Source organism: Vibrio sp. MMH1-50, from assembly GCF_022347645.1.
Taxonomy (GTDB): Bacteria; Pseudomonadota; Gammaproteobacteria; order Enterobacterales; family Vibrionaceae; genus Vibrio; species Vibrio harveyi.
Genome location: NZ_JAKRGG010000014.1, coordinates 1 through 57,671, shown reverse-complemented (window position 1 = coordinate 57,671; position 57,671 = coordinate 1). Strand labels below are relative to the sequence as shown.

At 45.1% G+C, this 57,671-nt stretch carries 44 protein-coding genes, 4 tRNA genes, 1 pseudogene and 1 other annotated feature (1 of these 50 running past the window's edge); of the genes and pseudogenes, 29 read left to right on the top strand and 20 right to left on the bottom strand.

Features of this window, described 5'->3' with window-relative positions; genetic code table 11:
• Window positions 1-1,400, bottom strand: the 5' portion of a protein-coding gene (gyrA, locus tag MHO32_RS12755) for a DNA gyrase subunit A (RefSeq protein WP_239212363.1). 1,240 nt of this gene lie to the left of the window's left edge; 1,400 of the gene's 2,640 nt are visible here — the first part of the coding sequence; the start codon lies at window positions 1,398-1,400; its stop codon lies beyond the left edge, outside the window.
• 309 nt (window positions 1,401-1,709) lie between these two features.
• Between gyrA and ubiG the strand changes: the two genes are divergently transcribed.
• The 4 genes from ubiG to yfaE all read left to right on the top strand — a co-directional run bounded on the left by ubiG (window position 1,710) and on the right by yfaE (window position 6,682).
• Window positions 1,710-2,417, top strand: a complete 708-nt coding sequence (ubiG, locus tag MHO32_RS12750; RefSeq protein WP_009698400.1) for a bifunctional 2-polyprenyl-6-hydroxyphenol methylase/3-demethylubiquinol 3-O-methyltransferase UbiG — start codon at window positions 1,710-1,712, stop codon at window positions 2,415-2,417.
• A gap of 489 nt (window positions 2,418-2,906) precedes the next feature.
• A complete protein-coding gene (nrdA, locus tag MHO32_RS12745) occupies window positions 2,907-5,189 on the top strand; it encodes a class 1a ribonucleoside-diphosphate reductase subunit alpha (RefSeq protein WP_005445098.1) in 2,283 nt (760 codons plus the stop codon).
• 81 nt (window positions 5,190-5,270) lie between these two features.
• A complete protein-coding gene (gene nrdB, locus MHO32_RS12740) occupies window positions 5,271-6,404 on the top strand; it encodes a class Ia ribonucleoside-diphosphate reductase subunit beta (protein WP_005445097.1) in 1,134 nt (377 codons plus the stop codon).
• Complete coding sequence (gene yfaE, locus MHO32_RS12735) at window positions 6,404-6,682, top strand: class I ribonucleotide reductase maintenance protein YfaE (RefSeq protein WP_005445095.1); 279 nt, start codon at window positions 6,404-6,406, stop codon at window positions 6,680-6,682. Before nrdB ends, yfaE begins: the two co-directional genes overlap by 1 nt.
• Window positions 6,683-6,781: 99 nt before the next feature.
• Here the strand turns inward: yfaE and MHO32_RS12730 are convergent, their stop codons facing one another.
• A complete protein-coding gene (locus tag MHO32_RS12730; protein WP_005445092.1) occupies window positions 6,782-8,014 on the bottom strand; it encodes a CinA family nicotinamide mononucleotide deamidase-related protein in 1,233 nt (410 codons plus the stop codon).
• 199 nt (window positions 8,015-8,213) lie between these two features.
• Here MHO32_RS12730 and MHO32_RS12725 point away from each other — a divergent pair, with 199 nt between their 5' ends.
• Window positions 8,214-9,116 (top strand): DUF3943 domain-containing protein, encoded by a 903-nt coding sequence (locus MHO32_RS12725; protein WP_005445090.1) that lies wholly within the window; start codon window positions 8,214-8,216, stop codon window positions 9,114-9,116.
• A 241-nt stretch (window positions 9,117-9,357) separates the two neighbouring features.
• The gene (locus MHO32_RS12720; RefSeq protein ID WP_005445081.1) at window positions 9,358-9,870 is read left to right on the top strand and encodes a glycine cleavage system protein R; all 513 of its coding nucleotides are present in this window, start codon (window positions 9,358-9,360) and stop codon (window positions 9,868-9,870) included.
• 96 nt (window positions 9,871-9,966) lie between these two features.
• Here the strand turns inward: MHO32_RS12720 and nspC are convergent, their stop codons facing one another.
• The 10 genes from nspC to uvrY all read right to left on the bottom strand — a co-directional run bounded on the left by nspC (window position 9,967) and on the right by uvrY (window position 20,136).
• Entirely contained in the window at window positions 9,967-11,100 is a 1,134-nt protein-coding gene (gene nspC, locus MHO32_RS12715) for a carboxynorspermidine decarboxylase (protein ID WP_239212361.1), read from the bottom strand.
• A 204-nt stretch (window positions 11,101-11,304) separates the two neighbouring features.
• Window positions 11,305-12,558: a carboxynorspermidine synthase gene (locus MHO32_RS12710; RefSeq protein ID WP_005445078.1), complete on the bottom strand. Its 1,254-nt coding sequence runs from the start codon at window positions 12,556-12,558 to the stop codon at window positions 11,305-11,307.
• An 18-nt stretch (window positions 12,559-12,576) separates the two neighbouring features.
• On the bottom strand, window positions 12,577-15,468 hold the full coding sequence (locus tag MHO32_RS12705) for a pyridoxal phosphate-dependent class III aminotransferase (protein ID WP_239212359.1): 2,892 nt from the start codon (window positions 15,466-15,468) through the stop codon (window positions 12,577-12,579).
• Window positions 15,469-16,215: 747 nt separating this feature from the next.
• Window positions 16,216-16,291, bottom strand: a tRNA-Gly gene (locus MHO32_RS12700).
• A 10-nt stretch (window positions 16,292-16,301) separates the two neighbouring features.
• A tRNA-Leu gene (locus MHO32_RS12695) sits at window positions 16,302-16,388 on the bottom strand.
• 78 nt (window positions 16,389-16,466) lie between these two features.
• A tRNA-Gly gene (locus tag MHO32_RS12690) sits at window positions 16,467-16,542 on the bottom strand.
• A 37-nt stretch (window positions 16,543-16,579) separates the two neighbouring features.
• Window positions 16,580-16,653, bottom strand: a tRNA-Cys gene (locus MHO32_RS12685).
• Between the two features lie 400 nt (window positions 16,654-17,053).
• Window positions 17,054-17,611 carry a CDP-diacylglycerol--glycerol-3-phosphate 3-phosphatidyltransferase gene (gene pgsA / locus MHO32_RS12680; protein ID WP_005445072.1) on the bottom strand — a complete coding sequence of 186 codons (558 nt, stop codon included), beginning with the start codon at window positions 17,609-17,611 and terminating at the stop codon, window positions 17,054-17,056.
• 46 nt (window positions 17,612-17,657) lie between these two features.
• Window positions 17,658-19,490 carry an excinuclease ABC subunit UvrC gene (gene uvrC / locus MHO32_RS12675; protein WP_026138235.1) on the bottom strand — a complete coding sequence of 611 codons (1,833 nt, stop codon included), beginning with the start codon at window positions 19,488-19,490 and terminating at the stop codon, window positions 17,658-17,660.
• A gap of 1 nt (window position 19,491) precedes the next feature.
• Window positions 19,492-20,136: a UvrY/SirA/GacA family response regulator transcription factor gene (uvrY, locus tag MHO32_RS12670; RefSeq protein ID WP_005434947.1), complete on the bottom strand. Its 645-nt coding sequence runs from the start codon at window positions 20,134-20,136 to the stop codon at window positions 19,492-19,494.
• Window positions 20,137-20,567: 431 nt separating this feature from the next.
• Between uvrY and MHO32_RS12665 the strand changes: the two genes are divergently transcribed.
• The gene (locus MHO32_RS12665) at window positions 20,568-22,931 is read left to right on the top strand and encodes a DNA polymerase II (protein WP_110414826.1); all 2,364 of its coding nucleotides are present in this window, start codon (window positions 20,568-20,570) and stop codon (window positions 22,929-22,931) included.
• A gap of 39 nt (window positions 22,932-22,970) precedes the next feature.
• Here the strand turns inward: MHO32_RS12665 and MHO32_RS12660 are convergent, their stop codons facing one another.
• Window positions 22,971-23,738, bottom strand: a complete 768-nt coding sequence (locus MHO32_RS12660) for a nucleotidyltransferase domain-containing protein (RefSeq protein ID WP_239212358.1) — start codon at window positions 23,736-23,738, stop codon at window positions 22,971-22,973.
• Window positions 23,739-23,924: 186 nt separating this feature from the next.
• Between MHO32_RS12660 and efpL the strand changes: the two genes are divergently transcribed.
• Both efpL and MHO32_RS12650 read left to right on the top strand, forming a co-directional pair.
• Window positions 23,925-24,491, top strand: a complete 567-nt coding sequence (gene efpL / locus MHO32_RS12655; protein ID WP_005445063.1) for an elongation factor P-like protein EfpL — start codon at window positions 23,925-23,927, stop codon at window positions 24,489-24,491.
• A 2-nt stretch (window positions 24,492-24,493) separates the two neighbouring features.
• Window positions 24,494-24,814, top strand: coding sequence for an HI1450 family dsDNA-mimic protein (locus tag MHO32_RS12650; protein ID WP_005431208.1), 321 nt, complete (start codon window positions 24,494-24,496; stop codon window positions 24,812-24,814).
• A 155-nt stretch (window positions 24,815-24,969) separates the two neighbouring features.
• Here the strand turns inward: MHO32_RS12650 and rluB are convergent, their stop codons facing one another.
• Entirely contained in the window at window positions 24,970-25,908 is a 939-nt protein-coding gene (gene rluB, locus MHO32_RS12645; RefSeq protein ID WP_005445061.1) for a 23S rRNA pseudouridine(2605) synthase RluB, read from the bottom strand.
• 344 nt (window positions 25,909-26,252) lie between these two features.
• Here rluB and MHO32_RS12640 point away from each other — a divergent pair, with 344 nt between their 5' ends.
• Complete coding sequence (locus MHO32_RS12640) at window positions 26,253-26,963, top strand: calcium-binding protein (RefSeq protein ID WP_009698409.1); 711 nt, start codon at window positions 26,253-26,255, stop codon at window positions 26,961-26,963.
• An 86-nt stretch (window positions 26,964-27,049) separates the two neighbouring features.
• Here the strand turns inward: MHO32_RS12640 and MHO32_RS12635 are convergent, their stop codons facing one another.
• Window positions 27,050-27,670, bottom strand: coding sequence for an L-threonylcarbamoyladenylate synthase (locus MHO32_RS12635; RefSeq protein ID WP_005445057.1), 621 nt, complete (start codon window positions 27,668-27,670; stop codon window positions 27,050-27,052).
• A gap of 60 nt (window positions 27,671-27,730) precedes the next feature.
• Window positions 27,731-28,588, bottom strand: a complete 858-nt coding sequence (rnm, locus tag MHO32_RS12630) for an RNase RNM (protein ID WP_005445055.1) — start codon at window positions 28,586-28,588, stop codon at window positions 27,731-27,733.
• A gap of 95 nt (window positions 28,589-28,683) precedes the next feature.
• Between rnm and MHO32_RS12625 the strand changes: the two genes are divergently transcribed.
• The 15 genes from MHO32_RS12625 to MHO32_RS12555 all read left to right on the top strand — a co-directional run bounded on the left by MHO32_RS12625 (window position 28,684) and on the right by MHO32_RS12555 (window position 43,606).
• On the top strand, window positions 28,684-28,809 hold the full coding sequence (locus tag MHO32_RS12625; protein WP_005445052.1) for a hypothetical protein: 126 nt from the start codon (window positions 28,684-28,686) through the stop codon (window positions 28,807-28,809).
• Window positions 28,756-28,859, top strand: a sequence feature (Trp leader region). (Overlaps the previous gene by 54 nt.)
• 126 nt (window positions 28,860-28,985) lie before the next feature.
• Window positions 28,986-30,551, top strand: a complete 1,566-nt coding sequence (locus MHO32_RS12620) for an anthranilate synthase component 1 (RefSeq protein ID WP_239212357.1) — start codon at window positions 28,986-28,988, stop codon at window positions 30,549-30,551.
• Window positions 30,552-30,567: 16 nt separating this feature from the next.
• Window positions 30,568-31,176 (top strand): aminodeoxychorismate/anthranilate synthase component II, encoded by a 609-nt coding sequence (locus MHO32_RS12615; protein WP_017817896.1) that lies wholly within the window; start codon window positions 30,568-30,570, stop codon window positions 31,174-31,176.
• A 38-nt stretch (window positions 31,177-31,214) separates the two neighbouring features.
• Window positions 31,215-32,225, top strand: coding sequence for an anthranilate phosphoribosyltransferase (gene trpD / locus MHO32_RS12610; protein WP_005445045.1), 1,011 nt, complete (start codon window positions 31,215-31,217; stop codon window positions 32,223-32,225).
• A gap of 13 nt (window positions 32,226-32,238) precedes the next feature.
• Window positions 32,239-33,678: a bifunctional indole-3-glycerol-phosphate synthase TrpC/phosphoribosylanthranilate isomerase TrpF gene (trpCF, locus tag MHO32_RS12605; protein WP_005445043.1), complete on the top strand. Its 1,440-nt coding sequence runs from the start codon at window positions 32,239-32,241 to the stop codon at window positions 33,676-33,678.
• 64 nt (window positions 33,679-33,742) lie between these two features.
• On the top strand, window positions 33,743-34,933 hold the full coding sequence (trpB, locus tag MHO32_RS12600; protein ID WP_005445041.1) for a tryptophan synthase subunit beta: 1,191 nt from the start codon (window positions 33,743-33,745) through the stop codon (window positions 34,931-34,933).
• Window positions 34,933-35,739 (top strand): tryptophan synthase subunit alpha, encoded by an 807-nt coding sequence (gene trpA, locus MHO32_RS12595; protein WP_009698413.1) that lies wholly within the window; start codon window positions 34,933-34,935, stop codon window positions 35,737-35,739. Before trpB ends, trpA begins: the two co-directional genes overlap by 1 nt.
• A 337-nt stretch (window positions 35,740-36,076) precedes the next feature.
• Complete coding sequence (locus tag MHO32_RS12590; RefSeq protein ID WP_005445037.1) at window positions 36,077-37,336, top strand: dicarboxylate/amino acid:cation symporter; 1,260 nt, start codon at window positions 36,077-36,079, stop codon at window positions 37,334-37,336.
• 162 nt (window positions 37,337-37,498) lie between these two features.
• Window positions 37,499-38,698 (top strand): acyl-homoserine-lactone synthase, encoded by a 1,200-nt coding sequence (locus MHO32_RS12585; RefSeq protein ID WP_239212356.1) that lies wholly within the window; start codon window positions 37,499-37,501, stop codon window positions 38,696-38,698.
• Complete coding sequence (gene luxN, locus MHO32_RS12580) at window positions 38,691-41,240, top strand: quorum-sensing autoinducer 1 sensor kinase/phosphatase LuxN (protein ID WP_009698416.1); 2,550 nt, start codon at window positions 38,691-38,693, stop codon at window positions 41,238-41,240. Before MHO32_RS12585 ends, luxN begins: the two co-directional genes overlap by 8 nt.
• Before the next feature lie 94 nt (window positions 41,241-41,334).
• Window positions 41,335-41,577 carry a hypothetical protein gene (locus MHO32_RS12575; RefSeq protein WP_009698417.1) on the top strand — a complete coding sequence of 81 codons (243 nt, stop codon included), beginning with the start codon at window positions 41,335-41,337 and terminating at the stop codon, window positions 41,575-41,577.
• 128 nt (window positions 41,578-41,705) lie between these two features.
• Window positions 41,706-42,278: a septation protein A gene (locus tag MHO32_RS12570; protein ID WP_005445030.1), complete on the top strand. Its 573-nt coding sequence runs from the start codon at window positions 41,706-41,708 to the stop codon at window positions 42,276-42,278.
• 110 nt (window positions 42,279-42,388) lie between these two features.
• Complete coding sequence (gene yciA, locus MHO32_RS12565; RefSeq protein WP_239212355.1) at window positions 42,389-42,784, top strand: acyl-CoA thioester hydrolase YciA; 396 nt, start codon at window positions 42,389-42,391, stop codon at window positions 42,782-42,784.
• A gap of 120 nt (window positions 42,785-42,904) precedes the next feature.
• Window positions 42,905-43,201: a YciI family protein gene (locus MHO32_RS12560; protein ID WP_005445027.1), complete on the top strand. Its 297-nt coding sequence runs from the start codon at window positions 42,905-42,907 to the stop codon at window positions 43,199-43,201.
• A gap of 3 nt (window positions 43,202-43,204) precedes the next feature.
• Entirely contained in the window at window positions 43,205-43,606 is a 402-nt protein-coding gene (locus tag MHO32_RS12555; protein WP_005445026.1) for a GspS/AspS pilotin family protein, read from the top strand.
• 89 nt (window positions 43,607-43,695) lie between these two features.
• Here MHO32_RS12555 and metE read toward each other — a convergent pair whose 3' ends face one another.
• Window positions 43,696-45,978, bottom strand: coding sequence for a 5-methyltetrahydropteroyltriglutamate--homocysteine S-methyltransferase (gene metE / locus MHO32_RS12550; protein WP_239212353.1), 2,283 nt, complete (start codon window positions 45,976-45,978; stop codon window positions 43,696-43,698).
• 264 nt (window positions 45,979-46,242) lie between these two features.
• Here metE and metR point away from each other — a divergent pair, with 264 nt between their 5' ends.
• On the top strand, window positions 46,243-47,154 hold the full coding sequence (gene metR / locus MHO32_RS12545; protein ID WP_005445024.1) for an HTH-type transcriptional regulator MetR: 912 nt from the start codon (window positions 46,243-46,245) through the stop codon (window positions 47,152-47,154).
• 22 nt (window positions 47,155-47,176) lie between these two features.
• Here the strand turns inward: metR and MHO32_RS12540 are convergent, their stop codons facing one another.
• The 3 genes from MHO32_RS12540 to MHO32_RS12530 form a co-directional block, all read right to left on the bottom strand.
• Complete coding sequence (locus tag MHO32_RS12540) at window positions 47,177-47,377, bottom strand: DUF4250 domain-containing protein (protein WP_005445023.1); 201 nt, start codon at window positions 47,375-47,377, stop codon at window positions 47,177-47,179.
• 185 nt (window positions 47,378-47,562) lie between these two features.
• Window positions 47,563-48,273: a hypothetical protein gene (locus MHO32_RS12535; RefSeq protein WP_017189428.1), complete on the bottom strand. Its 711-nt coding sequence runs from the start codon at window positions 48,271-48,273 to the stop codon at window positions 47,563-47,565.
• Between the two features lie 86 nt (window positions 48,274-48,359).
• A complete protein-coding gene (locus tag MHO32_RS12530; RefSeq protein WP_239212351.1) occupies window positions 48,360-50,816 on the bottom strand; it encodes an EAL domain-containing protein in 2,457 nt (818 codons plus the stop codon).
• A gap of 408 nt (window positions 50,817-51,224) precedes the next feature.
• Here MHO32_RS12530 and MHO32_RS12525 point away from each other — a divergent pair, with 408 nt between their 5' ends.
• The 3 genes and pseudogenes from MHO32_RS12525 to MHO32_RS12515 form a co-directional block, all read left to right on the top strand.
• Entirely contained in the window at window positions 51,225-53,609 is a 2,385-nt protein-coding gene (locus tag MHO32_RS12525) for a YgiQ family radical SAM protein (protein ID WP_029790933.1), read from the top strand.
• A gap of 276 nt (window positions 53,610-53,885) precedes the next feature.
• The gene (locus MHO32_RS12520; RefSeq protein ID WP_239212349.1) at window positions 53,886-57,383 is read left to right on the top strand and encodes a T6SS effector BTH_I2691 family protein; all 3,498 of its coding nucleotides are present in this window, start codon (window positions 53,886-53,888) and stop codon (window positions 57,381-57,383) included.
• Window positions 57,384-57,387: 4 nt separating this feature from the next.
• Window positions 57,388-57,671: pseudogene (locus MHO32_RS12515) on the top strand (hypothetical protein); the annotation flags it as partial.

The window sequence follows — 57,671 nt, the reverse complement described above, 5'->3', positions numbered from 1 at the left end:
CCAGTTAGACGGTGTAGGCGAAGTTCTAGAATCGCTTGAGCTTGAGTTTCTGTTAGGTAGTACAGACCATCACGGATACCGTATTGATCTTCTAGCCATTCAGGACGTGCAGCGTCAGTACCAGCACGCTCTAGCATTGATGCTACGTTACCAAGATCCCAACCACGCGATACCAAGCCAACTTTTGCTTCAGCTGGAGTTGGTGCGTTTTTGATGAGTTCGATAACTTCGTCAATGTTCGCAAGAGCAAGAGAAAGTGCTTCAAGGATATGCGCACGTTCACGCGCTTTACGCAATTCGAAAATAGTACGACGAGTCACAACTTCACGACGGTGATCAACGAAGCACTTCAACATGTCTTTTAGGTTGAATAGCTGAGGTTGGCCGTTGTTTAGCGCAACCATGTTGATACCGAAAGTGGTTTGAAGCTGAGTTTGTGCGTAAAGGTTGTTTAGAACAACTTCCCCCACTGCATCGCGCTTACATTCAATTACGATACGCATACCATCTTTATCAGACTCGTCACGTAGCGCACTAATGCCTTCTACTTTCTTATCTTTTACTAGCTCAGCGATCTTCTCGATCAAACGAGCTTTGTTCACCTGGTAAGGGATTTCAGTGACGATGATGGTTTCTTTACCATTCTTCTCCACTTCGATTTCCGCTTTTGAACGCATGTAGATTTTGCCGCGACCTGTTTTGTACGCGTCTACAATACCTTTACGACCGCTGATAAGCGCCGCAGTTGGGAAATCAGGACCAGGAATGTAATCCATTAGCTCATCAATAGTGATTTCTTCATTATTGATGTATGCGAGACAGCCATCGATCACTTCGCCAAGGTTATGTGGCGGGATGTTGGTTGCCATACCTACCGCGATACCGGAAGAACCGTTTACCAGTAGGTTAGGAATTTTAGTAGGAAGAACTGCAGGAATTTGCTCCGTACCATCGTAGTTAGGTACGTAGTCCACAGTTTCTTTGTCTAGGTCAGCCAGAAGTTCGTGGGCCATTTTCGCCATACGTACTTCGGTATAACGCATTGCCGCAGCAGAGTCGCCATCGATCGAGCCAAAGTTACCTTGACCATCGACCAGCATGTAACGAAGTGAGAACGGCTGAGCCATACGTACGATTGTGTCGTACACAGCACTATCACCGTGTGGGTGATATTTACCGATTACGTCGCCGACAACACGGGCTGATTTTTTATATGGTTTGTTCCAATCGTTGCCTAGTACGTTCATCGCGAATAAAACGCGGCGGTGTACTGGTTTTAGGCCATCACGCACATCTGGAAGAGCACGACCCACGATGACAGACATCGCGTAGTCTAGATATGAACCTCTAAGCTCATCTTCAATGTTTACGGGCGTGATCTCTTTAGCTAAATCGCTCATAGAGCCATTATCCCTCTATTATCTGATCGTAATTACGATACGTGTAAGGTGCAAAAATATAACACACAATTCATCAACGGGGCATCACTTTCCCACTCGTTTTATCAGGTTGTGAGCTTGGTTATGGGTTAAATGAAGAGAATTTGCACATTCATCCCATATCTTTATGAAAACTGACTATATTTCCACCAACATCAGTCAAAAATCTCTCCTGTAGCGATTGTGAGAAAAGAACCAGTTTTAACGTATCGTACCATTGGAGTATAATCTCGCCTTCCAAAGGACTATTAGCGAAGCGATATAACAATCATGACTAAAGCACAAAACGTCGACCCAAGTGAAATTAAGAAATTCGAAGAGATGGCTTCTCGTTGGTGGGATTTAGAAGGCGAGTTCAAGCCACTTCATCAAATTAACCCGCTTCGCTTGAACTATGTCCTAGAGAAAGCAGACGGCTTATTTGGTAAAAAAGTGCTCGATGTTGGCTGTGGTGGTGGCATCCTAGCTGAGAGCATGGCTAAAGAAGGTGCAGTAGTTACTGGTTTGGATATGGGTAAAGAGCCTCTTGAGGTCGCTCGCCTGCATGCACTTGAGACTGGCACTAAGTTGACTTACATCCAAAGCACGATTGAAGACCACGCAGCAGAAAATGCAGGAACCTATGACGTTGTCACTTGCATGGAAATGCTTGAACACGTTCCAGATCCACTTTCAGTGATTCGTTCTTGTGCTGCATTGGTCAAACCTGGCGGTCACGTTTTCTTCTCTACCTTGAACCGTAATATCAAATCTTACCTATTTGCCATTGTGGGTGCAGAGAAGTTGCTTAAGATTGTGCCAGAAGGTACACACGATCATGAGAAGTTCATCAAACCTGGTGAAATGATGAAGATGATTGACCAGACAGACCTTACCGAGATGGGTATCACAGGCTTACATTACAACCCACTCAACGATAGCTACAAACTTGGTCGTAATGTGGATGTAAACTACATCGTTCATACTACAAAATATTGATGGTTCGATTGACGCTTGAGCGACAAACGAGCATCAAGATTGAGAAAAAGCGGTAGCATAGATGCGCCGCTTTTTTTGTCAATTTCTGTCGAAAAAAAGTGCTCTAGATTCCATTTTGACCAAACTATTTTTAACAAACAAAAACTGTCAAAGATCAAGGAAAATATTTTTACATGCGGTTATTTATGAACCGATTTAAAAAACGTATTTTTCCCCATTCAAGTCAGCCCTTTTCTCATCGGTTAGTGTTCACTTACTGTTTTTTTTTATTTTGTTAGTTATCCACAAGTCATCCCAAACCTGTGCCTTGAAAAATTGGGGTAACAGCACTATCTTGTAACTCGCAAACAAATGAACCCCTATATCTTGTGTTTCGACTACAATATATAGATAGACTTTGATCACAAAGCCGCCGCAAATTTTACAAGTTTTGCACATAAACAAACAAAAATACGGCTTTTATCAGTTTTCTTAGGGAAATAAAGCAGAATGAACCAACAACTTACCGTCACTAAACGTGATGGCCGCAAAGAAACTATCGATCTGGAGAAAATCCATCGCGTTATTACTTGGGCTGCAGAAGGTCTGAACAACGTATCGGTATCACAAGTAGAACTACGTGCTCACATCCAGTTTTACGACGGCATTACGACGACAGATATCCACGAGACTATCATCAAGTCTGCTGCAGATTTGATTTCAGAAGAAACACCGGATTACCAATACCTAGCTGCTCGCCTAGCGGTATTCCACCTACGTAAGAAAGCATACGGTCAATATGAGCCGCCAACGCTTTACAACCACGTAGCTCGTCTTGTTGATATGGGTAAGTACGACCAACACATCCTAGAAGACTACACAAAAGCTGAATTGGACGAGCTTGATGCGTACATCGATCACAAGCGCGACCTTGATTTCTCTTACGCTGCTGTAAAACAACTAGAAGGTAAGTACTTCGTTCAAAACCGTGTATCGGGTGAAATCTACGAAAGTGCTCAGTTCCTTTACATTCTAGTGTCTGCTTGCTTGTTCGCTAACTACCCGAAAGAAACGCGTCTTGACTACATCAAACGTTTCTACGATGCGACATCGACATTTAAGATTTCTCTACCTACACCAATCATGTCTGGTGTACGTACCCCTACTCGTCAGTTCAGCTCATGTGTGCTGATCGAGTGTGGTGATAGCCTAGATTCTATCAACGCAACAGCAAGTTCAATCGTACGTTACGTTTCTCAACGTGCTGGTATCGGTATCAACGCTGGTCGTATCCGTGCACTTGGTTCTGAGATCCGTGGTGGTGAAGCATTCCATACAGGTTGTATCCCGTTCTACAAATACTTCCAAACAGCAGTTAAGTGCTGTTCTCAAGGTGGTGTTCGTGGTGGTGCAGCAACTGTGTTCTACCCACTATGGCACGGTGAAGCGCGCTCGCTAATGGTTCTTAAGAACAACCGTGGTGTTGAAGAGAACCGTGTTCGTCACATGGACTACGGTGTTCAGTTGAACAAACTGATGTATCAACGCCTAGTGGAAGGTGGCAACATCACGCTATTCTCGCCATCTGACGTACCAGGTCTGTACGACGCATTCTTTGAAAACCAAGAAGAATTCGAGCGTCTATACGTGAAATACGAAAACGATCCTTCAATCAAGAAAGAGACCGTTAAAGCGATTGAAATGTTCACTCTTCTAATGCAAGAACGCGCATCAACTGGTCGTATTTACATTCAGAACGTAGACCACTGTAATACGCACAGCCCGTTCGATTCAGAAGTAGCACCAGTTCGTCAATCAAACCTATGTTTGGAAATCGCGCTGCCAACCAAGCCACTAACTAACGTTGAAGATGACTCGGGCGAAATCGCGCTATGTACACTGTCTGCGTTTAACCTTGGTGCAATCAAGTCTCTGGATGACTTCGAAGAACTGTCTGAGCTTGTTGTTCGTGCGCTAGATGCACTGCTTGATTACCAAGATTACCCACTACCAGCTGCATACAAATCGACAATGAACCGTCGTACGCTAGGTGTTGGTGTTATCAACTTCGCATACTACCTAGCGAAGAATGGCGTTAAGTACTCTGACGGCAGCGCAAACGGTCTAACTCACCGTACATTTGAAGCGATTCAATACTACCTATTGAAAGCCTCTGTTGCGCTTGCGAAAGAGCAAGGTAAGTGTCCTTCGTTTAACGAAACGAACTACGCGAAAGGTCTACTGCCTATCGACACTTACAAGAAAGACGTTGACCTAATTTGTGACGAAGAGCTGCACTACGATTGGGACAGCCTACGTCAAGAAATCATGGAACACGGTCTGCGTAACTCAACACTGACTGCGCTAATGCCTTCTGAGACATCTTCTCAGATCTCTAACGCAACAAACGGTATTGAGCCACCACGTGGTTTCGTATCAGTTAAAGCGTCGAAAGACGGTATCTTGAAACAAGTTGTGCCAGATTTCGCTGAGCTTAAAGACAACTATGAACTGCTTTGGAACATCGGTTCTAACGACGGTTATCTACACCTTGTGGGCATTATGCAGAAGTTCGTTGACCAAGCGATCTCTGCAAACACAAACTACGATCCTTCTGGTTATGAGAGCGGTAAGGTGCCAATGAAGAAACTTCTTCAAGACCTTCTGACTGCGTACAAGTTTGGTGTGAAGACGCTTTACTACCATAACACTCGTGACGGTGCGAAAGACGACCAGAAAGACGCAGTTCAACCACAAGATGACGATTGTGCAGGCGGCGGTTGTAAGATTTAATCTCCCCCACTTAAACAATTCGTAGTAACAAACAATCGAACGCCTCCCCGCTTGGGGAGGTCTAAAAGGAATTGAGGCATTATGGCTTACAGTACTTTTAACCAGAACAAAAATGACCAACTGAAGGAACCAATGTTCCTTGGTCAATCAGTGAACGTAGCTCGTTACGACCAGCAAAAATTCGAGATCTTCGAAAAGCTTATCGAAAAGCAATTGTCTTTCTTCTGGCGTCCAGAAGAAGTTGATGTATCTAGCGACCGTATTGATTACAACAAGCTACCTGACCATGAGAAGCACATCTTCATCTCAAACCTGAAGTACCAAACGCTGCTTGACTCAATTCAAGGTCGTAGCCCGAACGTTGCGCTACTTCCTCTGGTTTCTCTACCTGAGCTAGAAACTTGGATCGAGACTTGGTCGTTCTCTGAGACGATCCACTCTCGTTCTTACACACACATCATCCGTAATATCGTGAATGATCCAAGTGTGGTATTCGATGACATCGTAGAAAACGAGCACATTCTTAAGCGTGCGAAAGACATCGCGCATTACTACGATGACCTGATCCAAGCGACAAACGACTATCACCGCTACGGTGAAGGCGAACACGTTCTTAACGGTGAAACGGTTAAAGTTAGCCTGTACGACCTGAAGAAGAAATTGTACGTCTGTTTGATGTCAGTGAACGCACTAGAAGCAATCCGCTTCTACGTAAGTTTCGCATGTTCATTTGCTTTCGCTGAACGTGAGCTTATGGAAGGTAACGCGAAAATCATCAAGCTCATCGCTCGTGATGAAGCGCTTCACTTGAACGGTACTCAGCATATGATCAACCTGCTACGTAACGGTCAAGATGACTTCTCTTTCATGCAAATCGCTGAAGAAGCAAAACAAGACTGTTTTGACCTATTCAAAGAAGCGGCAGAGCAAGAGAAAGAATGGGCTGAATACCTATTTAAAGATGGTTCAATGATTGGTCTAAATAAAGATATCCTTAGCCAATACGTTGAATACATTACGAACATTCGTATGCAAGCGGTAGGTCTACCAGCAGCATACCCTGAAGCAACTTCAAACCCTATCCCATGGATTAACGCTTGGTTGTCATCGGATAACGTTCAAGTTGCACCGCAGGAAGCAGAAATCTCTTCTTACCTTGTTGGTCAGATTGACAATGAAGTAAGTGCAGACGACTTCGAAGGATTTGAGCTGTAATGCCAAGCATCAAAATCAACAAACTCGTTAGCATTGAGTCTAATCCATCTAACACAATTTTGGAGACGATGGAGCAAGCGGGCTTACTACCTGAATACAATTGCCGTGACGGACACTGTGGTGCATGTCGCTGTAAATTGGAATCAGGTGACGTGGAGTATGTTGGTTTTGCAATGGCGTATACTCAGCCAGACGAAATTCTGCCTTGTATTTGCAAAGCGAAATCCGAAATTTCGCTCAGTGGTGTGAATTACGCGATGAAAGAAAAACGCGCATAAACGCCACCAGCCAGTACAAAAAAGCCAAGGCAATCGCCTTGGCTTTTTACTATTTATTTTTACTGTCTACTTTTACTATCTAAACAGCTCGACATCCTTTTAAAGAGCACTGCTCGGAATGTGCATTTCTTTAATCTTTTCCAAGAATGCGTATTGAGCCGACATCGGCTTGCGTTCTAGATAACGGCGTAGCATATCCAGTGCCGCAGCACTGATGACTTTAACCTGATCATCTTGCTGATATTTTCTTGAAAGTTTGTATAGGGCGCCCCACTCTCCTGTTGACGTGGAAAGAGCAACAGAGAAAATGCCTTCTTCAATTTTTCCCGTAACTAAAGCCAAGTCGGTGGCGCACTTTTCACGTGTCGCACCAGCTAGAGCAAACGTCGCTGCGAGTGGGTCCCCTTCATCTGCAATGGTTTGATTGTTTCCTGATAGAACCCAACCGTGACCGAATTGCTCAGCGACTTTTTCATCACTATTTAGCCAATACGTTAAATACCCTGCACTGCTTTTCTCCGACACCGATAGTGTCAGCGCTTTATCTGTTAGTAGCTGACCGACATGTTCAACCATAGGTACATCGACACTTACAGAATTGGTTTCAAGGTGCTTATGGATCATCTGCATCAACTTCATGCGTTGCTCAATATGCTGAGATGGACCAAACAGTTTCACTTCGATAAAGGGTAAGTAAGAGCGATAACCCAGTTCATAACTAGGCGGAAGCTTCATTTGGTCAAGCTTGTCCGATATACCAGATTCAGACAGACCAAACGTATAAATTCGGCTACAAGATGCACTTTCTACTTCAGGGAAGAGTTTTTTCAAATCTGGCAGAATTTGCGTCTCTGCCATTAACTTAAATTCACTTGGTACACCTGGGGTGAAATAGAACACCGCATCATTGATCAGCATTTTAAAGCCACAAGCCGTGCCAATCGGATTATCAACAATTTGTGCCGTTTCCGGTAGCATAGCTTGCTTGAGATTGCTATCCGGCATTGGGATACCACGACGGGCATACATCGCCTCTAGGTGTGCTAACCAGTCTTTAAATAACACTAATTTGCAATCTGCTGCTTTCGCTGCTGCCGCTGCGCTCATGTCATCTGTGGTTGGTCCTAAACCACCATTCACGATCACCACGTCATTATTGAAGCTGAGCATCAAAAACTCTTCAATCAAACTCGATTGTTTATCACCAACGGTCGAGCGCTTCGTTAAGCCAAATCCATGTTGATAAAATAAGCTCGACAGCCAAGCTGCATTTGTATCAACAATATCACCGTGAAGGACCTCTTCACCGGTACTTAGCATAGCAATTTTCACAACTGACTCCTGAAAATAGGCAAAATCCACATTTTTTCGACATTGTGCCTATATCGTTTTCATTTTATTGGACTAATCTCATAGTTAATTTGTTGAGATTAAATGTAGGTCAAGTATTTAAATGGCTGTTCTTTTAAGGGATAATTGTGAGCCCGATCATCAAACCAACAACTCGGAGACCTTCGTGTCAAAATCATCCATGTTCAAGAAAACTCTAAGTGGTCTTGTTCTGACGGCATCTGCTACCGCAAATGCAAGCCAGTACGATATGAGTAACCATATTGAGTTCTCTTACACGCCTGATTGCCTGTCAGGTTACTGCGAAACGACCACTCTGTATAGCTTCGAGCCACAAAATCGTCGCTTTGCGATGGGACTTGATAACGATGATTCTTTAAATCTCGACGCAGGCCTTCAACCGAAGCATATGATCGTGCCAAAAGACAAAGATTGGGACTATCTCATGGGTCAAACTTACACCATTCTTGGTTTGAGTGTGGCTACGGTAGGTTTGATGACTTTATTGCCTGAGAGCATTACAAAATGGGACGAAGAAGATCGTGACATGAGTAAGCTAGGCAGCAAGTGGAAAGACAACGTTTCAAGCGGTCCAGTATGGGACCGAGATGAGCACTTTCTAAACTACGTCATGCACCCTTACTTCGGTGGTGTTTACTATACGGCTGCGCGCCACGCTGGCTATAACGAATTTGAATCCTTCTTGTATTCTGCGACCATGTCGACGTTCTTCTGGGAATACGGTGTAGAAGCTTTTGCTGAAATCCCATCATGGCAGGACTTGTTTATTACTCCATTCTTTGGTGCTGTAGTGGGTGAAATGATGCTAACAGCGGAACAAGACATCGTTGCCAATGGTGGTGAAGTAATGGGCTCAGAAACCGTTGGGGACGTTTCTCTATTCTTCCTCAATCCAGTCGGACACATTCACTACTGGGTATCAGATGCATGGGGCGGTAGCGCAGAATTCCAATTCAGTTCATCACCTTGGTTTGGCAACCAAGACGCAGCGAAGTTTGCGATGGATTCCGGCGCAAGCTACGATAACGTCTTCTACGGTTTTGAAATGAAGGTCACCTTCTAAAACCAAACTGTTAAATAGCAGCCTGAGGGCTGCTTTTTTTGTGCCCCAAGCATAGTTTTTATTATTTGCATCACGAATTAGCGTCAAAAATTGACCTTTATCAAACCTAACCCTCCTCCAGCACCTACACTGAATTTAAGGACTAATTCCAATAACTTAAGTTTTAAACCTTAAGCTCAAATAACTATAGCGATACGTCTAACCGTGCCGCGTCCAAACCTTATTCCGGGAGGGGACCATTATGAACACTGTGTTTATCGTTAATTTCGTCGGTCAGGCATCACCAGCGACCATCAAACAGCTTGCAGCGGTTACCCATGAAAACGAAGGCAAATGGCTGATCAGTAAAGTGAACTTTATTGAGGATCAGGTTGCCGGCGTGATCAAAATCGAGCTACCAGAGGAAAATGCCAACACAGTGAAAGAGGCGTTCTCTGCTTGCCAAACCCTCATCGTAAAATTCGTTGATTCCGAACCTCACTCTCACCGTGAAGATACGGTCTTTCAGCTTCGTCTGGACGCCAATGATCGTGCAGGCATCGTCAACGAAATCACCCACGTGCTCGATGGACAAGGCATTTCGATTTTAGACATGGACTGTCAACGAGTGTTTATCGCCGGTGGCGGAGGTGTAAGTTCAAGCTTGTTTAGCGCTAAGATGGCAATCAAGTTGCCGAGTGAACTGGAAATTGATGATGTAGCGAATGAGTTAGAATCGCTCAGCGAAGATACTCGTGTGATTGTCGAAAGCTGATCTTAAGCCCAAAGTACTCGGTAAACCTAAGCAATGCATAATAAAAAAGAGCAGCTCATCGCTGCTCTTTTTACGTTCAATCAAATGAAAAGGTGATTACTTCACTGTCCATTGAGACAGAGAACGTTTGAAGTCTGAATAATCAAATTCGTTCAGCTTTTGAATTTCACCATTTGAACGTTCGCAGTATACCGACGGCATACGTAGACCGTTAAACCAGTTCAGTTTCACCATGGTGTAACCCGCACTATCTAGAATGTGCAGACGCTGTCCGATCTCCAGTGGTTGCTCAAAGTTCGCCACACAGAACTGATCACCAGCTAAACAAGAGCACGAGCCAATGACGTATTCATGTGCACCATTTTCTGCTGCTTCAAGAATCGATGCTGGCTCGTTATAAATCAAAGTATCTAAGCGGTGTGCTTCAGTTGCTGAATCCACAATCGCAGTCTTCTTCACGTTCTCAACAATGTCTACCACAGTCACGACAAGATCCGTCGTTTTAGTGATGATTGCCTCACCCGGCTCTAGGTACATTTGTACGCCGTGCTTTTCAGAGAAAGCTTTCAGTGCAAGCCCCAGCTTTTCGATATCGTAGCCCGGCCACGTAAAGAACACGCCGCCGCCCATGCTAACCCAATCCAGCTTATCGAGATACTCGCCAAAGTGCTCAGAGATCGAATCCAACAGACTGATGAATGCGTCCACATCTTTGTTCTCACAGTTCATGTGGAACATCACACCATCAATGCCATCGAAAATTTCCGGCTTGATGTGGTCAGCTTGTACGCCTAGACGAGAAAACTGACGTGCAGGGTTCGCCAAGTCTTGACCTGCATAGCTTACACCCGGGTTTAGACGCAAACCAATCGACGCTTTACCTTCAACAATATGGCGGTAAGCTGCTAACTGCGACTGAGAGTTAAAAATCATCTTGTCGCAGATATCTGCTACTTCACGTACGTCATCTTCGCTGTAGCCAACACTGTAAGCATGAGTCTCTCCACCAAAGGTTTCATAACCAAGCTTCACTTCAAAAGGACCAGAGCTGGTTGTACCGTCTAAGTAAGGCTTGATAATGTCGAATACGCCCCATGTCGAGAAACACTTCAGTGCCAACACTAACTTCACACCAGAGATATCTTTTAGCTGTTTTGCCTTCTCTAGATTCTCAATCAATTTGTCTTCATTGATCATGAAGTATGGGGTTTTAAGTTCGTTTTGTTGCATGTTAATACCTTAGATCCCCTCATAAAAATGAAGGAACTATAAAACCGAACAAAGCCGATGCGATCGCACCGGCTTAGATTGATGATTAAAATAAGCGCAGCTTGCACTGAAACTTCTAATCGAGTTTAGGATGCACGCGTTGTTTGTAACAATTAACGCGCACACCTCAAAACACGATAAAAAGAAATCGTTAGTGTAAGTGCCTTACTTGTTCAGTTCGTGGATAACTGGAAGCCCCTGACCTGCTTCTAATTCCTGAACATGCCAATCTAGACCAATTGTTGGCATTGTTTCTAGGAACGGATCTGGGTCTAGCTGTTCCATGTTGAACACGCCTTTGTCAGCCCATTTACCACGGAAGAACTGCAGCGCAGCTGTAATCGCAGGAACACCCGTCGTATAAGAGATCGCTTGATGTTCAACGTCTTCGTACGCGACTTCATGATCTGCGTTGTTGTAGATAAACACGCTACGCTCTTTGCCATCTTTCTTACCTTGAACCCAAGTACCGATACACGTTAGACCTGTGTAGCCCGGTGCTAGAGATGTTGGGTCTGGCAATAGCGCTTTTAGTACATGCAGAGGTTGAACGACTGTACCATCGTGCAGCGTTAGTGGATCTGGGCTTAGTAGACCAATATCTCGCATTACATTGAAGTAGTTTAGGTAACGGTCACCGAAACCCATCCAGAATTCAATGCGTTTTGCTGGGATGAATTCTTTCATCGAACGAACTTCATCGTGCGCCATTGAGTACACTTTGTGAGAACCACAGTTCGGGAAATCGAACTCTAGCATACGAGAGTGACAAGGTACTTGTTTCCACTCTTCGTTTTCCCAGTAGAATGAATCACCTTGGATCTCTAGCATGTTCGTTTCTGGGTCAAAGTTGGTCGCGAACTTCTTACCGTGGTCACCCGCGTTAACATCCATTACATCAATCGTATCGATTTCGTCAAACAGATGCTTCACAGCGTACGCTGCAAATACCGAGACTACACCTGGATCGAAACCAGCGCCCAGGATACCTGTGATGCCCGCTTCCTCGAACTTCTCACGGTAACCCCATTGCCAATCGTAAGCTTGTGGTACTTGCTGACCTTCAGAACATAGGTCAACCGCTACTGATGTGTCTAGGTATGAAACTTTTGCTCGGTAACACGCTTCCATGATTGGCATGTTAACCCACGGAGGACCCGCGTTGATGACAAGATCCGGTTTTACTTCTTCAATAAGAGCAACCAGAGAATCTACGTCGTCAGCGTTCACTGCACGCGCTTCTAGTTTCTTAGCTGAATCTTTCAGGTTGTTTTTCTTCTGAATCGATTCGATGATCTTCTCACACTTACCAATAGTACGTGATGCGATTGTGATATCACCCAGAACGTCGTTATTTTGTGCTGCTTTATGTGCAACAACCCAGCCAACGCCGCCTGCACCAATCTGTAGAACTGCCATAGTTTTCCGTTACCTTTATTAAACTAGCTCAACTGCTAGCGTGTTGATTTTCAAGAGCAAAGATTCAAAGTCCGCTGTCGTCAGACAAGGATTCAAAATCGTAAATTTAAGAGCGGTCTTACCATCAACGATGGTTTCACCAAGAACTGCGATACCGCGAGTCAACGCTTCAAGACGCAACGCTTTGTTCAGTTCATCTAAATCTGCAGATGCGTTGTTTGTGCGTACATTGGTTGCACGAAATAGAACCGTAGAAAGTGCCGGCTCAGCCAAAAGCTCGAACTGATCGTGTGCACGAATCATCTCGGCAACATCTTGAGTTTGTACCAACAGGTGATCGTACATATCGCCCAGCGCTTTAGGACCCACGTTTTGCATCGTCATGAACACTTTCAATGCATCAAAGCGCTTCGTGGTTGCAATAGATTTGTCCACCAAGTTTGGTAGCTCATCGTGTTCACGGTTTAGGTAGTCAGCGTGATGAAGTAGGAACTTAAAGTTCGACTTGTCGTTCACCAGCAACGCACCACAACTGATTGTTTGGTAGAACAATTTGTGGAAATCGACACTAATAGAGTGCGCACGCTCTACACCTTTCAGGCGAGATTTGTGACTGCTTAGAATCAGTGCGCCACCGTAAGCGCCATCAACGTGCATCCACATCTCGTGCTTCGCTGCCATATCAGCAATGAAATCAAGGTCATCAATTGCGCCGTGGTCAGTCGTACCCGCCGTGCCAACAATGGCGAATGGGATCAGACCTTCTGATTTCGCCTGTGTTAGAACCTGATCTAACTGAGTAACGTCCATTGTACCGTCAGCGTTCGCATCGACGGTCATCACTGCTTTCTCACCCAGTCCCATCCAAGATGCTGACTTTTGAACCGTGAAGTGTGATTTCTTAGAACACACAATGCGCAGTTTGTCTGCGTAATCAGGAAGACCCAGCTTTTGGATTGAGTGACCACTTAGCTTGTGTGCAATCCAGTCACGCGCCAACATTAGCCCCATTTGGTTGCTTTGCGTACCACCACTGGTGAAGATGCCGTCGCCCTTCTCGCCTAACTCATACTTGTCACACAACCAATTAATCACTTTTTGCTCTACGTAAGTCGCAGAAGAAGCTTGATCCCATGAATCCATAGATTGGTTTAGCACCGCAATCATGGCTTCTGCCGCAACCGCTGGCATGAGAGGAGGGGTATGTAGATGGGCAATACAATCTGGGTGCTGGGTGAAAATCGCATTCTTTGCAACAAGCTCAGCAGCTTCATTGATGACAGACTTTAACGACGCATTTTTGTTGTCTAGATCGACTGCATTAATCGCCGCTTCCAGCAACTTAGGGTTCATACCAGAGTATGGTGCGTTCACTTCTTCGAACACCGATTTCATTACAGCGGTAGTGTGATTCATAACCGACGCGAATTCGGCACCACCAAGTTCACCAGTTTGAATAAAGTGCTTTTTCCATTCTTCTTGTGGTGCAGTTTCAATATGACTGCCACCCGCTGCGATAATCGCTTCTTCGAGTACACGAAGCGCAAAGTCGATTTGCTCAAAAGAGATAATAAGAGGTGGAAGGAAGCGAATTACAGAGCCTTCACGACCGCCCTTTTCAACCATCAAGCCGCGCTCAAGCGCCGCACGTTGAATAGCAAGTGTCAATTGACCATCAGCTAGAGGCTCACCAAATTTGTTCAGCTCGCCATTTGGATGCTTAATCTCAACACCAAGCATCAAACCTTTGCCACGAACATCCGCGATACAGTTAACGCGTTTTTGAATGCTCTCAAGACCAAAGCGTAAATACTGACCAGCGACGTTCGCATGTTCAACAAGGTTGTCGCGCTGGATGATTTCTAGCGCTTTTGCACCTGAGACCATTGCCAATTGGTTACCACGGAAAGTACCGGTGTGCTCACCTGGCTTCCATGTATCGTGTTGTTTGTTGATCACCAGTAGTGACATAGGTAAGCCACCACCGATTGCTTTAGACAAACATAAAATATCAGGAACAATGCCCGCTTCTTCGAATGCGAAGTTGTAACCTGACTTACCAACACCACATTGAATTTCATCGAAGATCAACAAGATACCGTGATCATCACAAATACGGCGTAGTTCACGTAGCCAGAATGCAGGCGCAGGAATAACACCACCCTCACCTTGGACTGGCTCCACAATGATCGCTGCCGGCTTCATGATACCCGCTTCATCGTCGTTCAAGAGACGCTCGATATAGCGGATGCTCGCTTTCGCACCCTCATCACCGCCAAGCCCAAATGGGCAGCGTAGGCTGTATGGGAATGGCATAAAGTGCACATCTGACATCAATCCAGTACGGCGAGCTTTGGTACCCAAGTTCCCCATCATACCCATGGTGCCATTTGTCATACCGTGGTAGGCTCCACGGAAAGCAAACATGGTGTTACGACCCGTGGTTTGCTTCGCTAATTTAATAGCCGCTTCAACGGCATCCGCACCCGAAGGACCACAGAACTGAATCACGCAGTTGTCGCTTAGCTCTTGAGGAAGGAAGCCTTTAACAGACTTAATGAAATGTGTTTTCGCAGACGTTGCGATATCCAGAGTCTGGTACGGCAAACCAGAATCTAACTGCTCTTTTAACGCTTGGTTGATTTCCGGGTGATTGTAACCCAGAGCCAACGTACCCGCCCCAGCAAGACAGTCTAGAAAGATTTGACCACGCGTATCTTCAACCAAACAGCCATAAGCTTGTTTAATTGCGATTGGCAAGCGACGTGGGTAAGAACGTACTTCCGATTCATGCTCTGCTTGTTCGATAAGAACTTGATCAGGCGTTAAATCATACGTTCCTTCAACAACTGGAACCTGAGACGAAAAGTAATTTGCGATAGTGTTATCGACTTCAAAGGCAGTGCTCATACTACATAATCCCTTGAATTATAATGATTCTCTTTCCTGTATTTATTCTCGTTAGTATTAAATAACAGGATATACAGATACACCTCCGCATTCGTCATTTTCTAAACGACAAATACAGATAACCCGTCACGACAAGCGCGACTTTTTATTTTGATTGGAGAGTAATCAAGGTTCCGTAATGCACCCGTTTTGTAAAACAGGACATTTCGGCAGTATGAAGCTGATTAGTGTGTGTTTGTTTAAAGGTTTCAATGTTGGGTTTCCCATTAACATGCTGTTTCTTACAGCACTAGTATCCCGTCTATCGACAAATGGCTTTGCCGATACCTACCCTACGTAGTGTCACAATCAGCTTGAATGGTCACTACGCGTATCCCCCAGAGAATCAAAGTCGTAATAATACGCTCCGAGATTGCGCGCGAATTTATCACAAAATAAAATCTTCTGGCAATATCTTTTCACAGGTTGCATATTGACTGAGATCACAATCACAGCAAACGTTTACTGGACTAATTTACCTCAACATTGATGTGCATCGCAGAAGGTCTTCTTAACCTCGACAGAAAAGTAAACGCATGAAGGTGATTAGTTGAGGCTGTATTTCGTGCGTAGAAAGAGCAAGGAAATTCAGGATAAATAAAGTACGCGGCAGAGGTATCTATGCCAGCATGGAAGGAAAGAAGAAGCTCAGAGAAAAGAAAACAACAGAAATGAAAAAGCCCAGCATTTATGCTGGGCTTTAAAATCTGGAGCGACACACGAGGTTCGAACTCGTGACCTCAACCTTGGCAAGGTTGCGCTCTACCAACTGAGCTAGTGTCGCAGATTTGAGATGGTGCCCCGGGCCGGACTTGAACCGGCACAACGCGAACGTCGAGGGATTTTAAATCCCTTGTGTCTACCAATTCCACCACCAGGGCACACAAATATTCTTTGTGATGCCTTTACAGAAAAGTAAAACACCATCTGATACCGCTAATTGCCATATCATTTTAATTTGGAGCGACACACGAGGTTCGAACTCGTGACCTCAACCTTGGCAAGGTTGCGCTCTACCAACTGAGCTAGTGTCGCATTTATTCTCGAAAGTCATTCACTCTCAAAAGAATAATGGAGGCGCCTCCCGGAGTCGAACCGAGGTCCACGGATTTGCAATCCGCTGCATAGCCACTCTGCCAAGGCGCCTCATTTGTGAAGAAAGCTTAACTTTTCTCACCACCCTTTCAAGCTTTGCTCTCTTGGGTACGGGATGCATTCTACGGATTCGAGCGATCGAGTCAACACTATTTTTATTTTTTTAAATCGTTTGACCAGAATTTGTGCGAAAGACGGTAAATTGATTAGTTTTGATACTGAAACCACACCAAATACACTTGTTTATCATGAATATTGGGCTTCTCCACCGCCCTATCTCTTTGGGGGATTTTCTATTTCAAGTGTTGATAATCAAAGCCATAAACCATCGCCAAGTGCTGACAGAACAAAAACAAGACTTAGATCACATAAAATTCACTCATAAAATCGAGATAGAAAAAAAGCAGGCGATAGAGCCTGCTTTTTAAAATGCTATTTGTGATGGATTGTTTTAATGATGTTCTTCATTAAGGAGATCATCTTTCGCCGCAGCTAAGTACTGAACCATTGACCAGTACGTCAGGAAGGTTGCTACATATAAAGCACCAAAGCCAAGCCACACCATCCAATCATCGTAACGCCAAATCAGTACCCATAAAGCGAACATTTGCGATACCGTTTTTACTTTACCAACCCAAGAAACTGCGACGCTGGCTCGTTTCCCGATTTCTGCCATCCATTCACGCAATGCAGAGATAATGATTTCACGCGCTATCATTGTTACAGCTGGGATAGTCACCCAAATGGTGTGGTAATGCTCCGTGATCAAAATCAACGCTGTTGCTACCAGAACCTTATCTGCTACTGGGTCAATGAAAGCGCCAAAACGCGATGTTTGACCTAGCTTACGAGCCAACATACCGTCGAGCCAATCAGTAAAACCTGCGACCCAGAAAACCATTGCTGCTGCAAACGGTGCCCAAGAGTAAGGTAGATAGAAAACAACCACGAAAACTGGGATTAGGAACAGTCTTAGTAGAGATAGAATGTTCGGGATATTCAAACGCATTTTATTATTCTCTTACACATTGCGGCTTAATGTTGCGGGATTTTCCTTATTGTTTCAATGCTTGGAAAATAATTTCTGCCAAAGAGTGACTAATTCCCGGTACTTTGGCGATTTCTTCGACACTTGCACGCTTTAATTCTTGTAAACCGCCCATGTATTTGAGCAAAGCTTGACGGCGTTTTGGTCCAACCCCTTCAATTCCCTCTAAAGCACTGGTACGACGCGTTTTTCCACGTTTCGCTCTGTGCCCTGCAATGGCATGGTTATGGCTCTCATCTCGGATGTGTTGAATGAGGTGCAATGCTGGAGCATCGCTTGGCAAGTTAAATTCATCACCATCTACGGTAATTAAGGTTTCAAGACCTGGCTTACGAGTTACCCCTTTCGCAATACCGATCATGGTCGGACGCTTAGGCCAATCCCCCCAATATTGAGCAATGATTTCGTGCGCTCGATTCAACTGACCTTTACCACCATCGATAAAGATAATGTCAGGAATCTTCTCTACATCGAGTTGCTTCGAATAACGACGCTCCAATGCTTGCCCCATCGCTGCGTAGTCATCACCACCAGTAATTCCGGTGATGTTGTAACGACGATACTCTTGCTTAACTGGACCTTCACTGTTGAAAACCACACAAGAGGCAATGGTGCTTTCACCCATCGTATGCGAGATATCGAAACACTCCATTCGAGCAATAGTTTCCATCCCCAAAACTTCCCGCAGCGCTTTGAAGCGTTGGTTAATGGTCATCTTGTGATTAATTTTGGTCGTAATGGCAGTAAGCGCATTGGTATTGGAAAGTTTTAGATAACGACCCCGTGAACCCGTTGGAGAGGTATGGAACTGAACCTTACGACCTGCCACTTCACTTAGAGCTTGTTGGATAGGCTCTATATCGCCACCCAATTCTTGATTCAAAATAATACGAGAAGGAATGGTACGTGCCTCGTTATGGCTCAGATAATACTGAGTCAGGAAGCTATCAAACACTTCTTGTTGACTTGTATTTTGTGGAATCTTTGGGAAATGGCTGCGACTGCCTAGCACCTTACCCTGACGAATCATCAAAATATGGATACAAGCAATACCGTTTTCTTGGGCAAAGCCAAGTACATCCATATCATCCATGCTGTCTTCTGAAACGTACTGTTGTTCTTGTACACGTCGAATCGCTTGGATCTGGTCACGGAATTTGGCTGCGTCTTCAAAACGAAGCTGTTGGCTTGCCACTTCCATCTTTTCAATAAGCTGCTCAAGTACCTGTTTATCTTTACCCTGCAAAAACAAACGAACAAACCCCACCAGCTCGTCGTATTCTTCATCAGAAATAATCGTGCTCACGCACGGACCTGCACAGCGACCAATTTGATACATCAAACATGGACGCGTTCGGTTGGAATACACGGTGTCTTCACACTGTCGAACAGGAAGCGTTTTCTGCAATAAGTGCAAGGTTTCTCGCACTGCGCCCGAATCTGGATACGGTCCAAAGTATTCACCTTTGCGTTTTTTTGCACCACGATGCATAGACAATCGCGGATGTTTGTGACCGCTGATAAAAATGTACGGGTACGATTTATCGTCACGCAGAAGTACGTTGTATTTCGGTAGATATTGTTTGATGTAGTTGTGCTCAAGGATGAGCGCTTCCGTCTCGGTATGGGTCACCGTGACGTCAATCTTGGCAATATTACTGACGAGTGCACGTGTCTTCTCGCTGTCGACTTTCTTGCGAAAATAACTGGAGAGACGCTTTTTGAGGTCTTTGGCTTTGCCGACATAAATAACAACAGCCTCGGCGTTGTACATTCTGTAAACGCCGGGCTGATGAGTTACTGTCTTGAGAAAGGAAGCCGAATCGAAGGGTTGATTCACACTAAAGGGTCTCGGTGTCCAGCATTCCGTGGCGGATCGCTAAGTGTGTTAACTCAACGTCACCATTGATGTCCAATTTGCTAAACAGACGGTAGCGGTAGCTGTTGACTGTTTTTGGACTTAAATTCAGTTGTTCAGAAATATCCGTAACTTTCTGCCCTTTGGTGATCATCATCATGATCTGCAATTCGCGTTCAGATAGGTCTTTAAATGGGTTTTCTGAGGCTGGTGAGAATTGACTCAATGCCATCTGTTGCGCGATCTCAGGCGAGATGTAACGCTGCCCACTGTTAACCACACGAATTGCGTTAACCATTTCATCAGGACCTGCACCTTTGGTTAGGTAACCAGAAGCACCCGCCTGCATCACTTTAGTTGGGAACGGATTTTCCGTATGAACGGTTAATACGATGATTTTTACATCAGGATTCACGCGAAGAATCTTTTTAGTGGCTTCCAAGCCGCCAATTCCTGGCATGTTCATATCCATTAAAACGACGTCTGCATGATTACTGCGACACCATTTTACTGCTTCTTCACCGCTGTCAGCTTCTCCTGCTACGTTCATTCCACGGACGTCTTCAATAATACGTCGTATCCCTGTGCGAACCAGCTCGTGATCATCTACAAGGAAAACATTTATCAAACTTGTATCTCCACACTTTTATTGGCTCTGCACCCACATAACTTTGGTCAATGTGGATATCAGTATGAGTGCCTATATACTAACGCATAAGACAAAAAATTGCTTTCTATGAATATGTGCTTAAACGCAAAGTTTGGCAAGAACTTATTCATAAACCACTCTATTATTTGAGTGTGCTCTGTGCAAAGCCGAATTTTAAGACAAGCTAATTAACAACATAAACTCCAATAAATCAAGCAACTAGATTTCACTTTGCTCAGCGAAACGCAATATCACCTATAAATGGTTATTCCATAAGCGGGTTATCTCTGCTTTTGTACTCCCGCAACACGTCCTTTTAACCTGCGAAATACAACCACTCTATTTCACTGGTTATTTTTACAGTTCTTAATGATAGAATACGTGCTTCATTGATTTACAAGGTTTCTCTATTGAATATCCAACAAGGCTTCCTTCTCACTCGACAAGCCCGAGACATCAAAGGTCAAACTCAAATTGAGCTTTGGCTTTCGACCGAGAATGGTCCGACCCAATTGTTGATTCAAGGAGAAAGACCTGTCTTCTTTATCGAGCAAGCACAAATCGAGCAAACCAAGCGATTTGCCACTTCTAAGCAAATTGCTGTCGACATACGCTCGCTTGAGTTAAAGAACTTCCAACTAACTCCTTTAGCCGCGTGTTATACCCAGACCACGAAAGACGCATTCGCTCTACAAGATGAACTGAAGCAAAACGACATCGTCCATTTCGAGGGCGATGTACGACTTGCCGATCGTTATCTGATGGAACGCTTTATCAAAGGCAGTATGGAGTTTACCGGTAACCAACAATCACTAAACGGCTTCCAACGCATTCAAAATGCAAAGTGTCGCACAGGTGAATACCAACCTAAGCTGCATGTGGTCTCTCTAGATTTGGAATGCTCAGAGAAAGGCATTCTCTACTCGATTGGTTTAGATAGCCCTGTTGATTCACGCGTGATTATGATTGGCGAACCGGAACAAGCAGAGACGCCAATTCAATGGGTGAAAGATGAGAAGGCTTTGCTCGATGCTTTAATTGCGTGGTTTAAGCAATTTGACCCAGATGTGATTGTTGGTTGGAACGTTATCGACTTCGATTTCCGTCTGCTGCATAAGCGCGCAGAGTGGCATAACATGAAGCTGATATTAGGTCGTGCAGACCAGCCAAGTTTCTTCCGCAGCTCAGCACAAAGCCAACAGGGCTTTATCTCTATTCCTGGTCGTGTTGTGCTGGATGGTATCGATACGCTCAAAACCGCGACCTACCATTTCCGTTCTTGGTCACTTGAGTCTGTTTCACAAGAACTCCTTGGCGAAGGTAAAGAAATTCATAACGTGCATGACAGAATGGATGAAATCAATCGCATGTACCGTTCAGACAAGCCGTCTCTCGCTAAATACAACTTGCAAGATTGTGTGTTGGTTAACAAGATTTTTGACCACACTCACCTACTCGACTTCGCGATAGAACGCTCCCGCCTAACAGGTGTGGAATTAGACCGCGTTGGGGGGTCAGTGGCCGCATTTACCAATTTGTATCTGCCTCAAATCCACCGAGCAGGCTATGTTGCCCCAAACCTGCATCCAGAAAACTGGATCGCCAGCCCAGGGGGCTATGTGATGGACTCTATCCCGAACCTTTACGATTCCGTATTGGTGCTCGATTTTAAGAGTCTTTACCCCTCTATTATTCGCTCATTCTTGATTGACCCTATGGGTTTGGTCGAGGGCTTACAGCTTGAAATCGGCAAAGCAGAAGATGAAGCGGTACCGGGATTTCGTGGTGGTCAGTTCCATCGCTCGAAACACTTTCTACCCGAGATGATCGAAAAGCTCTGGGCAGCCCGCGACGTCGCAAAGAAGAACAATGAGAAAGCCTTCTCGCAAGCTATCAAAATCATCATGAACTCTTTCTATGGCGTGCTTGGTTCTTCCGGTTGTCGTTTCTTTGATACCCGCCTTGCTTCAAGCATCACCATGCGTGGGCACGAAATTATGAAACAAACCAAGGTGCTGATCGAAGCCAAAGGCTATCAAGTGATTTATGGCGATACCGATTCAACTTTTGTGTCGTTAAATGGCCCGTATAGCCAAGTAGATGCCGATAAGATTGGTAATGAACTGGTCGATTACATTAATCAATGGTGGGGTGATCACCTTCGTGATGAATACAATCTCAATTCGATTCTTGAGCTAGAATACGAAACCCATTATCGCAAGTTCTTGATGCCGACCATTCGAGGCGCAGAAACTGGCTCAAAGAAACGCTACGCTGGTCTAATTGGTGAAGGTGAAAAAGAACGTATCATCTTTAAAGGGTTAGAGAGCGCACGCACCGACTGGACACCGCTGGCGCAGCGTTTCCAAAACACCTTGTACCAAATGATTTTCCATGGTGAAGATCCGAGTGATTACGTACGAGAGATGGTTGAAAAAACCAATAGTGGCGAGTTTGATGATCAATTGGTTTATCAAAAGCGCTTACGTCGCAAGCTGCACGAATACCAAAAGAACATTCCGCCACAAGTACGCGCTGCGCGCTTAGCCGATGACATCAATGCTAAATTAGGCAGACCACTGCAGTATCAAAACCGTGGTCGAATTGAATATTTGATCACTGTTAACGGGCCAGAACCGCATGAGTACCGTAATAGCCCTATCGACTATCAGCATTATATTGATAAACAGCTAAAACCGATCGCGGACGCTATTTTGCCGTTCATTGGCACAGACTTCGAGCAGTTATCTGCACCACAGATGGGGCTGTTCTAAATCAGATTCGAAATTGGAAAGGCGCTAACGCTGTTGGCGTTAACCAATGCGGAATTCGGTTTTCTGATATTGCTTTACTAACCAATCGCCAAAACCGTCCAATAACCCAACCACAGAGCGTTTAGGGATAGGACGTCCAGAGAGCAGAATACCAAGGCGTTCTATCTCAAGTTGCTTTTCTGGGTGATACCGCAAAAACACTTCGCCACATTTAAGCGGGTCGTCCAACCAACGTTTATCACGATACATGATTAAAGAATACGAAGCGCGAAGCAGTTTCTTGGCGATAATAACTTGAGCACTGACCAGCTCTTCAACACTTTGTGCTTGTACAATCTTAGTACGATACACCGACAGCCAATCTTCCACATCCATGTTCCAGTGCTTGGCAATCTCCCAACTTGGTACATAATCACCAAAGCAATCTGCCAGATCATCACCATAAACACACACACAGCAATGCTTGAGCATAAAACCCCAAGTAAAAATGCTATCGAGATTGGCTACTTCATTGACCAACGCCGTGCGAATCGACACCCCTTTCACGTGAGGATACCCTTGCTGTGCTCGCCATTTGATGGTGTTTAGTAACGTGGCGCGGTTGTTTTCAAAGCCCGCCTTTGTCACAACCACCATATCAAGATTCGATCTACCTGCGACCGCAGACTTACGGGCCACGCTACCGTAGACGTAAACACTGTGCAAGTTTGCGCCAAGCCCACCTTTTAGGCATGCGAGAACTTCTCTGAGCAGAGGTTCGAATTCAGGTTGGAAAGGATGTTTTGGATCGATAATAGGGAGAGACATTGAAGAAAACGCGATCTCAAGCTTTTAACGGACGAAGGGCTATATGATCCACCAGCATTACGTTTGGATCAAGCCTATTCATCTCCTTATTAATGTTCAAATTACTGAGTGGAATTTTAATGCCAGACAAAGAACTTAGCGCTATAATCACCAAGTTTTGCTTAATAAGTGTAATAGGAAAATACAATGCCAAAGGCAAGTGAAATCAAAAAAGGCTTCGCAATCGAGTCTAATGGTAAAACTCTTCTAGTTAAAGACATCGAAGTAACGACTCCTGGCGGTCGTGGCGGCGCTAAAATCTACAAAATGCGTTGTACAGATCTGAACACTGGTGCTCGTGTAGACGAGCGTTACAAGTCTGATGATGTTGTTGAAACAGTAGAAATGAACAAACGTGCAGTTGTGTACTCATACGCTGACGGCGATGAGCACATCTTCATGGACAACGAAGACTACTCACAATACACATTCAAGCACAATGAAGTTGAAGACGACATGCTGTTCATCAACGAAGACACACAAGGTATCCACATTATCCTTGTGAACGGTGCTGCTGTGGGTATCGAACTACCATCTTCTGTTGAGCTAGTGATTGAAGAAACTGACCCTTCAATCAAAGGTGCTTCTGCATCTGCACGTACTAAACCAGCACGCTTTGCTTCAGGTCTTGTAATCCAAGTTCCTGAATACATCGCAACTGGTGACCGTGTTATCATTAACACGACTGAACGTAAATACATGAGCCGAGCATAAGCATGTCTGATTTGATTTCTTACGACGACGTTATCGACGCTGCGTACGACATCTTCCTTGAGATGGCTCCAGATAACCTAGAGCCCGCTGATGTCATTCTGTTTACTGCGCAATTTGAAGATCGTGGTGCCGCAGAACTTGTTGAAACTGGTGATGACTGGGTTGAACACGTTGGCTTCGATATCGACAAAGAAGTGTATGCAGAAGTTCGAATCGGCTTAGTAAACGAGGAAAATGACGTGCTTGATGACGTTTTTGCTCGTATGCTAATCAGTCGAGACCCAGAACATAAGTTCTGTCATATGCTTTGGAAACGTGACTAACGCTTTCCCTATCATGATCAAAAACACCAGCCTCATGCTGGTGTTTTTTTATGTTTATTAATTGCACAAGCATGATTGAAAGACATGAAAGCTCATAAGCTCGAAAAGAAAAAGGCTTGCCGATTTGGCAAGCCTTTCTGATTTTCTGCTATCGATTAACGATGCTTGTTACGTGCACCTTGGTCACCTGCAGTCTTCTTCGGCTTACGACGAGAAGGATTGTTGCTGCGACCTTTTGGTGTGTTAACACGCTCTTCGTGACGCTTAACTGCGCGACGGATTTTTTGGCTACGAGCACGTTCACGCTTACGTGATGTGTTGTCTTTGTTCAGATCAAGCATGGTTTCTTTCTCTGGACGAAGTTCTACAAGCTCACGCAGATAGTTCACTTCTTTCAGGTCAAGTTCCATCCAACCACCACGAGGTAGTTTCTTGTCTAGGAAGATATCACCGTAACGAACACGTTTTAGACGGCTAACCGTACATTCTTGAGATTCCCACAAACGACGAACCTCACGGTTACGACCTTCGTTAATTACTACGTAGAACGTGTGGTTCATACCTTCACCACCCGCGTGTACTACGTCTTCAAAACGAGCCATACCATCTTCAAGTTCTACACCACTTACTAGGTTACGAACTTTTTTCTCGTTCACTTCACCAAACACACGCACTAGGTATTCACGCTCAACCTGACGGCTTGGGTGCATTAGGCGGTTTGCCAATTCACCATCAGTTGTGAAAAGCAGTAGGCCAGATGTGTTCGCATCAAGACGACCAACTGAAATCCAACGAGAGCCACGAATTTTTGGCAGACGATCGAAAACAGTGCGACGACCTTCAGGGTCGTGACGAGTACATAGTTCACCTTCTGGCTTGTAGTAAGCCAATACACGACAGATCACTTCTTCTTGTGCCTTTGCAGACACAATGTGACCATCGATACGAACTACGCTGTTCTCATCTTCTAGTCTTTCACCAAGTTTAGCTACGATTCCGTTCACGCTAACGCGACCAGATTTAATTAACGATTCGATCTCACGACGAGAACCGTGTCCAGCACGTGCTAATACTTTTTGTAACTTTTCGCTCATTTATCTACCTATGTGTCGTCTTCACAGACGTCGAGACCAGAATTGGTCTTCATTGTGCAAGTTACCCAACCTATTGGGATTTTTTCGGTCGGACATTATACGAGATTCTACGACTTAATGTAAGCGAAATCGTCGACATTGGCGTAGCAAAATATCGGCCATAAACTCACACTTCCCTCATCAATTTGTCCAACTTAGTACCAGACAAAGACCATCGAGAACCGCACTATTATAGGTCGCCTTTCACCTCTAAAAACCTGACCTACCTGATAAAATTATCAGAGTGGTAACAAAGAAAACCCAATAGCTTGCTAGCTCCCTCAAACAAAACAAAGGAATAATAAATGTCTCATACAAATCTTGACCTGAATTGGATATTTGGTACGGCAGCAGATGACGATCTAACGGGCACATTAGGTTCGAACACGACCGATATTTTTGTTGGCTTCGGCGGCGATGATAAGTTTGTTGGTTACGGCGGTAATGACTATGTCTATGGGGGTCGTGGTGACGATCACCTGTTAGGTGGCCGAGGTAATGATCTCATCTCAGGTGGCTCTGGTGATGATTTTCTGTCTGGCGGTCTAGGCAACGACCTGTTGTTTGGTGGTTGTGGCGACGATACGATTTTTGACTACTCAGGTAACAACTTCATCAACGCTGGTTGGGGCGATGATACCGTCGTGGTCGGTGACGGTCATTCGGTGATCGCTGGAGGTTGCGGTGATGACACTTTCGTAATGACCAATCGCCTTGCCATCGGTGTGCCAGACCAACCTGTCTCATCAAACGACATTGAAGTAAAAGCAGAAATTCTCGACTTTAATATTTGCCACGACAAGTTGGTCTTTGATATGGGTCTAGACACCAATGACGACGGCATTCGCGATACATTCTTGGATTCCGCCGACGATCTGACTCTGTCTTACAACGATTTTGGTTGGGCTGTATTCTCAAGCGATCAGTTCAATGTTGAAGTCACACTAAAAGGCATTGATGCGGGATACATGAACTACGTCGAACACCACGGCATTGATATCTTCGATTTCGCATAAGCTAAATGCTCAGCGATAGGCTTTATTAAAAATAAAAAGGGAGGCTTCTGTGCCTCCCTTTCTTATTTCATTACCAATAGAGCGAACTATTCAAATGGTGCAGGATCGCCCGAACCAACACGTGCTACAACAGCATCGCCTTCACTGAAATCAATCACTGTCGTTGGTTGCTCACCAAGATAACCGCCATTAAGGATCACATCTACCGCATGCTCAAGCTTATCGCGGATGTCTTCAGGATCTGACTCAGTAACATCACTACCCGGTAAGATCAGCGACGTCGACATCATTGGCTCGCCTAACGCTTCAAGCAGATCAAGTGCGATACGGTTATCTGGAACACGGATACCAATGGTCTTACGTTTCGCGTTCATCAAACGACGCGGCACTTCTTTTGTGCCTTTGAAGATAAAAGTGTAAGGACCAGGAGTGTTATTTTTCAGAAGTCGGAATGCGGCGTTATCAACACGCGCATACAGAGATAACTCCGACAAATCACGACATAACAAAGTAAAGTTATGCTTGTCATCCAGACGACGAATCTGACAGATGCGTTCTAACGCCTGCTTGTTCTCCAATTGACAGCCTAGTGCATAACCGGAATCGGTCGGATACACCACAACACCGCCGTTACGAATGATTGCTACTGCTTGATTGATCAAGCGAGCCTGTGGGTTTTCTGGATGAACGTAAAAAAACTGGCTCATTGTAATTCCTCATTATCGAACCTCTCGGCTCTATATTTTTTATGGAGTCTAGACTCCGTCTTATTCAGCGCTTTCTAGAGAAGGGTCAATTCCCCAATCTTTCCAAACTGGCTCTACGCCCGAAGGTAACCAAAGGTTTCTTCCCAACTCCATCCACGGTGATGGATAGTGAAAATCACTGCCTTGAGACGCTAATAGTTTGTATTGTATAGCATAATCCGCCAAGTTGCGTCTTTCTTGTTGCGCTTGTTGGGGTTGCGCCACTTCCATAGCGTCTCCACCAGCATCAACAAACGCGGCTAATAAGCGTTTTACCCACTTTGCCGTCAGTTGGTAACGCCCCGGATGCGCGAGTACCGCTTGACCACCCGCGGCATGAATAGCATCTACCGCATCTTTCATTGAACACCAGTTTGGTGGGACATAACCCGGATTGGTGCGCGTCAGAAACTTCTTAAACACCATCTGCATGGTCTTGGCGTAACCGTTGTCGACCAACCACTTAGCAAAGTGCGCACGGGTAATAGGCGCATCACCAGCTATTTGCTGCACTTCTTCCAGCACACCTTCACGGGTCGCCTTCTGTAAACGTTCCGCAATAAGCTCTGCACGTGTAACGCGATGCTTTTTTTGTTGCTCGATTAACTCAACCAACGCTGGGCTGTCCGGGTCAATGTTTAACCCAACAATATGAATATCTTTATTCTGCCAAACCGTGGAAATCTCGATACCGTTGATGATTTTTATCGGAAGATTATTTTCTTCAACGTATTGCTTGGCCGGAGCTAAGCCGTCAACCGTATCATGATCCGTGATCGCCAAAACCTCGATATCAAAACTCAATGCCCTGTCTACTAGATCATGTGGTGCAAAGCGACCATCTGATGCAGTGGTGTGGCTGTGTAAATCAATTCTCATTTTTTTGTCGTTTTAATGCTGTTTTGGGGTTGACTTTTTATCTCTGCACTAGTTAACTAGTACACAAATACGAAGTACCTAATTTAAGGCTCACCATGTTACAAGAATTTAACCAAAACCAGGAAGCGAAAGTTGCAGATCGTCTTAATAAGATGAATTCTGTTGATCTAGCTTGGTGGCGCACTTGGACAAGTTCTTGGTGGGCGAACGTGTACTTCTAGTTTAACGAATGAAATGTCACAAAGCCCGCTACTTCAGCGGGCTTTTTGTTTTGCCGTCTACCTCACAGTTAACTGCTCAAACATTCATCGGATATGACCAAAACTAGATTGGGTGAACGTTTGCTTTATGCGACTATGTACGGCAGGAAGATATAAAACAGCTATAAGGAGGTCTTGTGAACAAGGCCATTGAAATTAAGAAACTTGGACAGCTTGAAGTACTGACGGCTTCCGTCCCTTATACTCAAGACCCGACTCGCTTGTTCCACACATTATGTGAGAACAAAACTGACAGTCTGTTGCTGGAATCTGCTGAGATCGATTCAAAGCAAGATTTGAAGTCGCTGTTGATTGTTGATTCAGCCGTACGCATCGTTTGTTACGGTCACACTGTCAAGATGCAAGCGTTGACCAATAACGGTAAGAACCTACTAACTCACTTAAACCAAAACATCCGTGGTGATGTCGAGAGTGAGCTCGATGGCGAAACACTGACTTTAGATTTCACCCACCCGTGCGACACGCTAGATGAAGACTCTCGACTGCGTGAAGCCTCTTCATTTGATGCGCTGCGTTTGGTTCAGCACAGCTTCGATATCTCGGACCAAGACAAACACGCGATTTTCCTTGGTGGTTTGTTTGCCTACGACTTGGTCGCTAACTTCGAACCACTGGGCAATGCAGAAGCCACAAACCAATGCCCAGATTATGTTTTCTACGTCGCCGAAACACTGCTGGTTGTGGACCACCAAACAGAATCTTGTCAGCTGCAAGCAACTTTATTTGTTGATGATTCAGAAAAAACAGCGCTAGAAACTCGCATCTCAGAAATCAGTGCACAATGCGCAGCACCAAAACTACTGCCAAGTGCAGAGCAAATCGCGGATGTGACAGTTAGACCAAGCGTGTCTGACGATGACTTCTGCCAAATCGTTCGTGACCTAAAAGAGTTCGTCGTAAAAGGGGATGTATTCCAAGTCGTACCGTCTCGCCGATTTACGCTACCTTGCCCTTCTCCATTGGCAGCTTATAAAGAGCTAAAACAGAGCAACCCAAGCCCTTACATGTTCTACATGCAAGACGAGCTGTTCACTCTATTCGGAGCATCACCAGAGAGTGCGCTCAAGTACGAAACAGACACTAACCAAATTGAAATCTACCCAATCGCAGGGACTCGCCGCCGTGGCAAACGTCCAAACGGTGATATCGATTTTGACTTGGATAGCCGTATCGAACTCGAATTGCGCACTGACATGAAAGAAAACGCTGAGCACATGATGCTAGTCGACTTAGCACGAAATGACGTCGCACGTATTGCTCAAGCTGGAACTCGCCACGTCGCAGACTTACTCAAAGTCGACCGCTACAGCCACGTAATGCACTTGGTATCTCGTGTCGTTGGGCAACTACGTAACGATCTAGACGCCCTGCACGCTTACCAAGCTTGTATGAACATGGGCACACTAACTGGCGCACCAAAGATTCGTGCAATGCAGTTGATTCGTGATGTAGAGGGCGCACGCCGCGGTAGCTACGGAGGCGCAGTAGGTTACCTTACCGGCGAAGGTACATTAGATACTTGTATCGTTATCCGCTCAGCTTATGTTGAGAACGGCATTGCTCAAGTTCAAGCAGGCGCAGGTGTGGTGTTTGATTCTGATCCACAAACAGAAGCAGACGAAACACGCGGGAAAGCCCAAGCGGTAATTTCTGCTATTCAAGCAGCACATAAGTCACAATAAGGAATAGGGTTCAGAGATGGCTAATATCATTTTTATCGATAACTTTGACTCGTTCACCTACAACCTTGTGGATCAGTTCCGCTCGCTAGGTCACTCAGTCAAGATTTACCGAAACAACATTCCAGCAAAAACCATTGAACAAGCAGTGAATGAGCTTGAGAACCCTGTAGTACTGCTATCGCCAGGTCCTGGTGCGCCGTCTGAAGCAGGCTCAATGCCAGAGCTAATTCAATTGCTGAAAGGCAAAGTTCCTATGATTGGTATTTGTCTTGGTCACCAAGCAATTGTTGAAGCTTACGGCGGTACCGTTGCTGGTGCAGGCGAAATCATTCACGGGAAGGTCTCTATGATGGAGCACCAAAACCATGCGATTTACCAAAACCTACCATCACCACTTGCAATTGCACGTTACCACTCGTTAGTTGCAACCAAGGTTCCTGAGAGCCTAACCATCACAGCAGAAGTGGATGATTTGGTCATGTCTGTTGTACATGAAAAAGATAAAGTTTGCGGGTTCCAGTTCCACCCGGAATCTATTATGACGACCTACGGAGCGACACTGTTGGCCAATGCCATTGAATGGGCACTCGAAGTACAAACTTCAGTGAATTCCCTCACTGCTTAAAAAAGCGCTTGGCACATAAGAAATTTAGGAGAGGAAATATGGAAGCAATCATCAACCCTATTATTACCAAGTTGTACGAGCAAGAGTCACTGACTCAGGAAGAGAGCCAACAACTGTTCGACATCATCATCCGTGGTGAACTCGATCCGATTTTGATGGCATCAGCACTGACTGCACTAAAAATCAAAGGCGAAACACCGGATGAAATTGCGGGTGCGGCAAAAGCACTGCTGGCAAACGCAAACCCATTTCCTCGCCCAGATTACGATTTCGCAGATATCGTAGGTACTGGTGGAGACGGTCACAACACCATCAATATTTCAACCACCGCGGCATTTGTTGCTGCAGCATGTGGTCTAAAAGTAGCAAAACACGGCAACCGCAGCGTTTCAAGCAAATCGGGTTCTTCTGACCTTCTTGATTCATTTGGTATCAACCTAGCCATGAGCGCAGAAGATACGCGCAAAGCGGTCGACGATATCGGTGTTGCTTTCCTATTTGCACCTCAATACCACGGTGGTGTGCGCCATGCGATGCCTGTGCGTCAAACTATGAAAACACGCACCATCTTTAACATTCTTGGTCCGCTGATTAACCCAGCTCGTCCAAACATCGAATTGATGGGTGTTTACAGTGAAGAACTGGTTCGTCCTATCGCGGAAACCATGCTACAAATGGGTATGAAGCGCGCCGCAGTGGTACACGGAAGTGGTTTGGACGAAGTCGCGATTCATGGCGAAACAACGGTTGCAGAAATCAAAGACGGCAAGATCACTGAGTACACGCTAACACCAGCAGACTTCGGTCTAGAAGCGCACCCGTTAGAAGCAATCAAAGGTGGCGATCCTGAAGAAAACAAGGCGATCATTACCAATATCCTGACGGGTAAAGGTACAGACGCACAATTGGGTGCAGTGGCAGTGAACGTTGCTCTGCTAATGCGTCTATTCGGTGACGAAGATTTAAAAGCCAACACGCAACAAGCGATTGAGGCAATGAATTCAGGCAAGGCGTACCAATTGGTACAACAACTTGCCGCACACGCTTAAGGAATTGAAGAACATGACTGACTTCAACACTCAGCAAGCTGACAACCTGTCTGAACACGTTTCTAAAAAAGAAGCAGAAATGGCAGAAGTACTGGCGAAAATTGTCCGCGACAAATATCAATGGGTAGCAGACCGTAAGGTGTCTCAACCGCTAAGCACATTTCAGTCTGATTTGCTGCCATCGGACCGCAGCTTCTACGATGCTCTGAGTGGCGAAAAGACGGCATTCATCACCGAATGTAAGAAGGCATCTCCTTCTAAAGGTTTGATTCGTGATCACTTCGACTTGGATTACATTGCATCGGTTTATAACAACCATGCTGATGCCATTTCAGTATTAACAGACGAAAAATACTTCCAAGGTAACTTTGATTTTCTTCCTCAAGTGCGTGGTCAAGTCAAACAACCCGTTCTGTGCAAAGACTTTATGGTAGATACCTACCAAGTTTACCTAGCGCGTCATTACAGCGCCGATGCCGTATTGCTGATGCTTTCAGTCCTGAATGACGAAGAGTACAAAGCGCTAGAAGAAGCGGCACACAGTTTAAACATGGGTATTCTGACTGAAGTTAGCAACGAAGAAGAGCTTCATCGCGCGGTTAAGTTAGGAGCGCGTGTCATCGGAATCAATAATCGTAACTTGCGCGACCTAAGTACTGATTTGAATCGTACTAAAGAACTGGCACCAACAATTCGCGAATTAGCACCAAACGCAACCGTGATTTCAGAGTCTGGCATTTATACGCATCAACAAGTTCGTGATTTAGTGGAATACGCAGACGGGTTCTTGATTGGTAGCTCGCTGATGGCAGAAGACAACCTAGAGCTTGCGGTTCGTAAAGTGACGTTGGGTGAAAACAAGGTGTGTGGCTTAACTCATCCTGATGATGCTGCAAAGGCATACCAAGCTGGCTCAGTGTTTGGCGGTCTAATTTTTGTTGAAAAGTCAAAGCGTGCTGTGGATCTGGAAAGTGCTCGTCTAACGATGAGTGGCGCACCTCTTCATTATGTAGGTGTATTCCAAAACCACGACATCGACTTTGTAGCTTCAATGGTGACCTCTCTGGGGTTAAAAGCAGTCCAACTGCACGGTCAAGAAGATCAAGCTTACGTCAACCAACTCAAAGCAGAGCTGCCATCAGGTGTTGAAATCTGGAAAGCTTACGGCGTTACTGATGCCAAGCCAGAACTGCTTGTAGATAACATAGACCGCCACCTTTTGGATGCTCAAGTTGGCACTCAAACAGGCGGAACAGGTCACGTGTTTGATTGGTCACTGATCGGCGACCCAAGTCAAATTATGCTGGCTGGCGGGTTGTCGCCAGAGAATGCAAGACAAGCAGCAAATTTGGGCTGCTTGGGACTAGATTTAAATTCTGGTGTAGAAAGCGCACCAGGTAAGAAAGATTCACAGAAGTTGCTCGCGGCATTCAATGCAATTCGCAACTACTAAAGCTGTTTGTAGCTAAAAATTTAAAGCTATTCGTAGCGAAAAAAATACGAGAAGGAATATCACGATGGCAAAACTGAATGCCTACTTTGGCGAATACGGCGGTCAGTACGTTCCGCAAATTCTAGTTCCAGCCTTAGAGCAACTAGAGCAAGCGTTTATCGACGCACAAGAAGATCCAGAATTCCGCAGTGAATTCATGACACTCCTTCAAGAGTATGCGGGGCGTCCAACAGCTCTGACTCTAACTCGTAACCTAACTAAAGGTACGAAAACCAAACTGTACCTCAAGCGTGAAGATCTACTTCATGGTGGCGCACACAAAACTAACCAAGTGTTAGGTCAAGCGCTGCTTGCGAAACGCATGGGTAAAAACGAAATCATCGCAGAAACCGGCGCAGGTCAACACGGCGTAGCAACTGCACTAGCGTGTGCGCTACTTGGTCTGAAATGTCGTGTTTACATGGGTGCAAAAGACGTTGAACGTCAAAGCCCGAACGTATTCCGTATGAAACTCATGGGTGCTGAAGTAATTCCGGTTCACTCAGGTTCAGCAACACTTAAAGACGCATGTAACGAAGCACTACGCGACTGGTCTGCAACTTATGAAGACGCGCACTACCTACTAGGTACAGCAGCAGGTCCTCACCCATTCCCAACGATCGTTCGTGATTTCCAGAGAATGATTGGTGAAGAAACGAAGAATCAGATTTTGGCACGTGAAGGTCGTCTTCCTGACGCCGTTATCGCGTGTGTCGGTGGCGGCTCAAACGCGATTGGTATGTTTGCTGACTTTATCGAAGAAGAAAGCGTTCGCCTAATTGGTGTAGAACCTGCGGGTAAAGGCATCGATACAGACCAACATGGTGCACCACTTAAGCACGGTAAAACGGGCATCTTCTTTGGTATGAAAGCACCTTTGATGCAAGATCCAAACGGTCAGGTAGAAGAGTCTTACTCTGTTTCTGCGGGTCTAGACTTCCCATCTGTAGGTCCACAGCATGCGCATCTTAACGCTATTGGTCGTGCCGAATATGACAACGTCACCGATGATGAAGCACTAGAAGCATTTCAAGAAATTGCACGTCATGAAGGTATTATTCCTGCTCTCGAATCTTCTCATGCACTGGCACACGCCCTGCGTATGGCTCGAGAGAACCCAGAAAAAGAGCAATTGTTAGTTGTAAACCTATCAGGTCGTGGTGATAAAGATATCTTCACTGTGCACGCCATCCTAGAAGAAAAAGGAGCGATCTAATGAGCCGTTATGCAAAGATGTTTGAGCGCCTAAACGAGAAAAACCAAGGCGCGTTTGTACCGTTCGTAACGGTTTGCGATCCAAACGCTGAACAGTCCTACCAAATCATGGAAACGCTCGTGGAGTCCGGTGCAGATGCTTTAGAGCTGGGTATCCCATTCTCTGATCCACTGGCAGATGGTCCGACAATTCAAGGGGCGAACATTCGTGCTCTAGAATCTGGTGCTACGCCTGATATCTGCTTCGAACAAATTGGTAAGATCCGAGCGAAATACCCCGAGCTACCAATTGGTCTTCTGATGTACGCAAACCTTGTTTACTCACGTGGTATCGAGAACTTCTATGAACGCTGTGCAAAAGCAGGCATCGATTCTGTTCTGATTGCAGACGTACCAACCAACGAAAGTGCAGAGTTTGTCGCAGCCGCTGAGAAGTTTGGTATTCACCCAATCTTTATCGCGCCACCTACAGCCAGTGACGAAACACTTAAGCAAGTATCAGAGCTTGGCGGTGGGTATACTTATCTACTCTCTCGTGCCGGCGTTACTGGTGCAGAAACCAAAGCAAACATGCCAGTTGGTCATATGCTAGATAAGCTGAACCAATTCAATGCGCCACCAGCGTTACTCGGTTTTGGTATCTCAGAGCCAGCTCAAGTAAAAGAAGCACTAGAATCAGGTGCTGCAGGTGCTATCTCTGGTTCGGCTGTTGTGAAGATCATTGAAGCAAACGTAGAGCAGCCGCAAACCATGCTCAACAAGCTTGGCGAGTTTGTATCAGCAATGAAAGCTGCAACACAAAAATAACGTATTACTGATTTGTGGAATATGAGATCGATTCCTTATTAACCATTCGGAATCGATCTTTTTTTTAACATCCATTCTCTAAATTCTCCTCTTCCTTACCATCTATTTTATAAACATCACCCAGTAAAAATATCACCACGATCGATAGCAATCGTTTGCTTCTGATTGAAAAACTATCATTCATCAATAAATTCCCAGTTAGTTGGTCAGTTTGTACGGAAATTGTATTGCTAATTGTGAATGATAAGTGTAAAAAGCAAGGCGATATAATTATCCAAATAACAACTTTAGATTGGTGGGTAATTTTAGGATTTTACATATTATTAGCACAGAGGTTATGGAAGTGTTAAAACAAAAGAGTTTGCTAAACAACATTGGCGTGCAAGTCGTCATTGCAATGATCGTGGGTACTGCCGTTGGTGCCTTCATGGGTCAAAGTGCGACTGTATTCGCGCCGCTTGGTGCTATCTTTATCAACCTGATCAAAATGCTTGTGATCCCTTTGGTTGCAGTGGCGCTGATCTCAGGTGCGGCTGGTCTAGGTAACAGCCAATCTGCAGGTAAAGTGGGGTTAGTAACCCTAGGTTACTTCGGTCTAACGTCAGCGCTCGCTGTTGCACTAGCGCTGTTTATGGGTGAAGTATTCCAACCGGGCATGGGTATCGACGTTTCTGGCGTTGAAGGCATGTTTTCTGCTGAGTACGCTTCAAAAGGTGAACTACCTACTTTCTGGGCTACCATCACTGGTATGATTCCAACGAACGTTTTCCAATCACTAAACGAAGCGAACATCCTTCAGATCCTTGTGTTCTGTATGTTCTTCGGTATTGCGATTTCAAAACAAGAAAAAGCACGCCGTGAACCAATCATCAATGGCGTAAACTGCATCGTTGACGCAATGGTTTGGATGATCAACAAGGTCATGATTATTGCCCCTATTGGTGTATTCGGTCTTATGGCTGAAGCTGTGGGTACGTTCGGGTTTGGCGCTCTAATGGTAGTGTTCAAGCTTTTCGTTGTTTACGTTGCAGCAATCCTTGTCTTCGGTTTCGTTGTGTACCCAGCAATGGTGCACATCTTCACTAAGACATCGGCGAAAAAGTTCGTATCTGCAATGAAGAAGCCACAAGCGGTTGCCCTGTCTACAGCTTCATCGATGGCGACACTGCCAGTTACAATGGATACGTGTGAGAAAGAGCTGGGCGTTAAAAACTCAACAGCATCCTTTGTTCTTCCTCTTGGCGCAACCATCAACATGTCCGGTAACGCAATTTACTATGGTCTGGTTGCAATTTTCTTCGCGCAACTGTTCAACATCGACTTAGGCATGGGCGCGTACATCGCTATCATCGTGACTTCAACGTTAGGTGCAGTAGGTCAAGCTGGTGTTCCAGGCCCGTCATTCCTAGTCGTTGCAGTACTGCTTGCTGCAGGTATTCCAATCGAAGGTCTGCCACTATTGTTCGCTCTAGACCGTATCTTCGATATGATTCGTACCGCACTAAACATCACCGGTGACGCTGCATGTGCAGTTATCGTAGATGCTTTAGTTGAAGAAGAAGCGGCACAAGTTGAGCTTCAAAAGCAAGAAGCATAAGCCTGAACGCATTTTAAACAAGCCGCTCAAAAGAGCGGCTTTTTTTGTACTTAACATTGCAGTAAGTAACCATTTAAATAGAAACCAATGGCATATTTTTTCTCAAGTGATATAAGGGAGCCATAAACATAAAAAATCAATAAACCTAGGCTAGGTTGAACCATGAAATTTACGTCGTCTTTAGGCTCACTGTCGACGAGCTGTCTGCCTATCGAAACAAAACAGCAAGCATTGCTTGAACTCGTCATCAACGCATATCAACCGCACGAGCGCGCTGCTCTATTTCAGACTATTACTGATTATCGCAGAAACCAATTAGTCTCTATCTTCCCTGAACATCAGGACAACAGCTTTTCTGTGCTGTTCGAATTGATGGACTATCGAGATCTTGTGCAACGTTACCCAAGCACACTTTCAGCCGATATTGCTTTGCTAGAAAAGGTCGTCGGTCAATGTTACATGCATTGGCTCGATTTTTGGTGCGCGTGCGAAATTGCCGCGATCAAAGCCAAAGCTCCATTCACAACGTCTGCCCCTACTTCGCCCTCCTTGCCATTTAAGGACAGCGCGTACTACGGCGCATTGATTGAGCGAATAGAAGATGCGCAACTTGCGGTACAAATCCCCAGCCATCCGCATGCAATGTCAATCAGTGATGCAATTACATTGAGTAATCTTGAGCTTTTTATACAAGGTGAAAAGTGGTACGAAATGTTGCCTTTACTCTTTCTATCTCAAGTCGGTAAGCACTTCATCTTACTCAAGCACCCTGATGAGGAATCGTGTCCAACGCTCGTTGCTTCAGCTTTGATTCAGGATTGGCAGATACACAATACATGGCTAAGTTATGCGCCGCAGTTTAGCAATGCAAAGTGGCATTATTGCTTACCAGAGCACGCAGAAGAGACCCTAGCTCGCTTACAGCTGTTTACATCGCCAACACTGTCAAAGTGTTACTCTCTCCAAGAATTTGATAACGAATTCAAGTTACAATTGTCTGATAAAAAATCGGTATGCGAAGTATTGCGACTGACGGTAAGTGGAAATGCTCAACAAAAGCTCTACTATCTCTATCTTGCTCAAAAAGAATTAATGAGTGTTTTGCACCAAGCAGGTTACAAAGTCGGCTTCACAATCATTGAGCAACCTTTCATGCTCAACTTTTATAAAGCAATTGATGAGAAAGCGTATTTCCATTCGGGATATTGCGACCTAAACAATGACGGTAAACAGACTTACCGTGGATTTTGGAATTTTGAAATGATGGTCAAAGCCTTCAATAACATCGATTTTCGCCACTACAAACGCACCGTAAGTGCGATAAGAAAAGGCAAATCGGTCGAAAGGGACGAACATGTTTGATCTCAGCTTAGAGGCAATCGTTTACACCAAAGCCATCACGTTACTTGCGACAGTGGCGGTGGTGATGATCTGGTTAAGCTATTACTGCTATCGACTCAAACAAAAGAACGAAGTGATCTTTGGTACACACCATGCGCCCTACATTGCGTATTCAGTGTGTATCATTGCGTGGATCAGCAGTAACGCTTACTTCCATACCAATCTCTTGCCTGAACTTGGTGCTTCGGCGGGCATCTTTATGGCGAAGTTTGCTAACTTAGCATCCTTTTTTGCGTTCGCCTTTGCTTACTATTTTTCTTGCCAGCTTGCGGCAGAGCAACGCAAAGGCAAAGTGCATTTGTGGCAGCAAGGTATCTTTGTCACCTTGACGGTGTATTCACTGTTTATCAATTTGCGTCCAGATTTGACAGTCGAACACGTCGATATTGAAGGTCCTAGTCAGTTTGTTATCGAATTTGGCTCACACACGTCCTATTTCTTTATTGGTTTGGTCAGTTTCGTTGTGCTCACTTTGGTCAACCTCGTCGCCATGCGAGCAAACAGCAGCAAACTTACGCTAGCAAAAACCAACTACATGATCGCGGGCATTTTAGTATTCATGCTCTCTACCGCGACCATTCATCTTGGTATGACCTACTTCTTGGGTGATTTCTCTCTGACATGGTTGCCACCCGCGCTGTCGATCAGTGAGATGCTCTTTGTCGGGTATGCACTGCTGACCTCGCGCTTCTACAGCGTGAAGTACCTAGCGTACATGACGTTAAGTGCCTTATTGGTATGTGCTATTTTCGTGCTTCCATTGGGGGCTATCTTTATCCCGATGACTGACAATAACCAATGGTTAATTGCCACGCCGATCTGCGCTTTAATCGGGATCACTTGGGGCTTGCTATACAAACGCGTAAGCCGTTACGCCTCTTTCCTGATTTACGGTGATAAAAAGACACCTGTCCAACAAATATTGGCGCTAGAAGAGGACTTTAAACTATCAATTGATGATGCAATGCGCCGCTTAGGAACACTGCTGCAGATTCCTAATGACAAGCTGCGCCTGGTCACCAGTAACTACAATGAAACATTCTACGAAGATTACCTTTCATCAAACAATTCAGTGCTTGTCTTTGATGAGCTTTCTGAAGAACTTGAATACAAAGTTCCAGCTAAGCGCTCAATGAAAGCGCTTTACGATAAGATGAGTTCGAACAATACAGCATTGGTGATGCCGCTGTTTGGTCAGGGTAAATCTGTCACGCACCTATTGGTCTCGCCGCATAAAATCAACAATCAGATGTTCTCTAACGAGGAAATCTCCGCCTTGCAGACGCTGCTTACTCGAGTACAAAGCACGATCGAAGCAGATCGCCGTATTCGCCAAAGCCGAGCACTTGCCAATTCGATTGCTCACGAGATGCGCAACCCACTCGCCCAAGTGCAGTTGCAATTTGAAGCCTTAAAGCAGCACATCGAATCTCAAGCACCGACCGAACAGATCTTGGTTGATATTGAGAATGGACAAACAGCGATCCAACGCGGCCGCCAATTAATCGATATCATTTTGCGCGAGGTCAGTGATAGCTCACCTGAGCACGAGCCGATTGCCATGACCTCTATCCATAAGGCTGTAGACCAAGCCGTAAGTCGCTACGGTTTTGAAAATGAGAAGATTATTGAACGAATCCGCTTACCGCAACACGCTGACTTTGTGGCAAAACTTAATGAAACCTTATTCAACTTTGTCATTTTCAATCTCATTCGCAACGCAATTTACTATTTTGACTCTTATCCAGACAGTCAAATTGAGATCAGCACCAAAACCGGTTCTTACGAGAACGTACTGATCTTTCGAGATACAGGTCCAGGCATAGACGAAACCATTTCTCATAAAATTTTTGATGACTTTTTCTCACATCAAAAGAGTGGCGGCAGTGGCTTAGGGTTGGGCTACTGTCAACGCGTCATGCGATCGTTTGGTGGACGAATTGAATGTGTATCGAAGCGCGGTGAGTTTACCGAATTCCATCTGTATTTCCCTGTAGTGCCCAACGCACCGAAAGCAGAAACACTGCGGACTCCGTATTTCAATGACTGGAAACAAAACCAGCCACGCACTGAACAAAACGTCGTTGACAACGTATCAATAGATAAAGATGCACCAACAGTACTCATTGTTGATGACAAAGAGGTGCAACGTGCATTGGTGAAGATGTATTTAAACCAACTCGGCGTGAATAGCCTGCAAGCCAACAACGGTGAGAATGCCGTTGAAATGTTTAAAAACCACTCCGTGGATTTGGTTTTAATGGATGTGCAGATGCCTGTGATGAATGGCTTTGAAGCGAGTAAGCACATCAAAGCAATGTCCGCTTATACCCCTATCATCGCTTTATCTGGAGAGTCCGGAGAACGTGAACTGGAGATGATTAGTAAGCTCATGGATGGACGGTTAGAGAAGCCCACCACCTTGGCTGCTCTACGTCATGTTCTCAAAGAGTGGCTAGATAAGGACGCGGCTTCACACACTTTTGAAACACAGAGCGAATAGTTGGCACCTGATATGCATTACTGAAGTACAAATCGAATTATCCATTGATTCAAGCCCTCAACAACAAGGAAGAGTCGCTTGATAAGGAGTGAACATGATGCTTCATAGACACACATATTACGGCTTGATACACCACGGCATCAAAACCTTATTGCTTGACCGTGTTGGACATTACACCGAAGAAGAGTATCACCAGTACCTGAATTTAATGACCGGCAAATCAACATGTTTCACCATGAGTCATGACGAGCTTGAAGCGACCGTCGACAACCTACTACGCGAAGGTTATCTAGAGGACGTGAAAACGCTCATTACTCGATATCAAGAGGTCGCCTAACCTACTTGTTACCTCAAATTGCCGCTTCTTGAGCGGCAATTTTATTTTCCTTTCGACCTATAGATGTTCACTTTGCCTCAGATTTCGCTAGACTGTCCTCAACTCAACAACTAGGTAGTATTTGCCATATGAAGCAAATCCTTGATTTTATCCCTCTGATTATCTTTTTTGCCCTATACAAGATGTACGACATTTATGTGGCGACAGGCGCATTGATTGTCGCAACGGCAATCCAGTTGGTTGTAACATTTGCCTTGTACAAAAAAGTGGAAAAGATGCAACTGGTCACTTTCATTATGGTGGCGGTCTTCGGTGGTATGACCATCTTCCTGCATGACGACAACTTTATTAAATGGAAAGTAACCATCGTTTACGTCATGTTTGCCGTTGGCTTAACGGTAAGTCACGCCATGGGGAAATCCGCTATAAAAGGCATGTTAGGCAAAGAATTAACGCTACCTGACGCCGTCTGGAACAAAATAAACTGGGCTTGGGTTGGCTTTTTCTCCTTCTTCGCCGTATTCAATCTCTACATCGCGTATACCTTACCGCTTGATGTATGGGTTAACTTTAAGGTGTTTGGCTTATTGATTGCGACAGTGGTTTATATGATTGCAACAGGCTTTTATATCTACAAACATCTACCAAAAGACGACAAAGAGCAGAAAGAAAACTCATCCGATGTATCGGTTGATGATTAAAAACTCAGTTTTGCTATAATCCGCGCACATTGATTATTCGCAGCGACCCAAGGGTCGCTGTTTTGTTGTTTGCTCCATTTTTTGCATATTAGAAATATTAGGATGTCATCATGAGTGAAGAAGGTCATTCACCTAAAGGGCAATTACTGCTTCGTACTTTGGCAATGCCGGCCGACACCAATGCCAACGGCGATATCTTCGGCGGTTGGATCATGTCTCAGTTGGACTTAGCTGGCGCAATCTTGGCCAAAGAAATATCTTCAGGTCGAGTTGTTACTGTGTCAGTTTCCAGCATTACCTTTAAAAAGCCTGTTAGCGTTGGGGACGTTGTATGTTGCTACGGCGTATGCAGTAAAATTGGTCGCACTTCGATGAGCGTTGATCTAGAGGTTTGGGTAAAACCAGTCAAAGTTGATGGTGTTGAAGACCGCTTCATGGTTTGTGATGCCACCTTTAACTATGTCGCTATCGACAGTCATGGTAAGCCTCGCCCAATTCTGAAGTAACAAAGCCCCCGAAAGGGACGAAATGCTAGGAAGAAGCTCACAATTTCTTATGTTGACTTGTGAGAGGTACAAAAAAGGCGTTAAATTAAGGCTTTACCCCACCGATTAAGGAACTATGCTATGTGGTACGTCATCTTTTCTCAGGACGTCGAGAATTCATTGGAAAAGCGTCTGAGTGTTCGCCCTCAACATCTTGAGCGCTTGCAACAGCTTCATGACGAAGGTCGCTTGTTGACCGCCGGTCCAATGCCAGCTATCGATTCTGACAATCCAGGTGAGGCGGGCTTTACTGGCTCGACCGTAATCGCCGAGTTCGCATCTTTGGAAGATGCGCAAGCTTGGGCTGATGCGGATCCTTATATTGCGGCGGGTGTTTACGAAAACGTGATCGTAAAACCGTTCAAAAAAGTGTTTTAAGTTATGAAAAAATTACTGTGTCTCTTCCTCGCATTAGGTGCCTTGGCGGGTTGTTCATCGAATGATGATAAACAGCGTCAACTTGAATTGATGGCATCTAATCGTGCAGGCGTTCTCTCTGCGGGTTTACCGCTCGAATACGGTCCACTCAAGATCCTACGCGTATCATCCAACAAAAATGTGGTTGAGATGATGATGATCTATAACGACGATGCACTCGGTGCAAAACCACTAAATCAAGTACTGAACACCAGTATCTATACTTACTGCAACACACCAACAGTGCGTGAACAGATCGATATGGGCTTGATGTACCGCATTAAAATTAGAAATTCTCGTGGTCAGTTGATGGCAGACGAGTTGGTTTCAGAACAAACCTGTACGGCGAGTCAAAAGCCACAGTAAAGGTTGGAATGATTAGCTTAATCCAATCACAAACAAGCAAAAGCGAGGGGCTATCCCCTCGCTTTTTCGTTTCTACTCAATCTTCACGACTAAACCAGCTCCGCTCGTAGCTTTTTCGCCGCGGAGACTAGATTCGCTAACGCAGCTTCTGTTTCTGGCCAGTTACGCGTCTTTAATCCACAATCAGGATTTACCCACAGACGCTGTGCCGGAATCTTCTCTGCCGCTTTCTTGATTAGCTCTTCGATCCATTCTTCCGATGGAATGTTCGGCGAGTGAATATCGTAAACGCCCGGACCGATTTCGTTAGGGTAATTGAAGTCTTCGAACGCTTTGAGCAATTCCATGTTCGAGCGCGAAGTTTCAATGGTAATCACATCTGCATCTAACGCGGCAACAGAATCAATGATTTCATTAAACTCGCTATAACACATGTGCGTATGAATTTGCGTTTCTGGTTTAGCGCTTGCCGCCGCGATCTTGAATGCATCGACAGCCCATCGCAGATACGCTTTATGGTCACGTTTTTTCAGTGGCAAACCTTCACGGATAGCAGGTTCATCAATTTGAATGATATTGATGCCAGCCTGTTGTAAATCAGACACTTCATCGCGCAGTGCCAAAGCTAGTTGGTCAGCAATTGCTTTACGGGTGATATCTTCACGAGGGAAAGTCCAACATAGAATTGTCACTGGTCCTGTCAGCATCCCTTTCATTTGCTTATTCGTTAAAGACTGAGCATAAGTTGACCATTCAACCGTGATTGGTTTTTCACGTTCAATATCTGCGACAACAATAGCAGGCTTAACGCAACGAGAACCGTAGCTTTGAACCCAGCCAAACTTCGTCGTCTGGAACCCTGCTAAGTTTTCTGCAAAGTACTCCACCATATCGTTACGCTCTGCTTCACCGTGCACTAATACATCAAGATCGAGGGCTTCTTGACGTCTAACCGCATCTGCAATGTGCCCTTTTAGCGCTTGGTGATAGTCATCCGTCGAAAGTTGACCACTACGAAACGCACTGCGCTGAACACGAATCTCACTGGTTTGAGGGAAGGAACCAATCGTCGTCGTTGGTAGTAGAGGTAACCCTAACACTTCCGCTTGATGCGCAGCTCGCTCTGCATAGGGTGCGCTGCGCTCAGTTAAGGATGCTGAGATGCTATTCAAGCGGGCTTGTACATGTGGCTTGTTGACATGAGCAGCCGTTTTGCGATCTTTAATTGGTTGGCTATATGTATCACACGCCAATATCGCGTTGTGGTCGCCATCGAGCGCACGACCAAGTAACGCAACTTCCGTGACTTTTTGTTTGGCAAACGCAAACCAACTTTTAACTTCATCACTAAGCGCTGGCTCAAGATCCAAATCCACAGGGCTGTGTAACAGTGAGCAAGAGCTGGCTACCCATAGATTGTCACCAAGTTTATCCTTAACGGGTTGCAAACGTTCACGCTGCGCACTCAAGTCAGAGCGCCATACATTACGACCATTCACCACACCCGCAGAAAGTACCCAGCCTTGTGGCAGTTTTTCCACCACCTCATCAAGCTGCTCAGGCGACGCGGATAAATCGATATGAAGGCCATCAACTGGCAATTCGACAATCTTATCTAACGTATCACTCACCGAATCAAAATAGGTAGTAAGTAGAACTTTGACATCGCTACGAATGACTTGATATGCCAATTTGAATGCGTCGCCCCACTTCTCTTCAAGCTCCAGAGAAAGAATCGGCTCATCGATTTGGATCCATTCGACGCCTTGATTTGCTAATTTGGACAGAATCGCTTGATAAGCGGTTAGCAATCTTGGCAATAAGGTGAGGCGATCAAAATCTTCTTCGATTTCTTTTCCTAAATACAGGTAGCTCAATGGCCCCAACAAAACGGGTTTCACGTTATGACCCAGTTTTATGGCATCGTTCACCTCTTCGAACAATTGAGGCCAACTGACTTCAAAACTATCGTCTTTGCTGAACTCCGGCACAATGTAGTGATAGTTGGTATTAAACCACTTGGTCATATCAGACGCAGCCGCCCCAGAACAACCGCAACCCGCTTGAGATTGCCCACGCCCGACTTTGAATAGTGTGTCTAAATCCGGAAAGCCATTAGCGTGGCGCTTTGGTGTGTGCCCTAGCAGCAGAGTGGTGGTCAATACATGATCATACCAAGCAAAATCGCCAGCCGTCGCGAAGCTCAATCCTGCTTCAGCTTGAGTAGCCCAGTTCTTTTCACGAAGTGTCGCCCCTACTTGTTTAAGCTCAGTTTGTTCAATTTCTCCTCGCCAGTATTTCTCCTGTGCAAACTTCAGCTCGCGCTTTTCGCCAATGCGTGGGTATCCAAGAATATGCGTTGTCGTTGTCATGTCCGTATTCCTCTTTCAGTGTCTGATGTTTGAGTCAGTACATCGAGATTAAATTTCACCAAGATGTCTGGATGGCTAAAACTATCTCTCTGAGGGGCAAATTGAACAACATCCAATTATTCAACTTGTTTATTAGGAAAATTCATAATGAGAGCGCTCACTCGTAATCTCCCAAAACAAATAGACGTCTAGACGTTTACATATCCAATTTTTATCGGTAAGTTAATAAAGCTCATGGTAGAAACACAAGGATGAATGGGATTCATGATAGAGTTGAAACACTTACGCACTCTGACCTCGTTACGAGACACAGGGTCACTCACGGCCACAGCGACAGCACTGCACCTGACGCAATCCGCTCTTTCTCACCAAATCAAAGATCTTGAATCTCGCATCGGTGGTCAGTTGTTTTTGCGTAAAACACGCCCAGTGAAGTTCACATCCGAAGGTGAAATATTACTTCGTCTTGCCGATGACGTTTTACCCAAACTCGCCCGAGCAGAGAATGAACTCGCGAGCTTGAAAGAAGATGTCAATGGACGTTTACATATGGCTATCGAGTGCCATTCTTGCTTTCAATGGCTGATGCCTGCGTTGAAGGAATACCAAGTTACCTGGCCAAGTGTCACGCTCGACTTCTCTTCCGGTTTTGGTTTTGAACCTCTCCCTGCGTTGCTTGCCGGAGAGCTTGACTTGGTGATCACATCCGACATTCAACCACGCTCAGAAGTACACTATGAGCCGCTGTTTGATTTCGAAATGCGTTTGATCACGTCCACCAGCCATCCGCTTGCCAATAAAGACATCATTGAACCAGAAGATCTTGCCGATCAAACCATGCTCTCCTACCCGGTTCAGAAACAGAGATTAGATGTCGTGAAACACTTTTTGCAGCCAGCGGGGATTGAACCTGCGAAGTGGAAGCAAGCAGATAATACTTTGATGTTAGTGCAAATGGTGTCAGCAGGATTAGGTGTTGCCGCACTGCCTAATTGGGCGATTTCAGAGTTTTCGCGCCAAGGGCTCATCACCAGTAAGCCTTTTGGTAATGGGTTATGGCGTCGTTTGTTTGCCGCAACACGAAATTCAGAAAAGGAGAAGCGCTATCTACAAGCATTCTTTGCCACGGCACGCCAACAATGCAAAAGCCACCTTGATGGCATCAAGATGGCTTAATGATTCAGATATAGAGACAAGATTAGCGTTCGTAAGATTTGAACTGATTGGTAAGTGGGTCATATTGATAGCCGAGCATATCAAGCTTGCCCACTACCGATTCAACATCCATCTCGTACATAGAAACCAGCTCTTCGAAACTGTCGCATTCTAAGCGCAGCTTTTCATTGACGATACCCAGCAAAATAATGCTGTCCCAGTTACTCACATTGCTTAAGTCCATAGCGACACTCCTCTAAGACAAGGTATTTAGCCTCAGGGTTTTGTTGAGCACATGCGTCTAGGCGCGCTCTAAACAAATAGAGGCTATAACTAAAGCGTAGACTTAATCGAATGATTTGAAAGTGAGCTCGGTCTAAATCCCGAGCTCATTTGTGAAATTGTATGGGGAAAGGATAACCCAGCAGCTTACGCGCCAAGTAGAAACAGGCCTTGGAGACTTGTCATGGATGCCAAAGCAAGCAGCAGCGCTGCAGCAAGCTGAGCCTTATTCGGTGCTTTGTGCGTAAAGATGTGCCAACACCAAACCACAATCGCTATGATCAACATGGCTAGCGACGCCAAGATATGCTGTGTGACTGAGTTCAGTGTTGCTTCATCAAGTTGATATGCAGAAAACAAGGTCAGCACGACTAGCAACATACCCGATACCACACCAGCCACAGGTAAAATGCGGTGGAAAGCTTGCAAACGACTGCGCGCGATAACGAGAAGCAACTGAGCAAATACTGCCCCCAAAAAGAAAATCATGACAGCCATTGACGCAGAAGCCGCCCAATGCGCTTGCTCGAATACTTGGATACTCACATACGCAAACGCTAAGCCATTCGCTAGATGCAACGCCCATAGCGGACCTTTCTCACGTGTCTTCTTAGTTTGAACTTGAGAGTAGAAGTAGAAAATCGCGAATACGATCATGAATGCTTCAATACGAAGCGACGCTACTGCCAACCAAAGAATACCTATAGATGGCAGCATCTTGTGCAGACGACCACGTTGACCAGGACAAATATCACCTTTGATCAAAAGCAACGTCAACAGCGCTTGAGCGCCAAACAGCATTGGAGGAAAAGTTAACAGCAGTTGTTGAATCATGTTGAATACAAACTCAAAAGTCATTTTGGGGTGGCGATAATAGCAAATCGCCTATCGCCAAACCACCTAAACCCAACATGCTACTGTGCTTTATTACGGTCAAGCCACGACTAGAGCGTGGCTAGATACGTCAATACATCTTCTTGGGTCAATAAACCGCGGTATTCATTTTGCGAGTTACATAAAATCCAAGGAAATTTTTTGCCTGTTTTGACCAACTCGCGAACTTGTGAAACTGAAATACTCACATCTATTTGCTCAAATTCCGTGTTCATAATTTGGTTTACCGGACGTTTCCAAATGCGGTTTTCTCTTTCTGACTCCAAATCAGTCCCCATTGCAGGCGTCAAATGCAAGTTCACCTGCTCTTTGGTGATCAGTCCGACACAGCGTTTTTCATTCACGACTACGAGCGGCGCATCCGGGCTCAGGTTCATAAATTCAACCGCTAACGACAATGGCTCACCCGGGTCTAAGCGACGAACGTCACGATGACTCAATGACAACAAAGGAGCGTCGTGAGTTGGCTTAACCTTGACGTCCTTAAAGCGTTTCTGATGGCATTGCGGCTTATCTAGTAACACCAATGGCACCGCCTGAGAAAACAAAAAGCCTTGCATATAATCCACACCCACATTCGCAAGCACTTGTAATTCCTGTTCCGATTCAACGCCTTCGGCAACGACTTTAACGCCAAGTTTGTGTGCCAGTTCCGTAATCATCTTCACGATGTTGTATTTAGTGCTCCCCTCTTCGATATCTTTGACAAACTTACGATCGATTTTAAGCAGATCAAACTGCCCCTTTTCCAGATAAGAAAACGAAGAGTACCCCGTACCAAAGTCATCAATGGCGATCTTAATACCCTGCCCTCGTAGCTCTTCAAGGGCAGTGGTGTGTTCTTGGTCTTGTTCAAAGTAAGCCGTTTCAGTGAGCTCAATAGTGATTCGACTTGGATCTACTCCACTTTCAGCGATCAAATCAAACGAGCTTTGCAATACTTGCAACGAATCCAATTTGGTATTTAATGAACGATTAATGGTTAAACCAATATCCTCACCATACACTTTTTGAATATGAGGCAATTGCTTCAGCGCCGTTAGGCATACCACATCATCCAAAGCGGCGACCAACTCCAAGTCTTCGACTACAGAAATCATTTCTTGCGTGTCATAGGTTTTGTTATGGTGGTAAAAGCGCGCCAAAGCTTCGAACTTCACCACCTTTCCGCTACGAGTTTCAATGATCGGTTGGTAATACACATCAACCAACTGACTCTCAATTTGCGTTCTTAAAAACGCTTCTAAATGATGACGCTTAACCAACTCATCGTGCAGTTCACTGTTGTAAAAATTGAAGTAGCTCTTATCCCCAGAAGATGAGGAAACCATCGCTTGAGCAGCGTGTACTAGTGCCTGTCTTGGGTTATTAGTATCGTAGCCTAGGACTGACACCCCCATTTGTCCCTCTACAATCACATCATGCATACTGGTTCCTAATTCATTTCTTAGTTCAACAAAGAAGCCTCTTAGTGCAATTTGGATCAGACGTAGAGGGCTTAACCACTGACAGTGCGGAGTTTGCAAACACACCACAAACACATCTTTTGACAATTGACCGGCAATACTCGCGTGTCGGCTGCGCATCACAAAATCAGCAAGACCGAGTTGTTGTTCGAGTATGGTTTTTGGTGAGAAATTAGGACGCAGAGTCATAACGATATTAAGCTCTTTGTTACCAGTTTCTTGTACTAGCTTGGCAAGTCGAGATTCGAACTCTTCACGTGGAGGCAGGAAAGCAGACCACTGTTGGGGTTGTTCTCCGGCTTTCTTCATCCACAATAACGATGCAGAAATGTCCGTCGAAAAACCAAGAAAGAGCGTTCGACCCGAAGTGAAGTTCAAACGATAAATACATAAATGATGCGCTTGATTGCTACCGTTGGCAGTGCGGCTCAATAGGTTCCCATTCCAGAAACCTTCTTGATCAATCTGTTCCCAGATATCGTCATAAAAAGCTTTGCTGTGATGGTCCGAGCTGAAAATGTAGGTTTTCAAACCAACAATATCACGATTTTCATACCCCATTTGCTGCTCAAAGGCTCGATTACAACCAAGAATCCTTGTTTCCTGATCGGCGACTAAGATGCCAACGTTTGGCAAATCAAAAATCGTTTCGAGAATTTTTGCCAGCTCTTCACAACCTGTAATACTGAGTTGGGGGATAACCATACCTTGAACCACATGATCATTAAGACGTTCAAAACTCAAATCAACGTGAACCAGCATGGATTCGTTGGGCATTAAACAGCAAGACAAACTGCCATGCCCGCCATTAAGCTCTACTTGAGAAACTTTCTCCCTCGCAGCCCCCTGTTGACCCAGCAGCATGTGGTCAAACAAATCATCCAACCCTTTTAATGGCTCTTTTAAGCCGAATATGGACATCATCCCTCGTTGGTCACATTCAAACTCTCGAGTGTAGATATCATAGGACCACTCGATGATTTGATGCTGACCGGACGCTGGGTGCACTTCTCCTTGTGCAATAGACAATACTTCACTCATTACCTAGCCCCCTATTTTTAGCCTTTCACTCTGTCTAATGATTTCCCATCGTGTCGCCGCGTTTTGCTGTTTTTTTATGATTGCAAAGTGGTCAAAACACAATCTGGAATGTCTACGCATTCAGTCATTATTTGGAGTCAAAATGACGTATGCATTTGTATGCACTAGTTAAATTATAGGAAGAGTTTTACATAAGCACACTATTGCGTAACGATAATTTTTAATCTTAGACAAAGGCAATAACCACAAGGGCTAGAAGGAGATAACACAAGAAAACCCACCTCTAATTGCGAGTCATTTTCATCTAGAAATAAAAGTGGCTGAACTAAGCTTGATTAAGAGAGTTGGGTATAGATACCTGATCATCAAATCGCTATAATTCGCGCTCCTTGGAACAGAGAGCAAAATATGACCAACGACATTACTCCTATTCATGAGTACAAAAAATACTGGGCTGAGTGTTTTGGTACGGCACCTTTCTTGCCGACCAGTCGCAAAGAAATGGATGCCCTAGGATGGGATAGTTGTGACATTATCATTGTCACGGGTGACGCGTATGTGGACCACCCGAGCTTTGGTATGGCAATCATCGGTCGTCTGTTGGAGGCACAAGGCTTCCGCGTCGGTATCATTGCTCAACCAGAATGGAACAACAAAGACGCTTTCATGCAGCTTGGGAAGCCAAATCTGTTCTTCGGAATCACCGCGGGTAACATGGACTCCATGATCAACCGTTACACAGCGGACAAAAAACTTCGTCATGATGATGCTTACACGCCAAACAACGAAGGCGGAAAACGCCCAGATCGTGCAACGTTGGTGTACTCGCAACGTTGTCGTGAAGCCTATAAAGGCACACCTATCGTTCTTGGTGGTATCGAAGCTAGCTTACGTCGCGTAGCTCACTACGATTATTGGTCAGATAAAGTGCGCCGCTCTGTTCTGTTCGATGCAAAAGCTGACATCCTTCTTTTTGGTAACGCAGAACGTGCCCTAGTGGAAGTGGCTCACCGTCTTGCTGATGGCGAAGATATTTCTACCATGACCAATATTCGCGGTACGGCAGTTAACCTACCAGCTGAACCAGAAGGTTACACCGTTATCGATTCTTCTCGTATTGAGAAACCTCGTAAAGAAGCGTTCGTACCAAAGAACCCATACGAAGTGGAAACTCAGTGCGATACCAAAAAAGAAGAGCCTGTTGCACAGCCAATCACGATTCGTCCATCACGTCATGATGCAGCGAACACAGCGGTGCGCCTACCAGCCTTCGAAAAATTGCACAACGACCGCATTCTTTATGCCCATGCCAGCCGTGTTCTGCACTTAGAGACCAACCCATATTCGGGTCGTGCTCTATTGCAACGTCATGGCGACCGTGAGCTTTGGGTAAACCAAGCGCCAATTCCTTTGACGACAGAAGAAATGGATTACGTATTCGGCCTATCGTACGCGCGTGTTCCTCACCCTATGTATGGCAAAGCAAAGATCCCGGCTTACGACATGATCAAAACTTCGGTTAACATCATGCGTGGCTGTTTTGGTGGCTGTTCTTTCTGTTCAATTACCGAACACGAAGGTCGTATCATCCAAAACCGTTCGCAAGAGTCCATCATTAATGAGTTGGAAGAGATCCGCGACAAAGTTCCAGGCTTTACGGGCACAATCTCTGACTTGGGTGGCCCAACAGCAAACATGTACCGTCTTGGTTGTAGCGATCCGAAAGCAGAAGCAAACTGTCGTCGTCCTTCTTGCGTGTTCCCGGGCATCTGTAACAAGCTAAACACAGACCATAAACACACCATCGATCTTTACCGCGCCGCGCGTAAAGTAGAAGGTGTGAAGAAAGTCATGATCGCATCTGGCGTACGTTACGACCTTGCGATTGAATCACCAGAATACGTCAAAGAGCTTGTGACTCATCACGTCGGTGGTTACCTGAAAATTGCACCAGAGCACACAGAGAAAGGTCCACTGGATCTGATGATGAAGCCGGGCATGGGTACTTACGACCGCTTTAAAGAGATGTTTGAGAAGTACAGCGCGGAAGCGGGTAAAAAACAATACCTGATCCCTTACTTCATCTCGGCGCACCCAGGTACTGAAGATGAAGACATGCTGAACTTGGCACTATGGTTGAAGAAGAACAACTTCGAATGTGACCAAGTACAGAACTTCTACCCATCACCAATGTGTAACGCAACGTCGATGTACTACTCAGAGACAAACCCTCTGAAACGCGTGAAGTACAAGCAACGTGAAGATGTGCCAGTAGCGAAAGGTGAACGTCAACGTCGCCTACATAAAGCCCTACTTCGCTACCACGATCCAGCTAACTGGCCGATGATCCGTGAAGCACTGATCAGCATGGGTAAAAAGCACTTGATTGGTGACAAGCCAACCTGTCTAGTCCCTGCAGAAGACATTGATGCACAGACACCAGCGCAACGTCGTAAGTCTGGTCGCCACGGCGCAAATCGTTTTGCAACCAAACACACCAAGAACCAACCAGGCTTCGGTGGTCACTTGAACAAGCGCTCTGAAGGTGGCTCACGTGATGGCAAGCCATCTGGTCACCGCAACGGTTCAGGCAAAGCACAAGGCGGCTCAAATGGACAAGGTCGTGGAAACCAAAACCGCGGTAATGGCGGCGCTAACGGTCAACGTCCAAATTCTGGCTCACGCCCTGGTAGCAACAACCAAAATCGCTCAAACGGTACGGGCTCGCAAGGTCAAGGTCGCCCTCAAGGTCAAGGCAAACCAGCAGGTCAACGCAAACCAAAACGTCGTTAATTCAATAGAACTTGAATGCTAAAAAAGGGCTCCAGAGTTAACTCTGGAGCCCTTTTGTTTTGTCTGGATAATCATTGCTCTTTAGAACAAGCTCTTTCAAACCACACTTGGTCTCTTTCGATACAAAAAATGGTATACGCCAACCAACTTATTGGAAAAACAAACAACTTTTTGGTTAAAGCAGAATCACGTAAGAAATAAACTACTGATTTTTATTCGTTTTATTTTGGTGCGATATTTGCCTAATCGAGTAAAACTCTTAAACATAGGCTGACGATGAGTAATCCACTTCCTCCAAAAACTTCGATGTTTTGGCACGACAACAGCTATACCCACGAAGAAGCTGTTCAGGCATTTGAAAGCGATGGCACGTTGAAATCTCTGAATACCGTTCCAACCACCGCATCCGATGACATGGCTGGCTCGCCTCCTGAGCGCAGTATGTTTTGGGAGGGAGAAACCAAAAAAATCGATCCGCCACCGCCGTCTGAACCAGAACCTCTCAATTTAAAAACCGAGAAAGAACCAACGGAGGCTTTACCAGCACACTTCATCCCTGTCCGCTACGCCATCGATCAGCTAGAGACAGAAGAAACACAACCCTTTGGTTTGCCTGAAGAATGGAAAGGCCAAGGCCCAGCCAAACTCAATACCGTTGGCTATACCTTGCGTCAGCTTCGCGATGGTTGGTTGTATGTCTATGATGCAATCAACAAAAGCCTAGACGAATACGAAATCAAAGGAACGCAATTCACGCTCTACAAGCTGGGAGAGTCGGAAAGCCCAGAATCCGAACAGCGTGGTACCCCAGAAGGCGTAAAACCTTTCCTTACTTACGACGACGGGAGCGTGCTATCGATTTGTTACTCTGAACACCGCTGGACATGGAACATGTTCATGCGCGTCCTTAACAATCCGAGTAATCATATCGATCGCATGCAAACTGTTGTTCTGTCTGCAAACGAGAATCAGCACAACATTGCACCAATCGATAAGTTAACTCAAGTGGCTGATATTGAACCTTCTGCCGTCGATGATGGTCGCTTTGCGGATTCTGCCATCGCTACCAAAGCAGATGAAGATGGTTCTATCTTTAAACCTGTCGCAGCCGAGAGTGATTTAACCTCTGCGATTCCAGAAGAAGAATCGGGTTACTTCGTCGCGATAAAAGATTACGCCGCAGACATTCAAGATATGTCGCTGCATTTTGTTGGTGCCGCAAGCCCATACCGCCTTTTCACTGACCAGTTTTCAAACCAGTGGAACTTGATGCAGACCGCCATGCAACTATGTATGTTTGGTGCAAGTGACGAGATAGACATGCCAGCTAGCGTTAAGCGTAATGGCGAAGAGCTGTCGTTTTATACCGACATGGCTGAGTATTATGATTCCTTTCACCAACTTGATTTGGCAGAGCAAAACAAAAGCTCAGTTCAATCTGGCTATCCTGCCAAATTTTCCGCTGGAGCGATTGAATCACACCAACATACTCAAAGTGACATTGCCAAAACGATACAGGACAAATATCGAATTTCCGCAAACCGATTTGGTAAATACGAGCAATGGATAGCGACTGAGCGTTGGCGCAAGCAGCTCAACTGGAAGCAAATGCTGAGTGAGATGCAGGAGCTGTCAGAGCAAAAAGAAACCATGCTTGCCGAAGTTGTCTCGGTAAAACGAGACTTTATAGCAGTCATGGAGTCCTTAACGCCCCATCACCTCGAAAGAACCTTTGACCTATACAGTGAAGACACGCAGTACAGCTTGTATCAACTCCATAAGCAAGCGGTTGAGTCATTTACTCTGGTGATGCAAGAAGAAGACCGCCAATGGGCTGAAAGCCAATGGGAGAAACCAACCAGTTTACTTGCTCTCTATGCTTCTGGGTTTAGCCGAAGCTTATTTAAAGTAATAGAGAAGAATATTACAGAGGCGCTTAATGAACAGTCGATCGCCTCAGAAAATTCTGATGCTGATAATCAGCTGATGGATCAAATCTCTGCTACTAGCAACCGTGTGAGTATGTACTCTAAAATCATGGACTTTGTTTCCAACCCAAACACTGCGGAAACGGACTTTCTCAAGGATATCGCCAAAGGTTTCCAAGAGCTCGATATTATCTTTAAATCGGCAATAGGTGCGCTTGCAAAAGGCGTTATAGAGTTTGGCGTTAGCTTGACCTCACAAGCATCGATTATGCTGATGCCTGTTTTCGCTAAACCTCTGAACCGCCATAGCTATTATTTGTTTGCTGTTATAGCAGAGCATATGGCACATAATATGCCAGTAACTATAAAAGAAGGTTACGCTCGCGATTTAAAAAAATGGAAAACACGCGTAAATGATTATCTGATTAAGCTCGAAAAAAATGACGCAATCATTGCTGACTTCCAGAAAAATAACCGCAAAGCTGACTCTAAATACACAACAGCTTTAAAAAATAAAAAGACTATTAAGAAGGCACTCGCTGTGGCTACATTGGAGTACCCACAGCGTATTGTATTACCCGATGATCTGCCTCAAAAAACCGTCGAACTGCGAATGCGGCTCGCAACTAATAAGCTCCATGATTTGAATAAACTGTTCGAGAATGCCGGTGGTCTAGGCTTTATGGCATTAGTATTTAACTGCATCGCGCTTGGTGGTGCCATGAGCAGCATTCAAGACACAGGGTTAATGTCCTCAGATGAATTTTTAGATATTCAGCAAAAGCTTTTTTATACAGCAAACGCGTGGACGGGGATTCGTACGGGTAAACTGTGGAACCAAGTAAAAGGAAATGACCAGCTCAGAAGAAAATCCTTTAATACGTTAAAGTCTCTAGTTTCAAATCAAGTAGATGGCTATGTAAACCTAGCAATTGATGATCTAAAGGTCTTCAATAAATGGCTTGCTATCACCGGAGCTCTCGGAGCCCTAGCCTCGGGTATAGAAGCGTACCGTTCTTGGTTCAAAATTGATAGCCTCACAGGTCAGGAGCAGATTTTCGAGCGCATCAATTTTTACTCATTATTAACGCTAACAGGTACTAGTGTTGTTCAGGTGCTTGGGGCTACGGGGGCTCTAACAACGACTTTTACCTTTGGTTGGCCGATGATGTTTGTCATAGCAGCTGCTACAGCAATTTATCTACTGAATAACTACATTAGGAACAAGAATAAACTAGATGGGTACCAGAAGTGGTTAGATAATTTACCCTGGGGCTATAGCGCAAATCGATTAAAATGGAGTCGTTCTGAAGTGTTATTAGAAAGAAACATGCACAATTCAGAAGTCGTTCAAAAAGCACTATTTGATTTGCACACTATTATGGAACAACCAACAATATATCAACAGCCGATACTGCGAGTAGCTCCTAATTCACAAACCCAATATCCAGCAGTGAAACAAGAGTTATCTGCTATTGAACTACATATTCAGCTCCCAATTAGTGCAGCAAGAAACGGAATCAAATTCAGAACAAATACTGCGGCAACTGAAGAGGAATTGATATCAGGTGTTTGGCACGCAGGAGTCGAATTGGAAACCCTGACTAGCTCGTCAGATTCTCAAAGTGTTTATAAATTGAATTTACCCATCAAAGGCTCGACTGACTACTTAGCATTGGAGATAGAGTACATCCTAGATGATGAAAGCAAATTAAGCCGTAAGTACTGGTTCCAAAACAGTGCAAAACAACGTGCAACCTATACAGCAATTTCAGACAATACTAAACAAGTAGCAATCATAAGCTCATTGAACTCAAGTGTTAGTGAACTTAGCTTACAGGAGTAACCATTTGGCCTATTTACCATTTTACATCACCCCAGAAGAGCTTGCTGCTTACCAAGAGGTACAAGAGCATGAGATTTCATCTGGTCAAGGCTTTAAAAACTGGCAAACAAAAAATGTCGAAGAAGCTTCTAGATACATTTATTTGAAGATGACTTCGATTCCTGCGGCTATCTTCATTATTCTCTTTTCCGTACTTGCTGATTTAAACAATTTATCATCCGCACTAACTCTAGCTAGCGGGTTTTGTTTATCCACGTCAGTTATATATTTTCTTTTGAGGCTCAACTT

Excerpts from the sequence above, each read along its gene's own strand:
- pgsA (WP_005445072.1), bottom strand. The coding sequence starts at position 17,611 with ATGCGTTTGAATATCCCGAACATTCTATCTCTACTAAGACTGTTCCTA.
- MHO32_RS12650 (WP_005431208.1), top strand. The coding sequence starts at position 24,494 with ATGTCTGATTTGATTTCTTACGACGACGTTATCGACGCTGCGTACGAC.
- MHO32_RS12705 (WP_239212359.1), bottom strand. The coding sequence starts at position 15,468 with ATGAGCACTGCCTTTGAAGTCGATAACACTATCGCAAATTACTTTTCG.
- MHO32_RS12660 (WP_239212358.1), bottom strand. The coding sequence starts at position 23,738 with ATGTCTCTCCCTATTATCGATCCAAAACATCCTTTCCAACCTGAATTC.
- MHO32_RS12560 (WP_005445027.1), top strand. The coding sequence starts at position 42,905 with ATGTGGTACGTCATCTTTTCTCAGGACGTCGAGAATTCATTGGAAAAG.
- MHO32_RS12525 (WP_029790933.1), top strand. The coding sequence starts at position 51,225 with ATGACCAACGACATTACTCCTATTCATGAGTACAAAAAATACTGGGCT.
- MHO32_RS12615 (WP_017817896.1), top strand. The coding sequence starts at position 30,568 with ATGGCTAATATCATTTTTATCGATAACTTTGACTCGTTCACCTACAAC.
- trpD (WP_005445045.1), top strand. The coding sequence starts at position 31,215 with ATGGAAGCAATCATCAACCCTATTATTACCAAGTTGTACGAGCAAGAG.
- efpL (WP_005445063.1), top strand. The coding sequence starts at position 23,925 with ATGCCAAAGGCAAGTGAAATCAAAAAAGGCTTCGCAATCGAGTCTAAT.
- MHO32_RS12555 (WP_005445026.1), top strand. The coding sequence starts at position 43,205 with ATGAAAAAATTACTGTGTCTCTTCCTCGCATTAGGTGCCTTGGCGGGT.
- MHO32_RS12540 (WP_005445023.1), bottom strand. The coding sequence starts at position 47,377 with ATGGACTTAAGCAATGTGAGTAACTGGGACAGCATTATTTTGCTGGGT.
- MHO32_RS12635 (WP_005445057.1), bottom strand. The coding sequence starts at position 27,670 with ATGAGCCAGTTTTTTTACGTTCATCCAGAAAACCCACAGGCTCGCTTG.
- rnm (WP_005445055.1), bottom strand. The coding sequence starts at position 28,588 with ATGAGAATTGATTTACACAGCCACACCACTGCATCAGATGGTCGCTTT.
- yfaE (WP_005445095.1), top strand. The coding sequence starts at position 6,404 with ATGCCAAGCATCAAAATCAACAAACTCGTTAGCATTGAGTCTAATCCA.
- MHO32_RS12710 (WP_005445078.1), bottom strand. The coding sequence starts at position 12,558 with ATGGCAGTTCTACAGATTGGTGCAGGCGGCGTTGGCTGGGTTGTTGCA.
- luxN (WP_009698416.1), top strand. The coding sequence starts at position 38,691 with ATGTTTGATCTCAGCTTAGAGGCAATCGTTTACACCAAAGCCATCACG.
- metR (WP_005445024.1), top strand. The coding sequence starts at position 46,243 with ATGATAGAGTTGAAACACTTACGCACTCTGACCTCGTTACGAGACACA.
- metE (WP_239212353.1), bottom strand. The coding sequence starts at position 45,978 with ATGACAACGACAACGCATATTCTTGGATACCCACGCATTGGCGAAAAG.
- MHO32_RS12570 (WP_005445030.1), top strand. The coding sequence starts at position 41,706 with ATGAAGCAAATCCTTGATTTTATCCCTCTGATTATCTTTTTTGCCCTA.
- MHO32_RS12585 (WP_239212356.1), top strand. The coding sequence starts at position 37,499 with ATGAAATTTACGTCGTCTTTAGGCTCACTGTCGACGAGCTGTCTGCCT.
- nspC (WP_239212361.1), bottom strand. The coding sequence starts at position 11,100 with ATGCAACAAAACGAACTTAAAACCCCATACTTCATGATCAATGAAGAC.
- trpB (WP_005445041.1), top strand. The coding sequence starts at position 33,743 with ATGGCAAAACTGAATGCCTACTTTGGCGAATACGGCGGTCAGTACGTT.
- MHO32_RS12640 (WP_009698409.1), top strand. The coding sequence starts at position 26,253 with ATGTCTCATACAAATCTTGACCTGAATTGGATATTTGGTACGGCAGCA.
- nrdB (WP_005445097.1), top strand. The coding sequence starts at position 5,271 with ATGGCTTACAGTACTTTTAACCAGAACAAAAATGACCAACTGAAGGAA.
- yciA (WP_239212355.1), top strand. The coding sequence starts at position 42,389 with ATGAGTGAAGAAGGTCATTCACCTAAAGGGCAATTACTGCTTCGTACT.
- MHO32_RS12575 (WP_009698417.1), top strand. The coding sequence starts at position 41,335 with ATGATGCTTCATAGACACACATATTACGGCTTGATACACCACGGCATC.
- MHO32_RS12725 (WP_005445090.1), top strand. The coding sequence starts at position 8,214 with ATGTTCAAGAAAACTCTAAGTGGTCTTGTTCTGACGGCATCTGCTACC.
- MHO32_RS12530 (WP_239212351.1), bottom strand. The coding sequence starts at position 50,816 with ATGAGTGAAGTATTGTCTATTGCACAAGGAGAAGTGCACCCAGCGTCC.
- MHO32_RS12520 (WP_239212349.1), top strand. The coding sequence starts at position 53,886 with ATGAGTAATCCACTTCCTCCAAAAACTTCGATGTTTTGGCACGACAAC.
- nrdA (WP_005445098.1), top strand. The coding sequence starts at position 2,907 with ATGAACCAACAACTTACCGTCACTAAACGTGATGGCCGCAAAGAAACT.
- MHO32_RS12720 (WP_005445081.1), top strand. The coding sequence starts at position 9,358 with ATGAACACTGTGTTTATCGTTAATTTCGTCGGTCAGGCATCACCAGCG.
- trpCF (WP_005445043.1), top strand. The coding sequence starts at position 32,239 with ATGACTGACTTCAACACTCAGCAAGCTGACAACCTGTCTGAACACGTT.
- trpA (WP_009698413.1), top strand. The coding sequence starts at position 34,933 with ATGAGCCGTTATGCAAAGATGTTTGAGCGCCTAAACGAGAAAAACCAA.
- rluB (WP_005445061.1), bottom strand. The coding sequence starts at position 25,908 with ATGAGCGAAAAGTTACAAAAAGTATTAGCACGTGCTGGACACGGTTCT.
- ubiG (WP_009698400.1), top strand. The coding sequence starts at position 1,710 with ATGACTAAAGCACAAAACGTCGACCCAAGTGAAATTAAGAAATTCGAA.
- MHO32_RS12625 (WP_005445052.1), top strand. The coding sequence starts at position 28,684 with ATGTTACAAGAATTTAACCAAAACCAGGAAGCGAAAGTTGCAGATCGT.
- MHO32_RS12590 (WP_005445037.1), top strand. The coding sequence starts at position 36,077 with ATGGAAGTGTTAAAACAAAAGAGTTTGCTAAACAACATTGGCGTGCAA.
- MHO32_RS12535 (WP_017189428.1), bottom strand. The coding sequence starts at position 48,273 with ATGACTTTTGAGTTTGTATTCAACATGATTCAACAACTGCTGTTAACT.